The organism is Mucilaginibacter lutimaris, from assembly GCF_042676625.1.
Lineage (GTDB): Bacteria > Bacteroidota > Bacteroidia > Sphingobacteriales > Sphingobacteriaceae > Mucilaginibacter > Mucilaginibacter lutimaris.
The window spans coordinates 1,841,067-1,898,737 of record NZ_JBHTIA010000003.1 but is presented as its reverse complement, the minus strand read 5'-3'; the positions used below and the strand labels follow the sequence as shown (position 1 = coordinate 1,898,737).

The 57,671-nt window shown below is 43.1% G+C and carries 42 protein-coding genes (2 of these 42 cut by a window edge); 25 read left to right on the top strand and 17 right to left on the bottom strand.

Features of this window, described 5'->3' with window-relative positions; genetic code table 11:
* The 7 genes from ACFQZI_RS09475 to ACFQZI_RS09445 form a co-directional block, all read left to right on the top strand.
* On the top strand, positions 1 to 118 hold the 3' end of the coding sequence (locus ACFQZI_RS09475) for an ABC transporter permease (RefSeq protein ID WP_377141629.1). Its footprint begins 2,285 nt before the window's first position; only the last 118 of its 2,403 coding nucleotides appear in the window; its start codon lies off the left edge, out of view; it ends in the stop codon at positions 116 to 118.
* A gap of 41 nt (positions 119 to 159) precedes the next feature.
* Complete coding sequence (locus ACFQZI_RS09470; protein WP_377141626.1) at positions 160 to 2,583, top strand: ABC transporter permease; 2,424 nt, start codon at positions 160 to 162, stop codon at positions 2,581 to 2,583.
* A 100-nt stretch (positions 2,584 to 2,683) separates the two neighbouring features.
* On the top strand, positions 2,684 to 5,161 hold the full coding sequence (locus tag ACFQZI_RS09465) for an ABC transporter permease (protein WP_377141623.1): 2,478 nt from the start codon (positions 2,684 to 2,686) through the stop codon (positions 5,159 to 5,161).
* A gap of 292 nt (positions 5,162 to 5,453) precedes the next feature.
* Positions 5,454 to 7,853: an ABC transporter permease gene (locus ACFQZI_RS09460; RefSeq protein WP_377141620.1), complete on the top strand. Its 2,400-nt coding sequence runs from the start codon at positions 5,454 to 5,456 to the stop codon at positions 7,851 to 7,853.
* A 325-nt stretch (positions 7,854 to 8,178) separates the two neighbouring features.
* On the top strand, positions 8,179 to 8,793 hold the full coding sequence (gene recR / locus ACFQZI_RS09455) for a recombination mediator RecR (protein WP_377141617.1): 615 nt from the start codon (positions 8,179 to 8,181) through the stop codon (positions 8,791 to 8,793).
* Positions 8,794 to 8,799: 6 nt separating this feature from the next.
* Positions 8,800 to 9,639, top strand: coding sequence for a glycosyltransferase family 2 protein (locus ACFQZI_RS09450; RefSeq protein ID WP_377141615.1), 840 nt, complete (start codon positions 8,800 to 8,802; stop codon positions 9,637 to 9,639).
* On the top strand, positions 9,623 to 10,438 hold the full coding sequence (locus ACFQZI_RS09445) for an SDR family oxidoreductase (protein ID WP_377141612.1): 816 nt from the start codon (positions 9,623 to 9,625) through the stop codon (positions 10,436 to 10,438). The genes ACFQZI_RS09450 and ACFQZI_RS09445 overlap by 17 nt, the downstream gene beginning before the upstream one ends.
* Before the next feature lie 69 nt (positions 10,439 to 10,507).
* On the opposite strand, the gene ACFQZI_RS09440 is transcribed toward ACFQZI_RS09445, so the two are convergent.
* Positions 10,508 to 11,452, bottom strand: coding sequence for an ion channel (locus ACFQZI_RS09440; protein ID WP_377141609.1), 945 nt, complete (start codon positions 11,450 to 11,452; stop codon positions 10,508 to 10,510).
* Between the two features lie 279 nt (positions 11,453 to 11,731).
* Here ACFQZI_RS09440 and trpD point away from each other — a divergent pair, with 279 nt between their 5' ends.
* From trpD to ACFQZI_RS09380, 12 genes are all read left to right on the top strand, one after another.
* Positions 11,732 to 12,721: an anthranilate phosphoribosyltransferase gene (gene trpD, locus ACFQZI_RS09435; RefSeq protein ID WP_377141606.1), complete on the top strand. Its 990-nt coding sequence runs from the start codon at positions 11,732 to 11,734 to the stop codon at positions 12,719 to 12,721.
* Positions 12,722 to 12,724: 3 nt separating this feature from the next.
* Positions 12,725 to 13,348, top strand: a complete 624-nt coding sequence (locus ACFQZI_RS09430; RefSeq protein WP_377141603.1) for a phosphoribosylanthranilate isomerase — start codon at positions 12,725 to 12,727, stop codon at positions 13,346 to 13,348.
* A gap of 39 nt (positions 13,349 to 13,387) precedes the next feature.
* On the top strand, positions 13,388 to 14,569 hold the full coding sequence (gene trpB / locus ACFQZI_RS09425; protein ID WP_377141600.1) for a tryptophan synthase subunit beta: 1,182 nt from the start codon (positions 13,388 to 13,390) through the stop codon (positions 14,567 to 14,569).
* Positions 14,570 to 14,790: 221 nt separating this feature from the next.
* A complete protein-coding gene (locus tag ACFQZI_RS09420) occupies positions 14,791 to 17,217 on the top strand; it encodes an ABC transporter permease (RefSeq protein WP_377141597.1) in 2,427 nt (808 codons plus the stop codon).
* 102 nt (positions 17,218 to 17,319) lie between these two features.
* Positions 17,320 to 19,734 (top strand): ABC transporter permease, encoded by a 2,415-nt coding sequence (locus tag ACFQZI_RS09415; protein ID WP_377141594.1) that lies wholly within the window; start codon positions 17,320 to 17,322, stop codon positions 19,732 to 19,734.
* A 40-nt stretch (positions 19,735 to 19,774) separates the two neighbouring features.
* A complete protein-coding gene (locus ACFQZI_RS09410; protein ID WP_377141592.1) occupies positions 19,775 to 22,171 on the top strand; it encodes an ABC transporter permease in 2,397 nt (798 codons plus the stop codon).
* A 21-nt stretch (positions 22,172 to 22,192) separates the two neighbouring features.
* Positions 22,193 to 24,559, top strand: a complete 2,367-nt coding sequence (locus tag ACFQZI_RS09405; RefSeq protein WP_377141589.1) for an ABC transporter permease — start codon at positions 22,193 to 22,195, stop codon at positions 24,557 to 24,559.
* A 44-nt stretch (positions 24,560 to 24,603) separates the two neighbouring features.
* Complete coding sequence (locus ACFQZI_RS09400; protein WP_377141587.1) at positions 24,604 to 26,988, top strand: ABC transporter permease; 2,385 nt, start codon at positions 24,604 to 24,606, stop codon at positions 26,986 to 26,988.
* A gap of 41 nt (positions 26,989 to 27,029) precedes the next feature.
* Positions 27,030 to 29,435, top strand: coding sequence for an ABC transporter permease (locus ACFQZI_RS09395; protein ID WP_377141584.1), 2,406 nt, complete (start codon positions 27,030 to 27,032; stop codon positions 29,433 to 29,435).
* 376 nt (positions 29,436 to 29,811) lie between these two features.
* Positions 29,812 to 30,489: an ABC transporter ATP-binding protein gene (locus tag ACFQZI_RS09390; protein WP_377141581.1), complete on the top strand. Its 678-nt coding sequence runs from the start codon at positions 29,812 to 29,814 to the stop codon at positions 30,487 to 30,489.
* A 13-nt stretch (positions 30,490 to 30,502) separates the two neighbouring features.
* Positions 30,503 to 31,840, top strand: a complete 1,338-nt coding sequence (locus tag ACFQZI_RS09385) for a TolC family protein (RefSeq protein WP_377141579.1) — start codon at positions 30,503 to 30,505, stop codon at positions 31,838 to 31,840.
* A 109-nt stretch (positions 31,841 to 31,949) separates the two neighbouring features.
* Positions 31,950 to 32,555 carry a porin family protein gene (locus ACFQZI_RS09380; protein ID WP_377141576.1) on the top strand — a complete coding sequence of 202 codons (606 nt, stop codon included), beginning with the start codon at positions 31,950 to 31,952 and terminating at the stop codon, positions 32,553 to 32,555.
* Positions 32,556 to 32,606: 51 nt separating this feature from the next.
* Here ACFQZI_RS09380 and ACFQZI_RS09375 read toward each other — a convergent pair whose 3' ends face one another.
* The 5 genes from ACFQZI_RS09375 to ACFQZI_RS09355 all read right to left on the bottom strand — a co-directional run bounded on the left by ACFQZI_RS09375 (position 32,607) and on the right by ACFQZI_RS09355 (position 37,608).
* Positions 32,607 to 33,713 carry a DUF3667 domain-containing protein gene (locus ACFQZI_RS09375; RefSeq protein WP_377141574.1) on the bottom strand — a complete coding sequence of 369 codons (1,107 nt, stop codon included), beginning with the start codon at positions 33,711 to 33,713 and terminating at the stop codon, positions 32,607 to 32,609.
* A 22-nt stretch (positions 33,714 to 33,735) separates the two neighbouring features.
* Positions 33,736 to 34,995, bottom strand: a complete 1,260-nt coding sequence (locus ACFQZI_RS09370; protein WP_377141572.1) for a nucleoside permease — start codon at positions 34,993 to 34,995, stop codon at positions 33,736 to 33,738.
* A 158-nt stretch (positions 34,996 to 35,153) separates the two neighbouring features.
* Positions 35,154 to 35,753: a bifunctional nuclease family protein gene (locus ACFQZI_RS09365; protein ID WP_377141569.1), complete on the bottom strand. Its 600-nt coding sequence runs from the start codon at positions 35,751 to 35,753 to the stop codon at positions 35,154 to 35,156.
* 34 nt (positions 35,754 to 35,787) lie between these two features.
* A complete protein-coding gene (locus tag ACFQZI_RS09360; RefSeq protein ID WP_377141566.1) occupies positions 35,788 to 36,765 on the bottom strand; it encodes an electron transfer flavoprotein subunit alpha/FixB family protein in 978 nt (325 codons plus the stop codon).
* A gap of 102 nt (positions 36,766 to 36,867) precedes the next feature.
* Positions 36,868 to 37,608, bottom strand: a complete 741-nt coding sequence (locus tag ACFQZI_RS09355) for an electron transfer flavoprotein subunit beta/FixA family protein (RefSeq protein ID WP_377141563.1) — start codon at positions 37,606 to 37,608, stop codon at positions 36,868 to 36,870.
* 75 nt (positions 37,609 to 37,683) lie between these two features.
* Here ACFQZI_RS09355 and ACFQZI_RS09350 point away from each other — a divergent pair, with 75 nt between their 5' ends.
* Positions 37,684 to 38,028, top strand: a complete 345-nt coding sequence (locus ACFQZI_RS09350) for a tetratricopeptide repeat protein (RefSeq protein WP_377141561.1) — start codon at positions 37,684 to 37,686, stop codon at positions 38,026 to 38,028.
* A gap of 116 nt (positions 38,029 to 38,144) precedes the next feature.
* Here ACFQZI_RS09350 and dnaB read toward each other — a convergent pair whose 3' ends face one another.
* Positions 38,145 to 39,710 carry a replicative DNA helicase gene (gene dnaB, locus ACFQZI_RS09345; protein WP_377141558.1) on the bottom strand — a complete coding sequence of 522 codons (1,566 nt, stop codon included), beginning with the start codon at positions 39,708 to 39,710 and terminating at the stop codon, positions 38,145 to 38,147.
* 281 nt (positions 39,711 to 39,991) lie between these two features.
* Between dnaB and rlmB the strand changes: the two genes are divergently transcribed.
* On the top strand, positions 39,992 to 40,768 hold the full coding sequence (gene rlmB, locus ACFQZI_RS09340; protein WP_377141555.1) for a 23S rRNA (guanosine(2251)-2'-O)-methyltransferase RlmB: 777 nt from the start codon (positions 39,992 to 39,994) through the stop codon (positions 40,766 to 40,768).
* Between the two features lie 66 nt (positions 40,769 to 40,834).
* On the opposite strand, the gene ACFQZI_RS09335 is transcribed toward rlmB, so the two are convergent.
* Positions 40,835 to 41,920 carry a mannose-1-phosphate guanylyltransferase gene (locus ACFQZI_RS09335; RefSeq protein WP_377141552.1) on the bottom strand — a complete coding sequence of 362 codons (1,086 nt, stop codon included), beginning with the start codon at positions 41,918 to 41,920 and terminating at the stop codon, positions 40,835 to 40,837.
* Between the two features lie 241 nt (positions 41,921 to 42,161).
* Here ACFQZI_RS09335 and recQ point away from each other — a divergent pair, with 241 nt between their 5' ends.
* Complete coding sequence (recQ, locus tag ACFQZI_RS09330; protein ID WP_377141755.1) at positions 42,162 to 44,354, top strand: DNA helicase RecQ; 2,193 nt, start codon at positions 42,162 to 42,164, stop codon at positions 44,352 to 44,354.
* A gap of 105 nt (positions 44,355 to 44,459) precedes the next feature.
* Here the strand turns inward: recQ and ACFQZI_RS09325 are convergent, their stop codons facing one another.
* The gene (locus tag ACFQZI_RS09325) at positions 44,460 to 46,361 is read right to left on the bottom strand and encodes an OmpA family protein (RefSeq protein WP_377141549.1); all 1,902 of its coding nucleotides are present in this window, start codon (positions 46,359 to 46,361) and stop codon (positions 44,460 to 44,462) included.
* A 39-nt stretch (positions 46,362 to 46,400) separates the two neighbouring features.
* A complete protein-coding gene (locus ACFQZI_RS09320; protein WP_377141546.1) occupies positions 46,401 to 47,024 on the bottom strand; it encodes a 7-carboxy-7-deazaguanine synthase QueE in 624 nt (207 codons plus the stop codon).
* Positions 47,025 to 47,193: 169 nt separating this feature from the next.
* Here ACFQZI_RS09320 and ACFQZI_RS09315 point away from each other — a divergent pair, with 169 nt between their 5' ends.
* On the top strand, positions 47,194 to 48,024 hold the full coding sequence (locus ACFQZI_RS09315; RefSeq protein ID WP_377141544.1) for a hypothetical protein: 831 nt from the start codon (positions 47,194 to 47,196) through the stop codon (positions 48,022 to 48,024).
* A complete protein-coding gene (locus tag ACFQZI_RS09310; protein ID WP_377141541.1) occupies positions 48,024 to 48,356 on the top strand; it encodes a Rieske (2Fe-2S) protein in 333 nt (110 codons plus the stop codon). Before ACFQZI_RS09315 ends, ACFQZI_RS09310 begins: the two co-directional genes overlap by 1 nt.
* Positions 48,357 to 48,471: 115 nt before the next feature.
* Here ACFQZI_RS09310 and ACFQZI_RS09305 read toward each other — a convergent pair whose 3' ends face one another.
* The 5 genes from ACFQZI_RS09305 to ACFQZI_RS09285 all read right to left on the bottom strand — a co-directional run bounded on the left by ACFQZI_RS09305 (position 48,472) and on the right by ACFQZI_RS09285 (position 55,258).
* Entirely contained in the window at positions 48,472 to 49,353 is an 882-nt protein-coding gene (locus ACFQZI_RS09305) for a bifunctional 5,10-methylenetetrahydrofolate dehydrogenase/5,10-methenyltetrahydrofolate cyclohydrolase (protein ID WP_377141539.1), read from the bottom strand.
* An 81-nt stretch (positions 49,354 to 49,434) separates the two neighbouring features.
* Positions 49,435 to 51,222 (bottom strand): translation elongation factor 4, encoded by a 1,788-nt coding sequence (gene lepA, locus ACFQZI_RS09300; protein ID WP_377141536.1) that lies wholly within the window; start codon positions 51,220 to 51,222, stop codon positions 49,435 to 49,437.
* 424 nt (positions 51,223 to 51,646) lie between these two features.
* Positions 51,647 to 53,206 (bottom strand): hypothetical protein, encoded by a 1,560-nt coding sequence (locus ACFQZI_RS09295; protein WP_377141533.1) that lies wholly within the window; start codon positions 53,204 to 53,206, stop codon positions 51,647 to 51,649.
* 122 nt (positions 53,207 to 53,328) lie between these two features.
* Positions 53,329 to 54,606 carry a DNA polymerase Y family protein gene (locus ACFQZI_RS09290; protein ID WP_377141530.1) on the bottom strand — a complete coding sequence of 426 codons (1,278 nt, stop codon included), beginning with the start codon at positions 54,604 to 54,606 and terminating at the stop codon, positions 53,329 to 53,331.
* Between the two features lie 127 nt (positions 54,607 to 54,733).
* Positions 54,734 to 55,258, bottom strand: a complete 525-nt coding sequence (locus ACFQZI_RS09285) for a DinB family protein (protein ID WP_377141527.1) — start codon at positions 55,256 to 55,258, stop codon at positions 54,734 to 54,736.
* A gap of 136 nt (positions 55,259 to 55,394) precedes the next feature.
* Between ACFQZI_RS09285 and ACFQZI_RS09280 the strand changes: the two genes are divergently transcribed.
* Positions 55,395 to 55,976, top strand: coding sequence for a hypothetical protein (locus ACFQZI_RS09280; protein ID WP_377141524.1), 582 nt, complete (start codon positions 55,395 to 55,397; stop codon positions 55,974 to 55,976).
* 121 nt (positions 55,977 to 56,097) lie between these two features.
* On the opposite strand, the gene ACFQZI_RS09275 is transcribed toward ACFQZI_RS09280, so the two are convergent.
* Both ACFQZI_RS09275 and ACFQZI_RS09270 read right to left on the bottom strand, forming a co-directional pair.
* Positions 56,098 to 57,402, bottom strand: coding sequence for a DEAD/DEAH box helicase (locus tag ACFQZI_RS09275; RefSeq protein ID WP_377141521.1), 1,305 nt, complete (start codon positions 57,400 to 57,402; stop codon positions 56,098 to 56,100).
* A 115-nt stretch (positions 57,403 to 57,517) separates the two neighbouring features.
* On the bottom strand, positions 57,518 to 57,671 hold the end of the coding sequence (locus ACFQZI_RS09270; RefSeq protein WP_377141519.1) for a hypothetical protein. 428 nt of this gene lie beyond the right edge of the window; 154 of the gene's 582 nt are visible here — the last part of the coding sequence; the start codon falls outside the window, past its right edge; its stop codon occupies positions 57,518 to 57,520.

The window sequence follows — 57,671 nt, the reverse complement described above, 5'->3', positions numbered from 1 at the left end:
TTGGTGGGTATTTGTTGTGGCGGGCGCTATTGCCTTAATGGTGGCATTTATAACTGTAAGCTTCCAATCTGTTAGGGCGGCATTAGCCAACCCTGTAAAAAGTTTGCGTTCGGAATAGAGATCAGTTAATTTAGGATTTAGAATTTTACCTATCACATTATGTTCAAAAACTATTTTAAAACAGCTTTCAGGAGCTTAAAAAAGAATAAAGGCTTCACTATTATTAACGTTTTAGGCCTTGCGTTAGGCTTATGCGTTTGCATGCTGATAGTTTTTTATGTGATTGATGAACTGGGGTATGATAAATTCAACACCAAAATAGACCGTATTTACCGCGTAAACAACGACATTAAATTTGGTGGCAGCGACCGCTCGTTCGCGCAAAGCCCGGCACCGTTGGCGGCGGCAATGATGTCCGATCTGCCCGAGGTGGAAAAAACTGTGCGCTTTAGGGTAAACGGAGCATTCAAGATACGTAAGGGCGACCAGAATGTACAGGAACCTGGCATGATCTACGCAGATGCCGACCTGTTTAACGTGTTTACCCTGCCCATGATCCAGGGCGACCCTAATACCGCCTTAACAGCCCCAAACAGCGTGGTAATTAACGAAACCATCGCCAAAAAATATTTTAATACAACCAATGCTGTTGGCAAAAGCCTGCTGCTGAACGATTCACTTAATTATAAAGTGACCGGTGTAATAAAGGACATTCCAAAGCAATCGCACTTTAGGTTTAGCATTTTCATGTCTATGGTATCCTTACCGGATAGTAAAGTTGCTAATTGGCTAAGCAATAATTACAACACTTATGTGCTGTTAAAACCCGGCGCAAGCCCGCAGGCAATGGAAGCAAAGTTCCCGGCAATGGTTCGCAAATATGTTGGCGGCCAGTTAGAACCTGCCATCCGTATGAGTTACGATCAGTTTGTAAAAACAGGCAGTTACTTTAAAATGAACCTTACCGCGTTAAAGGATATCCACTTAACATCCAACCGTATCGCCGAGTTGGGCAATAACAGCAACATACAGTATGTGTACATCTTTTTGGCGGTAGCCATTTTTATATTATTGATAGCCTGTGTAAACTTCATGAACCTTAGTACCGCCCGGTCATCAAACCGTGCCCGCGAAGTTGGGGTACGCAAGGTTCTGGGCTCGCCCCGCAAAATGCTGATAGCACAGTTTTTATCAGAATCTATCATTGTAACTTTTATTGCTACGGTAATAGCCGTATTTGCCGCCTGGGCATTGTTACCTTACTTTAACGATACATCGGGTAAGGAACTGACCTTTACAGCGCAAACATTTATTTGGCTGGTGCCGGTATTATTAATCGCCGTATTAATTATAGGCGGCCTTGCAGGTTCTTATCCAGCGTTTTTCCTGTCGGCTTTTCAACCAATAGACGTGTTGAAGGGTAAGCTGGCATCAGGTTTTAAGGGTGGTTTTTTGCGTAGCTTTTTGGTGGTGTTCCAGTTTTCGATCTCCATATTTTTGATCATCGGCACCATGGTGATCTATCATCAGCTAAAATATATACAAAACAAAAACCTGGGTTACGAGCGCGACCACGTGCTGGTTGTAAAAGGCACAAGCACCTTAAACGAGCAAGCCAAAGTATTAAAGGAGGAATTAAAACGCTTACCCGGTGTTAAAAATGCTACGTTAACCGGCTTTACACCCACTGCCGATTACCGCAACAGCACAACCTTTTTTACCAGCCAGGCACGCGATAGTAAAACAGCGCTTTCCACACAATTTTGGGGTGTGGATGGAGATTATATACCAACCATGGGTATGAAGATAGTCAACGGCCGAAACTTCGCTAAAGAATTGTCTACCGATTCGGCATCGGTTATCATCAATGAAACGGCCGCAAGGCAACTGGGCTTTGCCAACCCTATTGGCCATGAGCTTTACCTGCCAATGGACGAAAAGGCTTCTATACTAAAGCAGGTACATATTGTTGGTGTGGTGAGGGATTTTAACTTCAGTTCGCTACGCGAAAATGTAACCTCCCTGGTATTTGAACTGTCAAATAATACCGATGCCCTATCTGTTCAGGTAAACACTGCCGACATGGCGGGCCTTATCGCTCAGGTGAAAAGCAAGTGGCAATCCGTATCGCCAAATATGCCGTTTCAATATTCTTTTATGGACGAGGAGTTTGATGCTACTTACCGCACCGAGCAACGCATAGGAAAGATTTTCGTCTCGTTCACCACAATGGCCATTATAATAGCGTGCCTTGGCCTGTTTGGCCTTGCTGCCTATGCTGCCGAGCAGCGTACCAAAGAAATTGGCATTCGTAAGGTATTAGGCGCAAGTGTATCTATTATTGTAGGTATGCTTTCTAAAGATTTTATAAAACTTGTCGTCATCTCTATTGTGATAGCGTCGCCGCTGGCATGGCTTGCCGGTAGGTACTGGCTATCCGGCTTTGCATACCGCGACGGTATCAAGTGGTGGATCATCGCCTCGGCAGGGGCAGGGGCAATGGTCATAGCTTTTATTACCATAAGCTTCCAATCTATAAAAGCGGCGCTGGTAAACCCTGTAAGGAGTTTAAAAAGTGAGTAAGAGGGAGATTAAGAGGTAAGAATCAAGAGGCAAGAAGTAGGAATCAAGAGTCAAGAAAAATAAAACTGGTAAATTATATAAATTATTAAATCTGCGGTCGATGATCAGAAACTATTTTAAAATCGCATTCAGGGGGTTCAGGAAACATAAAGTGTTTACCGCAATAAATGTGGTAGGCTTGTCAATAGGTATCAGCGCAGCTCTGGTGATATACCTTATTGTACATTTCGATTTTACGTTCGATCAGTTTCAAAAAGACCGTGAGCGTATATATCGCGTAACTACCGATTACTCCTTTTCGGGCGAAGTTGGCCACAACGGTGGCGTAACCATGGCCTTACCCGGAGCCTTAACAACCGAAGCAACGGGTATAGACCAGGTAGCGCCCTTGTTCTTATATGGCGATATGACGGTTGTTATACCTGATGGGTCTGCCGCCGGCAACAAAATAAAGAAGCAGGGCGGAGTGATATTTGCCGAGGAACATTACTTTAATCTTATCGATTATAAATGGGTTAGCGGCACGGCAAAAACATCGCTTAAAGCGCCAAACCAGGTTGTACTAACCACAAAGCAGGCTAACATCTATTTCCCTAAGCTTAAATATGATGATATGATAGGAAGGGAGGTGATCTACGACGACTCTATCAAAACCACTGTTAGCGGCATTGTTGAGCCTTTAAAAGAACACACGGATTTTAATTACCACGATTTTATATCGTACATAACCGGTACAACCAACCATTTCCTGAAAGATTATTTCCAGGTTACGCAATGGGGCAATACCAGTTCATCGTCGCAGGTTTTTATAAAGCTATCGCCAACGGCTAATGCCGCCCAGGTAGAAAAGCAACTGAATGCGATGCTAAAGAAGCATAACCCGCCAAAGCCTGAAAACAAGGGCAACACCCAGGATTTTCACTTACAGCCGCTTACCGACCTTCACTTTGACCAGGTATACGGCGGCCTTGATGGTGAACGCACGGCAAGTAAAACCACTTTATATGGCTTGTTGGCTATTGCCGCGTTCCTGCTCATATTAGGTTGTATTAACTTTATTAACCTTACCACCGCGCAGGCATCGCAACGCGCCAAAGAAATTGGCATCCGTAAAACCATGGGGAGCAACCGCAGCCAGCTAATAGCCCAATTTTTAAGCGAAACCTTTTTAATAACCTTATTTGCCGTTATTATAGCCATTGGGCTTGCGCCAGTAATACTTAAGCTCTTTACAGATTTTATACCCCAGGGCGTTACGGCAAATTACATGCATCAGCCGGATATATTTGTGTTTTTGCTGATACTGATTTTACTGGTAAGCTTGCTATCCGGCTTTTACCCGGCAATGATGCTGTCGGGATACAAACCTGTTGATGTATTAAAGAACCAGGTGCAGGGTGGCGGCAGTAAATCGCGCTCGGCGTGGTTGCGTAAATCATTAACGGTAACGCAATTTGTAATAGCGCAATTCTTTATCATGGCCACTATTTTGGTAAGTAAGCAGATATATTACGCTTTGCATAAAGACCTTGGCTTTAAAAAGGACGCTATAGTTAATATATCTACGCCATACAAACAATTAAATACCAATAAGCAAGAGGTTTTTAGAGATAAAATAAGCGCTATACCGCAAATAGAAATGATAAGCACAGGTGGCGCGCCGCCATCATCGGGCAATACCAATTCTACCGAGGTAACTTATAAGGATGGTAAAAAGGAATTAAAAACAGACCTGCAATTGAAGTTTGCCGATGAAAATTACCTTAAAGTTTACCAGATTAAATTACTGGCCGGCCGTAACTTAAAGGCTTCTGACACCACAGGCGGCGGCGCTTTTGTTATCAATAACACTTATGCCAAAGTATTGGGTTTCCGTAATCCCGCTGATGCTATAGGCAAGCTGATTGATTTTAATGAAAAGAAAGCCGAGATAGTAGGCGTAACAGCCGATTTTTATCAGCGCTCGTTACGTTCCCCAATAAAACCGCTTACATTATTGATACCTCCAAAGCGGAATAAATGGAATAACCGCACTTTCCATATTGCTTTAAAAGCCCAAACTGCAGGCGGTAACGAATGGAAAAAAGCCATAGCAAGCGTTGAAAAGGCCTGGAAGGAAGTGTACCCTGAGGATGATTTTGAATACACCTTTTATGACGAGAACATCGCCAAATTTTATACCGCCGAGCAAAACACATCAAAACTACTTACTTGGGCTACGGGTTTATCTATATTCATCAGCTGCCTGGGCTTATTAGGCCTTGCCATATACACCACAACACTGCGAACTAAAGAAATTGGCGTACGCAAGGTATTAGGTGCATCTGTTACGCAAATAGTTACCCTGCTATCAACAGAACTGATATGGCTGATAGTATTAGCCTTTGTACTGGTAACGCCAATAGCGTATTGGGCCATGCACAAGTGGATGGAAAACTTTGCCGACCGCACAACCATTAGCTGGTGGATCTTCGCGCTGAGCGGTGCAGGTATGCTAACCGCAGCATTATTTACGCTAAGCTTCCAAACCATAAAAGCAGCAGTGGCCAACCCGGTAAGAAGTTTAAGGAGCGAATGATATAGAGATTGGCGATTGGTTGATTAGAGATTAGGAAAATGTCTTTCTTGTCATCCTGAGCGATAGCGAAGGATCTACTATTGAACTACTAACTTCTATAGGCATGGTGGCGATTAGATGCTTCGCTATTGCTCAGCATGACAGAAACTTTTAAAAGCGATGGCCAAACCCATCGCTTTTTTATTTTTAGGCCCTCTCAAAAGGAGAGGGCCTGGGTGAGGCTGTTAACTAATGTTAAATTTTAGTATTTAACATTTATAGTGCTGATATTGTGGCATCAAACCTGTACCATATGCTAAAAAACTACTTCAAGATCGCGTTTCGTAACCTGTCGAAGCATAAATTCTATGCTGCTATAAATGTGTTTGGCTTGTCGCTGGGTATAAGCTGCTGCATTGTTTTGTTTCAGTTTATAACTTACCATTTAAGTTTTGATACCCACCATAGTAATGCGAAACACATATACAGGGTGGTTGACGAGATGCATGTGCCCGATGGCAGCGTTAGTTACGAAAAAGGCGCGCCGATGGTGATGGCCAATGCCGTTAAAACACAGGTGCCGCAGGTAAAAAACACAGCCATACTTATGGCCGACAGATCTTTTACCGTAGCGGTAAACAACGATACCACAAACCCCAAATTATTTAGCGAGCACGAGAACATAGCGCTCACCGATAACCATCTTTTTGAAATTTTTGATTACAAATGGGAGCAGGGCAACCCGGCTATCGCTTTAACAGAGCCTAATACAGCAGTTATAAGCGCCGGCCTCGCTAAAAAGTATTTTGGCGAGGCAAACCCTATGGGTAAAAGCTTATTGGTAGATAACCGTTTACCCGTAAAAATTACCGGCGTGCTGGGGGTAGCAGGCAACACCGATTTTAAGGCCGATATGTTTATTTCTTTAGCATCGTTTGAGCAATTAAACCCCGATTTTGCAAAGCAGATGCGCAGCGACTGGTATTTTATTAATTCGCACACCAGCATATTTTTCAGGTTGAACGACAATGCCTCGCCGCAAAAAGTAGAGGCCGCCATCGCATCCATCATTCAAAAAACACTTGGTAAAGATGGCAGTTGGTTCCACTTTAAACTAATGCCTTTAAGGCAATGGCATTTCGACGGCCGTTATGCAGGTGTTGTCCAAAAATCGTTATTGCTTACCCTGGGCTTGGTGGGCTTGCTACTCATAATTATAGCCTGTGTAAATTTTATAAATATGGCTACGGCACAAAGCACCAAACGTGCAAAGGAAATTGGCACACGCAAGGTTTTAGGGAGCACACCGCTGGCCATATTTTATCAATTTATAACCGAAACCGGTATAATTGCCGGTATTGCTGTAATTTTATCAACAGGGTTTGCTGCTTTGTTTACGCCGGTATTAAACAACTGGCTGGGCACCAATTTAGCGCTCAATATTTTTGATCATCAGTTGGCATTGTTCCTGCTGGCTGTATTGTTATTAATTGTGTTGACGGCGGGCTTTTACCCTGCTTTTATTTTAAGCCGCTTTAAACCTATAAACGCGTTAAAAAACCAGGTTAATGCAAATGTTAATACATCTCAGTTTACCCGCAAGGGGTTGATCATTGCTCAAAATATTATAGCACAGGTGCTTATTATTTGCACCTTGTTAATAACGCTGCAAACAAAATTCCTTAAAAATGCCGACCCGGGCTTTAATAAAAACGCCATAGTGATGCTGCCCTTACCCGATAAGGCCAAAGCCAAAACAGATTACCTGCGTAATTTAATGTTAAGCAACCCCGGTGTCAAAAGCATTTCGTACTGTTACGAAGCAGCGATTTCAACTTCGCAAAAGGGGGGAAGTGTTAAATATGATAACCGCGACTGGGAGAACTTTACGGTGCTATCTACCATAGGGGATGCCGGCTACGCCAAAACCTTCGGGCTGAAAATTATTGCCGGGAGAGATTATGCCGAAAGCGATAGCAGCAAACAATACCTTATAAATGAAAAATTGGTCAAAATGTTGGGTGCGAAAACTCCTGACGATGTTATAGGCCGCAAATTTACATCGGGCGACCTCAATAATTCTGAAGGGACAATTGTTGGTGTTATAAAGGATTTTCACTCCAAATCGATGTATTCTGCCATGATGCCCCAACTGATCAGCAGCGGCAGGGAGTATTACCGTTATGCTGCGGTTAAACTATCAGGTAACGATATTTCTGCGGCCATAAATAATGTACGTAACTCCTGGAAAAGCGTTTACCCCGAATATGCTTTTGAGTATCATTTTTTAGACGAGCAGATAGCGCAGTTTTACAGCAAAGAAGAATTACTTGGCAAACTCATAAAAGCCAGCACGGTAGTAGCTATACTGATAAGTTGCCTGGGGTTGCTTGGATTGATATCGCTAATTACCACCCAGCGTACTAAGGAAATAGGCATCCGAAAGGTGTTGGGCGCATCTGTAGCAGAAATAACCGCGCTTATATCAAAAGATTTTTTAAAGCTTGTACTGTTAGCTATTGTAGTGGCCATACCTGTAGCATGGATAACCATGCACCAATGGCTGCAAAACTTTGCTTACCACATTGATGTACCGGTTTGGGTTTTTATTGTAACGGCGGTATTATCAGTATTCATATCTTTAATAACAACCGGAATACAAACCATACGCTCGGCAATGGTTAGCCCTGTAAAAAGTTTAAGAAGTGAATAGTCTCACTTGTGATAACCCATAAAATGGTTTAAAATGTTAGGGTAAGCCCATCATAATAATAACAATCAAAACAGGGTGTTCCATTCTGTCCCGTTTTTAATAAAATGGGACACCCCTTAAAAAACACATTATGAACTGTATCACAATATTTTAATTAGTCAATAGATAAGTATTACTTTAACTAAATTTTATTTTACAAATTGTGCATATAGCTGATAATCAAATCATTACAAATCCGTCTCGCTGTGTGACTCAAATTGTGGGACACCCGGTAATAAGCGGTTATCAACTATACATCATCGTGCAAAATATGTAAATTCGTACCATGAATTTTTCATCGAAGTTGCTGGAGGATGCTGTTGCCGAATTTGCAAAACTACCTGGTGTGGGCCAAAAGACCGCGCTGCGCTTAGTATTGCATTTGCTTAACAGGGATAAGGAAGAGGTGCATAAATTCAGTACGGCAATCAGCAAGCTGCGTAACGAGATCCAGTTTTGTCAAACCTGCCACAATATATCCGACCAAAAGGTTTGCGAGATCTGTTCGTCGCACAAGCGCGATCACGGCCTGATTTGCGTGGTGGAAGACACGCGGGATGTAATGGCTATTGAAAATACCAATCAATATAACGGCGTTTATCATGTGTTAGGCGGCTTAATATCACCAATGGACGGTATAGGCCCGGCGGACCTGCAGGTAGATTCGCTTGTGGAAAGGCTAAAAGATGGCACCGTTAAAGAAGTGATATTTGCGCTTAGCGCTACCATGGAAGGTGATACCACCATTTTCTACTTAAACAAACGGGTAAAACAATTCGCCATAAACATCTCAACTATTGCCCGTGGCATAGCTTTTGGAGGTGAATTAGAGTACGTAGACGAGATTACGTTAGGCCGATCTATCGTAACCCGTGTACCGTACGAAAATTCATTATCCTGATAGCTTATGAAACTTTCTGTCATCGTAGTTAACTACAACATGTGCCAATTCTTAAAGCAATCCCTTTATACTTTAATTAGGGCGTGCAGGGATATTGAATATGAAGTACTTGTGATAGATGACGCATCTACAGACAATTCTGGTTCCATGGTGCAGAACGAGTTTCCGGAGGCTACACTCATTGTAAACCAGCAATCATTTGGCATGGCCAAAGCCCGTAACCAGGGTATCGAAAAAGCAAATGGAGAGTATGTTTTATTGGTCAATGCGGATACAATAAGCGGCAAAAAAACTTTGGAGCATGTATTGGAATTTATAGAAGCACACCCTAATGCCGGTGCTGTTGGGGTACGCATGCTTAGTCCGCGTGGCAACTTCCTTCCTGAGTCGAGAACGGGCTATACCCGGGCTTGGGGCGCGTTGTTAAAATTAACGGGCCTCGCCAAATTTTTTCCAAAATCCCGTTTTTACAAAATTGACGACAACTGGGCAGAAGAAGATGAATTTGCCACCACAGAGGTAGATGTTGTAAACGGCGCATTTATGCTGATGCGTAAATCTGTATTAAACGAAATAGGTGGTCTGGATGAACGTTTAGCAGCTTTTGGGCACGATATTGACTTATCGTTCCGCATTAGGCTTGCAGGCTATAAAAATTATTACTTCCCAAAAACCTACATATTAAACTTTAGGAATCAATACAATCCTAAATTTAGCTGGGCGTACATTAAAAGTTTTTATGGCGCTATGTTTATATTCGCAGCGAAGTATTTACTGCACATGCCTGAAGTAAAAATACCGGGCATCCCGCGGATCTTCGCCCCGAAATATGAAATTGAAAGATAAGGTTGTAATTATAACCGGCGCTTCTTCAGGCATAGGCAAGGCCCTTGCCACTGAGTTTGCCCTGCGCGGCGCAAACTTAGTTTTAGCCTCACGGCAATATGTTACACTTTGCGGTATCGCCCAGGATTTGCAAAATCAATATGCAATTAAGGCTATCGCCGTACAATGCGATGTTACGGTTGAAGAAGATTGCGCCGCACTTGTTAAACAAACCCTCCTTACATTCGGGAAGATAGATATCCTGATCAATAATGCGGGCATCTCTATGCGCGCCCTTTTCAAAGATGTAGACCTGCAGGTAATGAAAACCCTAATGGATGTTAACTTTTGGGGAACGGTTTATTGCACTAAACATGCCCTGCCGGAGATAGTGAAGACACGAGGCAGCATAGTGGGTGTATCATCAATAGCCGGTTACAAAGGTTTGCCCGGCCGCGCCGGGTATTCGGCATCTAAATATGCCATGAATGGTTTTTTGGATGCCTTGAGGGTTGAGAACCTGCGTACCGGAGTGCATATTATGGTGGCCTGCCCGGGCTTTACCGCATCAAACATCCGCAATACAGCATTGGATAAAAACGGCAACCAGCAAGGCGAAAGCACTTTAGAAGAAGATAAAATGATGAGTGCCGAAGAAGTGGCCCGCCTGATAGCAAACGGAGTAGAAGACCGCGACCGTACGCTGATCATGACCTTTCAAGGTAAGCTAACTGTGTTACTGAGCAAATTTTGGCCTGGATTCTTAGATAAACAAGTGTTTAAAGTTTTTGCAAGAGAGAAGAACGCTTTGTTAAAGTAGTTCAATGGTTCATTAGTTCAGTTGTTCATTGGTCTTGGCACTTTACTAATGAACTAATCAACCAGTAAACTAATGAACCATTTCAAATTCGCTTATTTTACTCATATCTAATTCTATCCTGCCTTCTTCATCCCTCTCAAACATGGGTACAAATTTGGCATTCCAAACCATATCCTGCGCTGTGTAAGACGTGCGGGAATGTACGGTTTGAGAAAAGGTATCATCGAATGCTTTTAACAAGATCGCAAACGTGGCCTGGTAAGTTTCAAGATCCTCAAATAAGATGTCTATTAAAGGGCTTTTATCATCAAGCGGATGTACAACGGTCCAGTTAAGCGTAAGGAGGCTCACATATTTACGCTCTAACTCAAGCGGAAAGAAACGACGGACAGGTTTGCCATCTACAAATTCGTTATAAGAAAATATAACCTCTACATCCAGGTCTATTAATACATTTTTACGGATGTTGGCAAGGCGGAACATCAGGCCACGGCCGTTTTCCTTATAAGGCGCAACCAATAAATTTTCGCTGTAAACAATTTTAGCCGATGGTTTCGAGAAACGCCCGTAAAGTAAACCTGTTGCCAGTGCAAAAGCCAGCAACCCAATCATCGATTCAAATGCGGCCACGCTATTAGCTACAACACCCCTTGGGCTGATATGCCCGTAACCCACTGTAGAAATGGTTTGTGCCGAAAAGAAGAACGCGTCTAAAAAACGGCTTCCACAGCTGTTGCCCGAAGCGCCGTCGAGGCTGTCCATACCAATTAATACATAGATGGATGCAAAAACTATATTGGCTATGAGGTAACCGCTTAACACCACCAGCCAAAACTTTCCCCAACTCATTTTTATAAGTGTATGGTAATTATCGGCGGTGTTAAAGCGGGAGAGGCCTTTGCGCTTAACATTTACCGAACCATCCTTGTTGATAAGCGGCTGGTTCTTCATTACCGGCTGCGGGCCAAAGCCAAGGTCGTTCTCGGGGTTAATTTGTTGGTTATGTATGGCCATAGGTTTAATTAGTGATTTAGTGAATTAGTGATTTAAAATTAATAGCAAAAATCACTAATTCACTAAATCACTAAATCACTAATTGCTTGGTAAAAATATTATAATGCTTGCTTTTAGTGAAAACAATTTCCATATTTGCCAATAACAAAATGAAAGCGCAGATATTAAACAACAATTGGTGGTGGCTTAACGAGAATTCGTAAGGCAGCCTCATTTTTTGTTTTTAATAAAATATACAGAAGGGTTGCCACATGGTAACCCTTTTTTTATGCCCTAACAATGAAACAGATACTTAACCACCTTTTTGAACATAAGACCTTTACCCGCGAGCAATCAAAAGATATACTCAAAGATATTGCGTTGGGCAAGTTCAATAATTCGCAAATGGCCGCGTTTATGACGGCCTATTGTATGCGCAGCATTACGGTGAACGAATTAGAAGGCTTTCGCGATGCTATGCTGGAGCTTTGCCTGCCTGTAGATCTTGAGCAAGGCGAACTGATTGACCTTTGCGGCACAGGAGGCGATGGTAAGGATACCTTTAATATTTCAACCCTTGCATCATTTGTGGTGGCAGGCGCGGGCTACAAGGTTGCCAAACACGGTAACTACGGTGTGTCGTCGGGTTGTGGATCATCAAACGTAATGGAGCATCTGGGTTATATGTTCACCAATAATAACGATGGGCTTAAACGTAGTATAGATAAGGCGAATATCTGTTTCCTGCATGCGCCGCTGTTTCATCCGGCCATGAAAACAGTAGCACCCATTCGCCGGGAGTTGGGTGTAAAAACCTTTTTTAACATGCTTGGTCCGTTGGTAAACCCGGCTAAGCCGCAAAACCAGATGGTGGGCGTTTTTAACCTGGAGCTTGCCCGGATCTACGCTTACCTTTATCAAAAGTCGAACGTAAAATATACCATCCTGAATGCGTTGGATGGTTACGATGAGATCTCGCTTACCTGCGATTTCAAAACATTCTCATCCGACGGCGAAAAGATAAACACTATTGAAAGCCTTGGGTTTGATAAACTGGCCGAAGACCAGATAACCGGGGGGCATACCGTAAGCGATTCGGCAGATATATTTATGAGTGTGCTGAACGATGAGGCTACGACTCCGCAAATTAGCGTGGTATTAAGCAACGCGGCAATGGCCATTAAAACCATACATCCCGAAAAAAGCTTTGCGGATTGTTTTTACGAGGCCGAAGAAGCGCTGGTTAGCAAAAAGGCGTTGAATAGCTTTAAAACATTGATAGCCAATTAAGCCATGAAGATAAAGGTTTGCGGCTTAAAGTACACGGATAACATTAAAGCAATTGAGGCTTTAAAACCTGATTATATGGGCTTTATCTGTTATAACAAATCGCCCAGATTTATTGGCGGGATGGATGACGACGAACTGGTGAACATCCCGACAGACATTATTAAAGTAGGTGTTTTTGTTGACGAAGATGCGGATACTATCAGCAAAATGATCTATAAATATAAGTTTGATGCCATACAATTACATGGCAGCGAAAGCCCGCAATTTTGCGATATGTACAGGCACGAGGTACAAGTAATAAAAGCATTTGGCGTAGATAAGAACTTTGATTTTAGCCGTCTGGATGCTTATAAGAACAATGTAGATCATTTCCTGTTCGATACCAAAACACCGGCACATGGCGGATCGGGGCAGGTTTTTGATTGGAGTATTTTAGATAAATATAAACTGGATGTACCCTTTTTTTTATCGGGCGGATTAGGTTTAGATAACTTGAACGAAGTGAAGGAAATAACACATCCCGCATTTTACGGTGTAGATCTGAATAGTAAGTTTGAGACAGAGCCGGCGATGAAGGGTATAAATAAATTAACAAAGGCGTTTGATATAATTAGGAGTGGTTATTAAATCACCAATTCAATCAATCACTAAATCAATAATTGATAAATGAAGTACGGAGTTAACGAACAAGGTTATTACGGAGATTTTGGAGGTGCATATATACCCGAGATGCTATACCCCAATGTGGAAGAGTTAAGGCAGGAATACATTAAAGTAATGAGCGACCCAAGCTTTATCGCCGAATTTAACCAGTTACTTAAAGATTATGTTGGCCGCCCTTCGCCATTGTACCGTGCCGACAGGTATTCTGAAAAGTATGGCGCTAATATCTTCTTTAAACGCGAAGACCTGAACCATACCGGTTCGCATAAAATAAACAATGCCATTGGGCAGATATTGCTTGCACAGCGCCTGGGCAAAAAACGCATCATTGCCGAAACGGGTGCAGGCCAGCATGGCGTAGCTACGGCTACCGTTTGTGCGCTTAAAGGTATTGCATGCGTTGTTTACATGGGCGAAATAGATATGGCACGACAGGCACCAAATGTAGCCCGTATGAAAATGTTAGGTGCTAAGGTTATACCGGCAACATCCGGCAGCAAAACGCTTAAGGATGCCACTAATGAGGCCCTGCGCGATTGGATAGGCAACCCGGTGGATACGCACTACATTATTGGCTCGGTAGTGGGGCCATATCCGTACCCCGATATGGTGGCGCGTTTCCAGGCCATTATATCGCAAGAAACTAAAAAGCAGCTTTTAGAGCAAACAGGCAATGAATTGCCTCAATATGTTATGGCCTGTGTGGGGGGTGGAAGTAATGCTATGGGTATGTTCTACCATTTTTTAGATGATGAGGATGTTAAACTGGTTGCGGTAGAAGCAGCGGGTAAAGGGGTGGAAACCGGGCACTCTGCAGCTACCACATTTTTAGGTAAGGAGGGTGTGCTACATGGTAGCCGAACCATTTTAATGCAAAGCGACGACGGACAGGTGGTAGAGCCATACTCTATATCGGCCGGGTTAGATTATCCGGGTATAGGCCCACAGCACGCGCATCTGTATAAAATTAACCGTGCCCGTTACGTAAGTATTACCGACGATGAAGCACTTAATGCGGGCTTGCTTTGTTCGCAAATGGAGGGCATTATCCCCGCAATAGAAACCGCGCACGCGCTGGCTTACTTAGAAAAAATGACCTTCGAGAAAAGCGATAACGTGGTTATATGTCTATCCGGAAGGGGAGATAAGGATCTGGAGACGTATATTAAGCACTTTGGATTTTAACTAAGTTCCAAGCCGAAAGTCTTAAGTTCCAAGTCATAAACACAATATGACTATAGACTAAAGACTTTCGACTTCGACTTAAGGTACTGTATCATTACCGAACACATACTGTTACACTTACGTACACGCCGGCCGTTTTTAATCTTGCATAACTATCTGTAAATTAGGTTTTTAATACTTTGGTATATGTTTTAACCTGTTTAAAGCAAATTACCATCACAATGTTAAAGAACTACTTTAAAATTGCCTGGAGAAACATCATCCGTCACAAGGCACATTCTATTATAAATATTTCGGGCTTAAGTGTGGGCATTGGTGCCTGTTTGCTGATATTCGTTATACTGCAATTTGAGCTTAGCTATAACACCTTCAACAGCAACTTTAAGAGTATTTACCACCTGGTTACTAAACAAACAGCTGAGGATGGTGTAAATTACAATCCGGGTGTATCGGTGCCCGCCCTGGATGCCTTAAGGATAGATTTTCCACAGGTGAAATTTGCCGGTTTAAATTCAAGCTACGGCAGCCAGATGACCGTGCCCGGCACTGATCCTAACAACCCGGCCTCTGATAAAAAATTCATTGAACCGATAGGCGTATTCTTTATGGAGCCGCAATTCTTCGACATTTTTGAAACCAAATGGCTTAACGGAACAAAGGATGCGCTTTCACAACCCAATATGGTGGTTATAAGTAAAGCCATTGCTACAAAATACTTTGGCGACTGGAATACCGCCGTAGGAAAAACCATTAAAATGGATAACCTTTTAACCCTAAAAGTTGCAGGTGTTGTAGAAGATTCGCCAAGTAATAGTGATATACCATTAAAAATAATGGTGTCATACATCACCTGGAAACAAACCGGAGATACCTATTATTATAACAAAAATTGGGGGTCTATTAGCAGCAATCATCAAATATTTTTACAATTACCTGCCAGCCTAAGCCAAAAAAGTTTCGAATCGCAGCTTGTAGGTTTCACTAAAAAAAACCTGAAAAATAATATAGGTACCATACGCGAACACCTGGCACAACCACTCAGCGCCCTGCATTTTGACACCCGGGTAGGCAACACCCTTGGCGACCACCTTACCAGCAAGGCTACTTTAAACACCCTAACCTTTATAGCCATATTAATAATACTAATGGCCTCCATAAATTTTATTAACCTGTCTACCGCTCAATCGGTAGGCCGGTCAAAAGAGGTAGGTATCCGTAAGGTATTGGGCAGCACACGCAAGCAGCTTATTGCACAGGTTATCGGCGAAACAGCGCTGGTTATCCTGTTTTCGGTAATATTGGCGGTAGCCATGGCCAAAATAGCCCTGCCATATCTAAAAAATATAGCGAGCGTGCCCGATGATATCGCCTTGTTAAATGCGGGTACACTATTATTTTTAATAGTTACTATGCTGGCAGTTATACTATTATCTGGGATTTACCCAGCCTTGGTAATATCGGGCTTTAAACCGGTTGCAGCGCTAAAAAATAAGATCACCGCAGCATCTATCGGCGGTATACCGCTACGCCGGGCATTGGTAGTTGCCCAATTTGCAATAGCGCAACTACTGATAATAGGGACTATAGTTGCCGTTAACCAAATGAATTTTGTGAACGAGGCTGATCTGGGTTTCAACAAAAACGCGGTATTAATTATTCCCGGGTATACCGATAGCGTTAGCCTGAGCAAAATGCAATCGTTCAAACAACAGGTTTTACAAAACCCGGATGTACGGTCGATGAGTTTTGCATCTGACGCGCCATCATCAGAAAATAACTCCGGACAAAACTTCTATTTTGATCATTCAGAAAAAGACCCAACCTTCACTACTTTCTTAAAATTTGGTGATGCTGATTACTTTAAAACGTTTGGGTTACAATTTACCGCCGGCAAAGGTTATGACCAAAGCGACACCATACGCCAGGTGGTAGTTAACGAAACCTTTATTCATAAACTCGGCATACAAAAAGCCGAGGATGCCATAGGCAAGGTTGTTAAACTTGGCGGAAGGGGTACGTGGGCGCCTATAACAGGTGTTGTTAAAGATTTTAAAACAAACTCTCTGCGTGATGCGGTTAAACCCATAGTTATTTCGCCACGAAAGTTGTTTTTGTCACAGGCTGCTGTTAAGATCCAAACCCGCAACCTTACCAAAACTACAAAAGCCATTCAAAAACTTTGGGAAAACACTTACCCCGAGTATGCCTACAACGGCTACTTCCTGGATGAGAACATCGCCCTGTTTTACAAGCAGGAAAATCAACTGGCCCTGGTTTACAAGATCTTCGCGTTCATAGCCATCTTTATTTCATGCCTCGGTTTATATGGCCTGGTATCGTTTATGGCGGTACAACGCACAAAAGAGGTTGGTGTACGTAAGGTATTAGGTGCATCAGTATTCAATATCGTATTCCTGTTCTCTAAAGAATTTATGATCTTGATTGCCATATCGTTTGTAATAGCCATGCCTGCTGCGTGGTACATGATGTCGGGCTGGCTGCAAAACTTTGCTTACCGCATACCATTAACAGCGGGAGTATTTGTACTGGCCATTGCATCATCAATTGTTATTGCATGGTTAACAGTAGGGTATAAAGCTGTGCGGGCCGCGTTGGTAAACCCGGTAAAAAGCCTGCGAAGCGAGTAATAATGAATATTAGTTAATATAAATGGTTAATTAAGCTTAAGGACAAGTCCCTTAAGCTTTTACCATGGGGTTTAGTTTTAAAAATAGCATCAATATATTATTATGATAAAAAATTATTTCAAAACCGCCTGGCGCAGTTTAAAACGCAACAAAAGTTATACTATAATTAACATTACAGGTTTGGCTGTTGGCATAGCCGCGTGTTTACTCATATTTTTGGTAATAAACTTCGAAACAAGTTTTGATAACTATCACACCAAAAAAGACCACATTTACCGTGTATTGGCTAAACGTACTTCATCCGAAGGGGTGAAATACCGTGCCGGGGTACCGTTCCCCACAAGCCGTGGCATGCGGTTAGATTATCCAAATATCCCGCTCATTGGATCTATATATGACGACGACAACAGGCAGTTGAGCATTATCGAAAATAACGGGGAAGTAAAGCGTTTTAAAGAGCCGGATGTATTTTTTACCGAACCGCAACTTTTAAAAATATTTGATTTTGGCTGGCTGGCAGGTGATAAGAAAAATGCTTTGGTTGAACCCAATACCATAATTATAAGTAAAAAAATAGCCGAAAAATATTTTGGAAAATGGGACGATGCTATAGGCAAAACTATAAGATATAATAACAATCTGGACCTGAAAGTAACAGGTGTACTACAAAACCCGCCAAGCAATACCGATTTACCGTTAAATATTGCCATATCGTACAGCACCTTAAAAAACACCAATTATAAAAACAACCAGGAAGATTGGGGCAGCACATTTGGTTCGCACTCCTGCTTTGTTTTGTTGCCTGATAATGTTACCGAGAAAAGCTTTAACCAAAGCCTTATAGGTTTTATTAAAAAGCATAAACCCGAAGATGTTAAAAGGGATGCCATGCTGTTGCAGCCATTGGCTGAAATGCACTATGACACCCGCGCCGGGCTCTACACAAACCAGGTATTTAGTAAGGACTTGATAAAGGCCCTAAGCCTTATAGGCTTATTTTTACTGGTAATTGCATGCGTAAATTTTGTAAACCTTGCTACAGCGCAGGCAGTTAACCGTTCAAAAGAAGTTGGCATTCGTAAGGTTTTGGGCAGCCAGCGGCAGCAGCTTATATTGCAGTTTTTGAGCGAAACATTTATCATCACTCTATTTTCTATAATACTGGCTATAGGTGTAAGCGAACTTGCCCTGTCGTCTTTAAACAAGTTACTGGAAATTGAGCTCACCAAAAAATTCATATTTAACCCGGTAATTATAACATTCCTGGTTGGGGTATTAATAAGCGTTACTTTGCTATCCGGTATCTATCCTGCGTTGATACTTTCCGGCTTTAACCCAATTGCGGCATTAAAGAACAAAATAAGCAAGGGTAAATCCAATGGCATTACATTACGCAGAAGCTTAGTTGTACTGCAATTTGGCATTGCCCAGGTTTTAATAATAGGTACCATAGTTATTATAAGCCAGCTAAACCATTTCAAAAATTCTCCCCTGGGGTTTGATAAAGATGCCACAATAACTGTAACACTGCCCGGCGATAGCCTTACCCGTTTAAAACTTAGCGCGCTAAAAAGCGATATATTACAGCAGCCCGGTGTAAAGGGGGTGAGTTATAGCTTCGGCAGCCCGTCTGACAACAAGAACTGGGGCAGCCCCATCAGGTATGATAACGCCGAAAAGGAAACCGATTTTAGGGTAAACATGAAATGGGCTGATGTAGATTATTTTGGTTTATACAACATAAAGTTTGTTGCCGGCCGGCCGTTTATTAAAAGCGATACGGTTAGGGAATATGTAGTAAATGAAACACTGCTTAAAAACCTTGGCGTAACCAACCCAAATGATGCCATAGGCAAAACTTTAGGCATTTGGGATGATAAGACACTTACCCATAAAATTGTTGGTGTTGTAAAAGATTTTAACGTTTCATCGTTGCGGGAGCAAATTCCGCCGGTATTAATGGCTTCATGGAACGGGCAGTATGAAACCGCTAACATCAAGCTTAAGACCAGCAATATTAAGCCAACACTTAAAGCGATAGAGAAGCTATGGGCATCAACTTTCCCCGAAGAGGTGTATGAATACAAATTTTTAGACGAGAAAATAGCCAGTTTTTACAAAAAGGAAGATCAGCTATCGCAGTTGTATAAAATTTTCGCCGGGATGGCCATATTTATTTCCTGCCTCGGCCTTTATGGTATGGTATCGTTTATGGCCGTGCAGCGCACCAAAGAGGTAGGTATTCGTAAAACATTAGGTGCATCAGTAGCCAATATCGTTTTCCTGTTCTCTAAAGAGTTTACGTTGCTAATCATAATATCATTTGTAATTGCAGCGCCAATAGCCTGGTACTTTACCCAGCAATGGCTGCAGGATTTTACTTATAAAATAAAACCGGGAGTTGGCATATTCGCCGTTTCTATAGGTGCATCTGTTATCATAGCCTGGTTAACAGTTGGTTATAAAGCTATATCTGCTGCCTTAGTTAACCCGGTTAAAAGTTTAAAGAGCGAATAACAGATCCGGACAATTATATAAATCAATTAATCTGCGGTTTATGATCAAAAACTATTTTAAAATTGCATGGCGTAACCTTTGGAAAAACAAGGTATCATCGGCCATAAACATCATTGGCCTTGCCATAGGTATGGCAGCCTGCATTGTTATTATGCTGTTTGTATCATACGAACGCAGTTTTGATAACTTTCATAGCGATAACATTGTAAGGCTAAACGAGGTGCAAAAGTTTCCCGGAATGGTGGCTTCGCAAAAGGTTGGGCTTTCTATGTTTCCGATGGGGCCGGCGCTTAAAAGCGAATATCCCGAGGTAAAAAGCTTTACACGCATAAAATGGGATAAAAAATATCAAATGACCTATGGTGAAAAACGCGTTTTTTTACCCCAGGTATTCGCCGTTGACCCCGATTTTTTGAAGATGTTTAACTTTAAGGTGCTCAAAGGCGACGCTCAAAGCGCAATTGAAAAACCCAACAGCATTGCTATAACACAGGAAACCGCTCAAAAACTTTTTGGTAATGAAGACCCGATAGGTAAGATAATAAACCACTATGGTGGCGATACGGTAAAGTTTACCGTAACCGCTGTTATGGCAAATAGCCCTAAAAACTCGCAGCTGCAGTTTGATGGTTTACTGTCGTTACCCGGCATCCAGCAAAAATGGATGGACAGGTGGGGAGGCAACTGGTTAAACACCTATCTGAAATTAGCCCCCGGTACCAGTGTAGCATCGCTTAATAAAAAAATGCCGGCGTTCCTTGAAAAACACATGAACGGCGACAACTGGAAGTTTTATGAGATTTTTTACCTGCCCTTAAAAGATGTACATGCAAACTCGGCAGATATTGGGTTAGATTACCTTAACTACCAAAAGTTCGATCAAAAATCAACCAACCTGTTCGCCATTATCGCATTCATTGTACTTATAATTGCTTGTGTTAACTTCATGAATTTATCTACCGCCCGCTCGGCAGATAGGGCAAAGGAAGTTGGCATCCGTAAATCAATCGGGGCAAACCGGTGGCAGCTTGCATTACAGTTTTTAGGCGAAACCATTTTACTATCATTATTGGCGCTTGTATTGGCAATAATTTTAGTAGAGCTGGCATTGCCTTATGTAAATAACTTAAGCCAGCGAGATATTTCGCTACCGGTATTTAGCCAGCCTTCGTTCCTGTTAACAATTGTATCAGGCACTGTTTTGGTGGGCATTATTTCGGGTATTTATCCGGCGTTGTTCCTGTCATCTTTCCAGCCCGTTAAAGTTTTAAAAGGCTCTGTAGAGTCGGGTAAAAATAAAGGCACCTTGCGTAATGTGTTGGTTGTGGGCCAGTTTACCAGCGCAGTGTTCCTGATGATAGCCACAGTGTTTGTAGTAAAACAGCTCAAATTTATGCAGGAAAAAGACCCCGGCTTTACCCGTGAACAAATTGTTACGATACCGTTAGACCGTATTTCGGGTCAGAAATATGAATTGTTTAAGCAGCAGCTATCAGGCAATACGCTTGTTGATGGCGTAACGGCATCGCAAGATCAATTGGGCAGCCACCTGGATCAGAACGGGGTTTCTTTCAAATACAATAATGGGCCTAAACGAGAGCTCGCAGCTACCCAGTTAATTGTTGATAATAATTATTTGAAGCTTTATAACATTAAACTTTCTATGGGCAAGAACTTCTCATCAGAGAAATCAGCCAATGGCCGCGAATACATTATTAACGAATCGATGGCCCATGAACTTCTAAAAGATTATCCGAAGGCCAAAATGGAATCGTTGATAGGGCAGCGCTTCGGGTACGATTCACTTGGTGTAATAACAGGTATTGCCAAAAACTTCAACTTTAACTCGTTACATTATAAGGTCGAAAATCTGTTTATTGTTAATCAAAGTGATTGGGGCTTTAGCACCGTTTCCATAAAAATTAAACCGGGCAAATCAAAAGAAGCCATAAACTTTATAAAAGCAACCTGGAAGAGCCTTAATCCCGATTATCCTTTCGAATACGAGTTTCTTGACGACCATTTTGCTGAGGTATACCGTGCCGATAACCAGGTAAGCCAGGTAGTAGGTATATTGGCCGGCTTAGCTATCCTCATCTCTTGTTTAGGGTTATTTGGTCTCGCATCATTCTCGGCAGAGAAGCGCGTGAAGGAGATAGGTGTGCGTAAAGTGTTAGGTGCATCGGTACAAAGCATTGTACAACTGCTGTCCTGGCATTTTGTTAAACTTGTTATTATCTCTAACCTAATAGCTTGGCCGCTTGCCTGGTACAGCATGAACCGCTGGCTGCAGGACTTTGCTTACCGTATTGATATTAACGTTGGCACATTTGTTTTTGTGGCTTTACTCTCTGTATTCATCGCCTTAATAACCATAAGCTTCCAATCTGTAAAGGCCGCAATTGCTAACCCTGTAAAAAGCTTAAGAAGCGAATAATTTATAATATAATTCAATATCATGCTAAAGAATAACTTAAAGATAGCCTGGCGTAACCTCACAAACAACAAGGTGTACAGTGCCATAAATATTATGGGCCTGGCCGCGGGTATGGCTGTGGCTTTGCTAATAGGGTTATGGGTTACTTATCAATATTCTTATGATAAGTTTTTACCAAATTATGGTCAGTCTTACCAGGTTAGGCGTAATTTTAACAGTAATGGCGATACCTTAACTTTTAGCACCACCTCGCTTAAACTTGCCGATGCACTCCGCGTTAACTATCCGGAAATTGAATACGTAGCAGAAACAGATGGCGGCCGCAGCCACGGCTTAATGGTAGGCAATACCAAGCTGCTTTTAGACGGAAAACAGGCAGCGGCAGACTTTTTAAAGATCTTCCGTTTTCCTTTTATACAAGGCGATGCAAACGCGTTAAAAGAGCCTTACAGCATTGTCTTAACTGAAACTACAGCTAAGGCACTTTTTGGCAATAAAAACGCCATGAACCAAATGGTTAGGGTGGATAACAGAGATAATTTAAAAGTGACGGGTATAATTAAGGATCTGCCCGGCAACTCTTCTTTTCATTTCAATTATATCATCCCTTTCAGCTACTTCGAAATTGCTGACCCCAGTGTAAAAGAAAGGCGCAAACAGGGTTTTGGAAACAACAGTTTCGAGATCTACGCCAAACTGAGGGACGGAATAAAATATAGCCAGTTGGCCCCAAAGATCAAAAATTTGGAACACGTGGAAGATAACATCAACGCGAAAAATTCTGACGTTATTATGCAGCCTATTCAAGACTGGCATTTATACAGTTCCTACACCAATGGCAAAGCATTGGGGGGTTTTATAGAATACGTTCGCATATTTAGTATCATCGGTATTTTAGTATTGATGATAGCATGTATCAACTTCATCAATTTAACCACCGCCCGTTCAGAAAAGCGGGCCCGCGAGGTAGGTGTACGCAAGGCAATTGGTTCGCACCGCAAACAACTGATCCTTCAATTTTTAACAGAGTCGGTAGTAACTACATTTGTGGCATTCCTGCTGGCAATACTACTTATACAATTAGCTTTACCATCTTTTAACACGCTTACAGGTACAACTATTACTTTACCTTATACTAATGTTTTGTTTTGGGGCATAACATTCAGCTGCACATTTATAACAGCTATATTAGCAGGCAGCAGGCCTGCATTTTACTTATCTTCTTTTAACCCGGTGCAGGTATTAAAGGGCACTTTGCAAACAGCCCGCTCTGCATCAATATCACGCAAGGCACTGGTTGTTTTACAATTCAGTTGTTCTGTAGTATTAATTATAAGTACTATCGTTATCTACCAGCAGATACAGCACGCTAAAGACAGGCCCACCGGCTATACAACCGATAAGCTGGTAACCACAATGGACAATGCTGAAATAAAAGCAAACTACGCCGCTATAAAACAAGACCTGTTACAAAGCGGGGCTGTGGTATCTGTTACAACCTCAACAAGCCCGGCAACCGGGGTGGATTGGCATAGCGATGTTGACAACTTTCCGGGTAAGAATGCCGGCGAAACCGTTGAAATGGGTATGATATCGGTATCTGATGATTACTTTAAAACCTTGGGTATGCAGCTTAAAGAAGGGCACGATTTTACCGGCGATGCTAAAGCTGACAGTACCAATATTGTATTAAACGAAGCCGGCGTAAAACGCCTTAGGTTAACCAACCCCGTGGGGCAAACTATTACTTCTTTTGGTATGAAAATGCACATTATTGGTGTAGTAAAAGATGCCCTGATGGATTCACCATTTCAAAAGGCAGACCCAAGTATGTTCTTTAGGTACGGGGGCAATCATATCATTTACCGTTTGTCGCCCAAGGTAAATACACACGAGGCCATTGAAAAAGTAACGGCTATTTTTAATAAATACAGCCCCGCTAATCCATTCTCATACCGTTTTGTAGACGAGGATTATAATCAAAAATTCAACCTGGAGCTATTGGTAGGTAAATTAGCCGGCATATTCGCGGCGTTGGCTATATTTATATCTTGCCTTGGTTTATTTGGCCTTGCAGCCTACGTTGCCGAACAACGCACCAAAGAGATAGGCGTGCGTAAAGTTTTAGGCGCGTCGGTAACACAGGTTTGGATGCTTCTATCAAAAGATTTTGTTTTGCTTGTGATGATCAGCTGCATTATAGCATCGCCAATAGCCCTATATTTTTTACAGAATTGGCTTAACAAATATACTTACCGCATTACTATAGGCCCTGGAGTGTTTATCATATCTGCGTTAGCGGCTATAGCCATAACACTTTTAACCATAAGTTTCCAGGCAATAAAGGCTGCAATTGCTAACCCGGTAAAGAGCCTGCGGTTTGAGTAGAAATAATTGATTAAATAAGTTTATTAGAATTTACCTTCCATATCATGTTAAAAAATCATTTTAAAATAGCGTTGAGGAACTTGTGGCGGCACAGGGTTTTCTCTTTCATCAATATCACGGGCTTATCGGTAGGCATTACCGCCTGTTTCTTTATATCGATGTATGTGGTATTTGAACTAAGTTACGATAAGTTCCACACTAAAGCAGATAGGATCTACCGGGTGGTAACCGATATTAAAACGCCATCAGAAACCATACATACGGATGCTACTTCATGGGCGTTTGCACCAAACCTTAAGTTAGATTTCCCTGAAATAGAATCATTTGTACGTGTTAGCGGAGATAGTTATTTGGTTAAAAAAGGTAACGTTAAGTTTCAGGAGGAGAAAACTTTACTGGCCGATTCGGCTTTTTTTAAGGTATTCGACTTTAAGCTGATTAAGGGTGATCCAAACACAGCTTTAACCGCACCGGCAAGTGTTGTATTTACCGAAACGGCGGCCAAAAAGTATTTTGGCAATGCCGACCCTGTGGGCCAAACTGTATTACTAACCGGTAACAATACACCCGCTACGGTTACCGGCCTGATGAAAGACCTACCGGAAAATTCGCAAATAAAGGCAGATATGCTCGTTTCTATGTCGACCCTTACTCAAAAGTTTAGAAAGGGGATTGACGAGCAGTGGGGAAATTACGGAGCCAATACTTACTTACTTTTGAAGAAGGGTGTAGATGCCCAGGCGCTGCAAACTAAATTCCCGGCTTTTGTTGAAAAACGTAATGGCAGCGAAAGCCGCCGGAGCCAAATGTTTGCTACATTGATACTGGAGCCTATTAAAGATGTTTACCTGCATTCTACCCATGGCGGCCCCGCTGTAGGCAGTATGAGCAACGTTTACGTTTTTAGTATAGTAGCTGTATTTATTTTATTGATAGCCTGTATCAACTTTATTAACCTCACTACCGCACGTTCTGTTGAGCGCGCTAAAGAAGTGGGTATCCGCAAGGTGGTAGGCGCTGCCAAAGGCGAATTAGCCAGTCAGTTTATTGGCGAAAGCGTTGTGCTATGTTTAGTGGCCTTTGTAATTACTGTTATACTATCAGTTGTGTTACTGCCGATGTTCAATCAATTATCCGGCAAGGTAATTAGTCCCGGGATCCTTTCTTCGCCTGTTTATATTCTCATCTTATTCGGCACATCTGTGGTAATAGGTTTACTGGCCGGTATCTATCCGGCCCTCGTGCTATCATCTTTTAAACCTATTATGGTTTTAAAGGGCAGGTTTTCTACCGGTACACAGGGTAGCTTGTTGCGCAAAAGCCTTGTAGTGGCGCAGTTCAGCATTTCTATAGCGTTGATCATCGGTACAATTATCGTTTATAATCAAATGAACTTTATGCGTAACCGCGACCTTGGTTTTTCTAAGGATCAGATGGTGGTAATGGATACCAATGGCGACCCTGGTAAAGACGCTTTCCAGCAATCGGTGAAATCATTGCCTGGCGTGAAAATGGTTTCGCAATCATCAAGCGTACCGGGTGGTGGCAACAGCGGCGCGTACTCCGAAATAGAGAATAAAAAAGGCGACCTGCAGGTAGCCAACCTCGACCTGTATTTTGTTGATTTTGATTACCTGAACCAGTTTAAGATCAAAATAGTTGCCGGCCGCCCGTTCTCCCGCGATTTTATCAGCACCGATACCTCGCAAGCCATGATCCTGAATGAAGAGGCTGTAAAACTATTTGGCTACAAATCACCGCAGGAAGCCATAGGACGCCGTTTTAAACAATGGGGCCGCGAAGGTAAAATTGTAGGGGTGATGAAGGATTTTCACTTCCGCTCGCTGCAGGAAAAAATTAAGCCTTTAAGCATGCGTGTAGAACTGGGAGGTTTTAACCTCGTATCGGTTAAGGTTGATGCCAAAAACCTGCCTGCAACACTTGCAGCCATAGAGGCAAAATGGAAAGAGGTGATACCCAACAGACCGTTCAGTTATTATTTTCTCGATGAATTTTTCGACAGGCAATACCGCGCCGAGCAGCGCTTTGGTAAACTGTTCTTAAACTTTGCAATATTGGCTATTGCCATATCATGCCTTGGTTTATTAGGTTTGGCATCTTACAGTACCTACCAGCGTACCCGCGAAATAGGCATCCGCAAGGTGTTGGGTGCTTCAACATCCGGCATCGTAAACATGTTATCTTCCGATTTTATGAAACTCGTGGGCATATCGTTTCTAATAGCTTCGCCTGTTGCATGGTACTTTATGCACAAATGGCTGCAGGATTTTGCCTACCGAATCGATATCCAGTGGTGGGTGTTTGCTGTATCAGGCGTTTTGGCCATGGTAGTAGCACTGGTAACTATTAGCTTCCAGGCCATAAAAGCGGCATTAACAAACCCGGTTAAAAGCCTTAGAAGCGAATAATATATAAAGTTTAGAAATTAAGAATTAGAATTTATAGCATAATGATCAAAAATTATTTAAAGACCGCCTGGCGTAACCTGGTTCAAAACAAAACCACATCGCTTATTAGTATGGCAGGGCTGGCAGTAGGCATTTGTTGTTTTTTATTGCTTACAACCTACCTTATAAACGAGTTACGTTACGACCGCTTTCATACCAATGCAAGCAGAATAAGCCGCTTAACATTCAGCTATAAATCTGCCGACGACGCGGAGGTTAAAACTGCCGCGTTAACACCTACTGCACCTGTTCCTGTTTTTAAACAGGAGTTTTCTGACGTGGAGGATGGTGTGCGTGTAGTAAATTACTCTAACATGCGCGCGGCTGTAGTGCAGTTTGGAGATAAGGTATTTAAAGAAAAGAAAATGCTGGTTGCTGATGCTTCTTTCTTTAAGATCTTTACGTTCAATTTTATATCAGGAAATGCTAAATCGGCTTTAAACGATCCGTCGTCAATTGTTATTACAGCATCAACCGCAAAAAAATACTTTGGCGATGAAAACGCTATTGGTAAAATACTAAAGGTTGACCAAAAGAATAACATGATGGTAACCGGCGTGGTAGAGGATGTACCCGAGTACTCGCAAATTAAGTTTGACCTGTTGGGCAATTACGCTATGATGCCGCGCTCGCTTACCCGCGCCTGGGATTCATCAAACGATTACTCATACTTTCTTTTAAAGCCCAATGCCAATAGAGAGGCTGTTGCAAAACAAATGACCAATTACATTACTAAAGACAGGCCACGCTCTAACGATAAAATGTGGTTTAATTTAGAGCCTCTTACTAAAGTGCATTTATACTCAACCGCTACTTATGGTTTAGAGGCCGGTGGTAATATCAAATACATGTACATTTTGGGTTTAGTGGCTGTAATATTGCTTGTTTTGGCTTGTGTAAACTTCCTTAACCTGGTGACTGCCCGCTCGGCCGAACGTGCCAAAGAGATTGGGGTGCGCAAAGTAATGGGAGCCATGAGGGGCCAACTGTTTAGCCAGTTTATTATAGAAGCGGGCATAATTACGTTGCTATCTTTAATAGTTGGTTTTGGGCTTTTATATGTTGCCTTACCTGCATTTAGCACATTTACCGGCCAGCAACTTGGCCTCCATACCTGGAATTTATCGTGGCTGGCTACAGCACTTGTAACGCTATTTGTTTTGGTAACGCTGTTAGCAGGTACTTATCCGTCTTTATACTTATCGGCCTTTAAGCCTATTATTACGCTTAAGGGCGGTTCATCTATGCAGGCAGGCGGCAATATGCTGCGTAAATCGCTGGTAGTGTTCCAGTTTGTTGTATCCGTATTTTTCATCATCAGTACTTTGGTTGCAGGCAATCAGCTAAGGTATATGCAAAGTTTAGACACGGGCATTAACCGCGACCAGGTTTTAGTATTAGACATTGGCGGCATGCCGTACAGTAAAATAGAGACATTTAAAACCGAAATAAGCCAGCAAACCGGCGTGTTGGGCTCAACCGCCAGTTATGATTCGCCTGTAAGTATAGGAGGGGGGTACTCCATCAATACTGCCGAAGGCAAGAATGCCGACTTTAATCTTTCGGTAACAGCAATCCCTGTAGAAAAGAGCTTTACCAAAACCTTAGGTATAAAGCTTGTAGCCGGCAGCGATCTTGATGTTGGTGATGAGCAGCAGGTGTTAGACACCGCCGAGGCGAAAAGACGTTACAGTTTTCTCCTGAACGAAAAAGCCGTGGCTGCCATGGGCTGGAAACCTGAGCAGGCCATTGGTAAAAAGATCGGTTTGAACGGCCGCATGGGCACTATTAAAGCGGTTGCTAAAGATTTTAACTTTGCATCGCTGCATGAAGAGATCACACCCATTGTGATGTTCCCCGAGTACGATTGGTTTGGTAAGCTGCTGGTAAAAACGTCTGGCAAAAGCACCGCTAAAACCATTGCATCTATACAAACCAGTTGGAAGAAATTTTACCCTAACGCACCATTTGAATATCACTTCCTCGACCAGGAGTTTGAAGCCCTGTACAAAGCCGATCAGCGTACAGGCGCTATCCTTACAGCATTTACAATTGTTACCATATTTATATCATGCCTTGGCTTGTTCGGGCTTGCGGTATTCTCTACCCGCCAAAGGGTAAAGGAAATTGGTATCCGTAAGGTATTGGGGGCCGGTGTAGCCTCAATTGTAGGTTTAATATCGTTCGATTTTATAAAGCTGGTGCTTATTGCCATCATTATATCATCGCCCCTGGCTTGGTATGCTATGAATAACTGGCTGCAGGACTTCGCCTTCCGTGTAAGTATACAGTGGTGGGTATTTGTAATTGCAGGCGGCGCAGCAGCGCTTATAGCCTTTTTAACGGTAAGTTATCAATCGGTAAAAGCCGCGCTGTCAAACCCCGTAAAGAGTTTACGGTCGGAGTGAGCTGAGATTAGTGATAAAGGTTAGAGATTAGTTAATTGGAGGTTAGGATTGAAAAGTTCTAACCTCCAATTTGTTTATAGCCCTATTGGTTAATCTATACCTGTACAAGTCTAATCTCTAATTCTCAATCTCGGATCTTTAACTTTCTATTTACAACTAATCTCTAATTTCCATTTACTAACCACTACCCAACCAACTGTATCATAACCGAACGCACGCTGTACATAAGCGTACAGTTTTAACTTTCAACAATCAATATAATTAGCTGATATTAAAGCAATTATAACTTTGGTATATTATTGATACCTGAATACCAAAATCAGTTTAAGAAATTGCAAATAATTAAACAGTAATTCATTTAACACAATAATTAAACATGTTATCACTTCAGCATATTTCAAAGTATTACCAGGTAGGCGGCAACAAGAATTTCGTAATAAACGATATTAGCCTTGATGTTGATCAGGGCGAATTTGTATCCATCATGGGCCCTTCGGGTTCGGGCAAATCTACCCTGCTGAATATCATAGGCATGCTTGATGAACCAACCGATGGCTTCCACTATTTTGTTGACCAGGCCATTCATCAGCTTAAAGAGAAACAGCGCGCCGCATTATATAAACAATACATTGGCTTTGTTTTTCAGGCGTATCATCTAATAGATGAGCTTACCGTTTACGAAAACATCGAAACTCCTTTAATTTACCAGGATGTAAAAGGATCGGAACGTAAGGCAATGGTTGCCGATATGCTGGACCGTTTTAACATTGTAGGTAAGAAAGACCTTTTCCCGGCTCAGCTATCGGGCGGGCAACAGCAATTGGTAGGCATAGCCCGCGCGCTTATTGCAAAACCAAAATTATTATTGGCCGATGAGCCTACCGGTAACCTTAACTCTAAACAAGGAGAGGAGATCATGGAACTGTTCCGGAAGCTGAACAAAGAGGACGGCGTTACCATCATCCAGGTAACACACTCCGAAAAAAACGCGGAATACGGTTCGCGTATAATTAACCTATTGGACGGTAAGATAGAATCTTCCAGAAAATTCTGAACTACAAATCAAAATGCGATACTTTAAATTTTTACTTTTTAGCTTAATAACACTTACACCCGCGTTGGCACATAGCCAGGCTGTAGATAGCGTACTTACTTTAAGGCAATGTATAGACATAGCACTCAAACATAACCTGGATGTACGCAAAAGCGAACTGCAACTACAAAGCGCCAGGGTTGATAAAAACCAGGCTAAAGAAAACCTGCTGCCATCAATAAACGGCCAGGTAGACCACGGGATAAGCAACGGCCGTAGCCTTAACCAGGTTGATTACACCTACGTTAACGCGTCTACAAAATTTGCCAGCTACAGCGCCAACGCCGACCTTACGCTTTTTAACGGCCTACAAAACCTTAACAGGATAAAACAAACCTCGCTTGCTTATAAAGCAGGCGAAATGGACTTGCAGCAGGCAAAAGACCTGGTTACCATAAACACTATTACAGCGTATTTGCAGGTGTTAAACAATACAGAAGCTTTAGCGCAGGTGCAAAACCAGGTAGAGGTATCTAAAAAACAACTGGACAGGTTGCAGATACTGGAAAACCAGGGAGCCAATAAGCAGCCTAATGATTTCACCGACCTTAAGGGTACTTATGCAGATAACCAAGTAAGTTATGTTAACCAAAAGGCTATACTGCAAACATCAAAACTTAATCTGCTACAGATTTTAAACATCCCTTACAGGCCTAATATCGCGTTTGAAAAAATTACCAATGCCGATATATTACAGCAAAACGGCACCTCTGAAGAGGTTTACCAAACAGCTTTAAACCAGTTGGCCTATGTAAAAGCAGCGGTATTACGGAGACAAAGTGCAGAAAAAGGTGTATCGGCAGCAAAAGGTGCATTGTCGCCAACCATCTCATTATTTGGGGGACTTAATACCAACTATTCCAGCGCCGCGCAGATAAATAATGCGGCTATACCTTACTGGGATCAGTTTAAAAACAACTTCTATAACCAGTTTGGTATCAGTGTAAGGATCCCGATACTTAACTATTTCCAAAATCGCAATAAGGTAACGCTGGCTAAAATTGATCTGCAATCTTACAAATACGTTGAGGAAAATACCAAAATACAATTGCGCCAAAATGTTGAGCAGGCCTACCTGAATATGAGCAATGCGTTAGAACGCTATAAAGCCTTGCAAGACCAGGTTGTTGCCTACAAAGAATCTTTTAGGATAGCCGAGATACGTTTTAACGCGGGTGTACTAAACTCAGTTGAATTTGTACTTGCTAAAAACTATTTAGACAGGGCAAACCTAAACCTTATAAACGCACGTTACGATTGTGTTATCTACAACAAAATATTAGATTATTACCAGGGGCGGTTATCTCTATAATTTCCTCCTCCATAAATTCCAATATCCGGCTCTCGCAATTATGCGGGGCCGGATATTTGCTTATAAAACAATTGCTATGCTGGCATGTTAAACATAAAAATCATAAACCATGAAAAAATTAATACTTACGTTAGGCTTATTTATAGCCATAGCAACCGCAACACAAGCACAGGTTTTACCAAGCGTACAAGTGGGTGTTAAAGGCGGTGTAAACTTGTCAAGCCTATCAAACTCTAATGGTACCTTTAGCAGCAGTAACCGCGCGGGTTACCTTGGCGGTATATGGGCACGGTTTGGTGCGCTGGGTTTCAACTTCCAACCCGAGCTTTACGTTACCAGCAAAAATGTCGACATCAATTCAAGTAACGGCGCATCAAGCTCAGCAAAGTTCACAAGTATAGATGTACCGCTATTATTAGGCGGTAAAGTTGGTGCATTTGGATTAGGTGGCAGGTTTTATGCCGGTCCGCTATTATCTTTCGCCATAAACAGAGAAGGTAATTCTTTTGGTTCGGCAGCAGGTAACGCTATAAACCTGCGCTACAAGGATGCAAACTTTGCGGCTACGGTAGGTGCAGGTGTAGACATCAGAAGAATATCTATAGACTTACGTTACGAGGCCGGTTTAACTAAACAAGAATACCTTGATGGTTCTAACAGCATCAAAACACGCATTAGCTTGTTTAACCTAAGTTTAGGTTACGCGTTCTTGTAATCGTGAATAATACTTCAAAAAAGGCCTGCGTGTTACGCGGGCCTTTTTATTTTATACGGATGTAATTGCAGTAATTATAAATATGACAAATGCTGATAAACCAAAAACTATTGAATACATAAAGGTTACACCGAACATCTTGCTAACTGTACGCCAGCGGCTGCGGTTATACACAACCCGCAACGAGCGATAGATGTACCATATTATAGTAAACATGGTTGCCGTTGATATGAGGCCGATAATGGTTTGCCACTCATGAGGGATAACTAATTTTAGCAGCATTGTAAATGCCAAAAAGGAAAAGAGGTAGCAATGCAGGTGTATGGCATAAATTATATGCTCAACATAAAATTTATGGTTTCGCCAGAATGCCAGCTTTAATATCAGCGCAAACAGGGGCAGCAACAGGAACATTATTTTGGGTGCATTATGCTTAAAACCTTCCCATAATACCTCCTTTGCATTTTTACCACGGGCTTTCCAGTCATAGTTCTTTTTTATCAGATAACGCTCCACCATGTCATCTCTGTCTTTCGCCGGCAGTTTAGCCTGATATGCCAGGTAATCATTATAAGTAGCATACTTATATAAATTATCATCTCCAAAAAAGGTGAAGCCACCTTCATTATCGTCGCTCTCATTTGATTTAACCGAATCTTTAGCCAGATCGGCATTTATTTCTTTAGCGAGCGTATCAGGCACATATGCTTTAACAGCTTCCGAGAGTTGTACTTTCTGTTTATCTGTAAGGTTTTTATTTTTGTTAATCCCCTTATCAATAGCAGTTTTTGCCTTGTCAGAACTTTGTTGTTCCGTTTGCCGGTTGTCTTTTATAATGTCTTTCTCTCCGTTACTCTTAAAAAATAATACAAAGAATATCAAGCTGATGAAGATATACATCTTAACCGGGTGCAGGTATTGCGCCCTATGGCCGGCTATATACTCGGTAGTAAGATGCCCGGGTTTTAAGAATAACGGCTTAAGCGTATGAAAAAACTGATAATCGAAGTGGAAATAATCGCTTACGGCATGGTTTAGCATGTGGCCGAAACTCTCCTTCATTTCCAGGTTTTCCTGCCCGCAGTTATGGCAAAACTTACCTTGTAAAATTGTTCCGCAATTGAGGCAGTCGTTCTCCTTACGGTAGTGTTTTTTCATGAGTTGGTTTAGGTGTACTTATTTAGGCGTGTTCTATGGCATGTTTAAGCGCCGCGTTGTGTTTGTACCTGAATACAAACGGGAATATTACGGCTATAACAAGCGCGTAAGCTGCAAAGGTTAGCCAGATGCCGTGCCAGTCTTTTTGGCCATTGGCCATTATAAAGTATTTATCAATTAACCACCCGCTGATGTTGCTGCCAAAAAAAGCACCGAAACCGTTTACCATCATCATAAACAAGCCCTGCGCGCTCCCGCGGATCTCGGGCGAGGCCTGAGTTTCCACAAATAATGAACCCGATATATTAAAGAAATCGAACGCCATACCATAAACGATGCATGATAGCACGATCATCCATAACCCATTAGCCGGATCTCCGAAGGCAAAAAGGCCAAACCTAAGTACCCATGCTATCATACTAAACAACATTACGTACTTAATACCGAACTTGCGAAGGAAGAAAGGAATGGCGAGTATGAACAATGTTTCCGAAATCTGGCTGATAGACATTATAATGGCCGGGTATTTCACAGCGATGGTTTCCTGGTATGCAGCAACGTTTTTAAAGTCGTGTATGTAGGTATCGCCGTAGGCGTTTGTTAATTGCAATGCGGCGCCAAGTAATAGCGAAAACGCGAAAAATATAGCGAACCTCGTTGATTTGAACAACGCGAAGGCATTCAATCCTAACGTATTTGCAAACGATCTTGAATTGGCCTTGTTTAACAAAGGCAAACACTTTGGCAGCGTAAATGAGTAGATACCCAATGCCGCAGATACCGCCGCTGATATATAAAACTGATTAGCCGAAGTTTCATTATCAGTTAGGCTTACGGTCCACAAGGCAACTATAAAACCTACTGTGCCCCAGGTACGGATTGGCGGGTACTCTCTTACAACATCTATTCCCTGGCCTTTAAGCGCTGAGTAGGCTACTGTTATAGATAACGATAGAGTAGGCATATAAAAAGCCATATTTAGCAACATTACCCAAAAAAACGCTGTGGGGTTTGTTACCATAGGCAATGCGCATAGTGTTGCAGCACCGCAAAGGTGCATGATACCGTAAAGCTTTTCGGCATTTATAAACCTGTCTGATATGATACCGGTAATGGTGGGCATAAATATAGAGGCGATACCCATGGTAGAGAAGATGGCGCCAAATTGCGCTCCAGACCATTGTTTGTTTTGAAACCAGTATGCGCCGATGGTGAGCAGCCACGCTCCCCAGATAAAAAATTGCATAAAGTTCATTAGTATTAAGCGAAACTTAATATTCATACAGCGCTGGTTTAACAATTAATAGTTATAAAATAAAAGGCTGAAAATAGTGAAATAATGCGATATGGGAAAGACCGTATTAGCGCGAATTTAGGTGTCAGATTCTGGAAATACAGATTTTATAAAAAAAAGGATACCGTTTAGATATCCTTTTTCTTTTACGATGATTTTCTTTTAGTCAGTTCATCTCTGATCTTTGCGGCTTTTTCATACGCCTCTTCAGAGAGTGCCTGTTGCAGCATGGTTTTTAGCTCATCCTCGCTTAGGGTTGTATATGTGCCAGCGGCAGATGAATGCTTTTTCTCTTCGGGTGTTTCGCTAATATTTTCAAGGTAAACAAAGTCGTTACCTTCTATTACGATGCCCGCGGTAGAAAGGATAAACTCATAGGTGTAAATAGGGCATTCAAACCTCACCGATACCGCTATGGCATCAGAGGTACGCGCATCTATCTCCACTGTTTTTTTACCGTCGAAACAGATCAGTTTAGAGTAGAATATCCCGTCTATAAGGTTGTAAATAATAACCTCCTGCACGGTAATATTAAAGGCCTGGCCTAAACTCTTGAACAGGTCATGAGTTAAGGGGCGGCTTGGCGTCATCTTTTCTATTTCAATGGCAATGGCCTGCGCCTCAAAGCTGCCTATAATAATAGGTAACCTGCGGCGGCCGCTAACTTCGCCCAATACCAATGCGTATGCGCCCGACTGGGTTTGACTGTAGGAAAGGCCTACAATATCCAGCTTAATTTTTTTCATGTCGTTACCCATCACAGCGATATCTTTCTTGTTTTTAAGCTGATGCTTTATAATCTTTAACTGCAGCAATTAATTTTGGCAGCACCTCAAACGCGTCGCCAACTATACCATAATCTGCTACCTTGAAAAACGGCGCTTCGGCATCTTTGTTTATCACAACAATAACTTTTGAAGAACTAATACCGGCAAGGTGCTGAATAGCGCCCGAAATGCCTATGGCAATATACAAATTTGGGCTTACAGCTATGCCTGTTTGGCCTACGTGTTCGCTATGTGGCCTCCAACCCGCGTCAGATACCGGTTTAGAACAAGCGGTGGCCGCGCCTAAAAGGTCGGCAAGCTCTTCTATCATTCCCCAGTTTTCGGGGCCTTTCATACCACGGCCGGCAGATACCACTATCTCGGCATCGGGTAGCGATACTTTATCTGTAGAACGCACAATGTCTTTTATCATCTCTTTAAAGTCAGACGCTTTGGCCTCCGCTGTAAAGTCTTCAACCGGTGCTTCAGAGCCAATTTCCACTACTTTATACGAGTTTGGTGTAAGCGCAATAACTTTATTAGCCGATGTTAGCTCAACCAAGGCGAATGCTTTACCGGAAAAAGCAGTTTTTTTAACCGTGAATTTACCACCATCCTCAACAGGAAGCGCAACAGCGCCATCAGCCACACCGGCTTCCAGCTTAACACCCAAACGGGGGGCAAGGCCACGGCCGCTGAAAGAGTTAGACAGTACCACAATATCGGCACCGTTAGCTTTAGCCGCTTCGGCAATTACCGACGCGTACGCCTGGTTCAAAAAGTTCTTTAGTTTATCGCTACTTACGTTTAAAACCTTTTCTGCACCGTATTTGCCTAAAGCAGCCAATTCATCATTAGCAACATTGCCAATTGATATGGCAATAAGGTTAGTGTTATTTTGATCGGCTATCGCTTTGGCGTATGATACAGCCTCAAAAGTTGATTTTTTGAATTTACCATCCGCGTTTTCCGCGTATATTAAAACTGACATAGTAGTTATTTTAAAGGACTTAAGAGTTCAGAACCAGAATTCCAGTTTTATGAATTTTCCTGATTCTTGTGTCTTATGATCCTGACTATATTTATTGAATAATTATATAACCCTTGCTTCGGTATGTAAAAGATCTACCAACTTAGCGGTTTCATCCGCAGTAATTAATTTTACTTGTCCGCGTGGGGCAGGGGTTTCATAACTGATGATCTCTGATGTATTCTTCACAGCAACAGGTTCAACCACTGTAAGCGGTTTAGTACGCGCGCTCATGATACCACGCATGTTAGGTATTTTAGGTTCGGCAACACCCTCGGCACAACCTGCCACAAAAGGGAACGGGATAGTTAAAACTTCTTTACCACCCTCTATCTCGCGTTCAACAGTAGCTTCGCTATCGGTTGCATCCAATTTTTTGATGATGGATACCGATGGCAGGTCTAACAATTCGCCCAGCATACCGGCAACTTTGGAGCCATTGTAATCAATAGACTCGCGACCGGTAAGTATCAGATCGAATGGATTTTGCTTAACATACTCAGCAATCTGGTAGGCTACAAACCACGCGTCGTGTGCGTTGGCATTTACCCGTACAGCATCTGTAGCGCCTATGGCTAATGCCTTACGTATGGTAGCCTCGCTGTTAGCTTCGCCAACGTTAATAACGGTTACCGTGCCTTTACCGCCCTCGGTCAATTCAATGGCGCGTGCAAGGGCGATCTCGTCGTAAGGGTTAAGAATAAACTGAACACCGCTTGTATTAAATTGGGTGTTATTATCAGTAAAGGTTATTTTTGTAGTGGTATCCGGAACATTGCTGATACATACCAGTATTTTGCTCATTTAGAATTGGTTTATGTTTTACAGGTATTTGTAATTAGGACATCGCAAATTTAGTTAAAAAACAGAGAGTTTAAAATGGATACAAGCAGATTAGATAAGCTATTGGCGTTTATACAGAACGAGCCCGAAGATGAATTTTTGAAATACGCACTGGCTACTGAATACCTGCGACTTAACGATACCGAAAAGGCCCTGAGCTATTATGAAGACCTTGTGAATAACCATCCGGGCTATACCGGCACTTATTACCACTTAGGTAAATTATATGAAGCCCTTAACCGCAAAGACGATGCTATAACCACTTACGAAAAAGGCATGGAGATAACCAAAGCCAAACGGGATATGCACGCTTTTAGCGAATTACAATCCGTCTATCGGTCGGCCACTGGTTTTGAGGAAGATGATGATGACGACTATTAAAAGAGGCAGGATATAAGAATCAAGAGCCAAGACTTATAAAAATAAAGACCGTTTAGTGTTAAACGGTCTTTATTGTATGCAATTGTCTTTATTCTAACGTCTTGACTCGAACTTCTTTAAAACGGGGGCTCATCATCAATATCATCCATGCGTGATGGGCGAATAATAAAGTTGCTTGGTTTACTATCAAAATCCTGCGATGGATTTAGCCCCGCGAAGGCGTTGTTAGCCGGTAGGGCGAAGCTATCCATACCCTGATCAAGATCCTGGAACTTCACGTATTTACCTACGAATTTCAATCGTACGCGGCCGGTTTCACCATTACGGTGCTTGGCAATAATTACTTCACCAACGCCCTGGGTAGGGTTGTTGTCCTCGTCCACATCCAGTCCGTAATATTCGGGGCGGTAAAGGAACAGTACCATATCCGCATCCTGCTCAATAGAGCCCGATTCACGTAGATCTGACAGCATCGGGCGTTTAGAGCCACCGGGCCTGTTCTCTACCGCACGGCTTAACTGAGATAGCGCGATAACCGGCACGTTCAACTCTTTAGCAACAGTTTTAAGCGCACGCGAGATACTACCAATTTCCTGCTCGCGGTTACCGCCTCCACCTTTACCCTCTGCCTTACCCTGCATTAACTGCAAGTAGTCGATAATGATCAACTGAATATCGTGCTGAGATTTTAAACGGCGGCATTTAGCGCGGAACTCAAATATGTTTAATGAGGGTGTATCATCAATAATTAAAGGGGCGGCTTCTAAACGGCCAATTTTTGAGTGGATCTGCTGCCATTCCCACTCTTCCAAAGTCCCCTTACGAATCTTTTCCTGTTCAATTTCGGTTTCACCGGATATTAAACGGTTAACCAACTGTACAGAAGACATCTCCAGTGAGAACACTACAACAGGCTTGTCAAAATCTACAGCAGCGTTACGGGCACAGCTTAGTACAAACGCTGTTTTACCCATCGCAGGGCGGGCTGCTATGATCACCAGGTCGGATTTTTGCCAGCCCGATGTCATACGGTCAAGGTCGGTGAAGCCGGATGGGACACCTGTTAAGCCATCCTTTTTATCTTTAAGGGCCTCAATATCTTTTAATGCTTCGTGCACCAAGTCATCCATCTTGCGCGAATCGCGGCGAAGGTTGTTCTGGGCTATCTCGAAAAGGTTTTTTTCGGCCTTGTCAAGCATTTCCAGTACGTCGCTGGTATCTTCATAAGCGCTGTTGATTACATCTGTAGAAATGCGGATCAACTCGCGCTGGATATATTTTTGGATGATAATGCGCGAGTGGTATTCAATGTTGGCAGCTGATGCTACACGGTTGGTCAGTTCGGTAATATAATACGCACCGCCAATCATTTCCAGTTCGCCTTGCTGGCGTAACTGCGCGGTTACTGTTAAAATATCTACGGGCGATGTTTTCTCGAACAGTACAGAAATGGCGTTGAATATCTTCTGGTGCCTTACTTCATAAAACACCTCGGGTTTTAGTACATCAATAACCGATGAAAGGGCATCTTTCTCAAGCATTAGCGCGCCAAGTACGGCTTCTTCAAGGTCTAATGCCTGTGGTTGCAGCTTGCCATTTCCTGCAAAAGATTGCGGATTTGTAAGCCTGCTTCTGCGGTCTGTGTTCTGCTTATAATTAGGGGAATCGTTCTCAAAATTCATGACGAACAAAAATATATAAAAAATGTTCTTGCCTGTTTTTAATTAGCTAACAAATGAGTTTTCCACATAATAAAAACATTATCAGCGCTATAAATTTTAATGCCCAATATTAACATTGCATGTTTATAACGTGTTAATATCGGTGTAAGTATCTCATTTACATTACTGTTAATAAATATGACCTAATGTTAAGTATTGTTAACACTACAACCGAACCTTCCACTTAGATAGCCATAAAATGAGTTAATATCCCTACTTTTGGCGAAAGTAATTTTATTAAAATGGCATATAATTCTAAACCTCCGCCACGCGAAGGCAATCAGATGGTTTTTGGTATAAGAGCAGTGATTGAAGCGATACTGGCAGGTAAAGAAATTGAATCTTTATACATACAGCGCGGCCTTGGCGGCGGACTGTTAAACGAACTTAAAGACGTAATGCAGGAGTACCAGCTATCGGCCCAACAGGTACCGGTAGAAAAGCTGAACCGCATTACCATGAAAAACCACCAGGGTGTTATAGCTTTTATATCGCCCATTACTTACCAAAAGATAGAAAACATCATCCCCGAAGTATTTGAAAGGGGCGAGGTGCCTTTGGTTTTAGTACTTGATAGTATTACCGATGTACGCAACATGGGTGCCATTGCCCGCACAGCCGAATGTGCAGGTGTGCATGCTATTGTTATACCGGGTAAAGGCTCTGCGCAAATAAACCCCGACGCTATAAAAACATCGGCAGGCGCATTATACAAGATACCGGTTTGCCGTCATGATAATTTCATGCAAACGGTAAAATTTTTGCAGGAATCGGGCTTACAACTGGTTTGCTGTACCGAGAAAACGAATGACTACATCTACAAACCCGACTATACCGCGCCAACGGCTATCATAATGGGTTCAGAAGAAGACGGGATCCGTAACGAGATCATCCGCATCAGCGACCACCTGGCCAAGATCCCGATGTTAGGGGAGATAGAATCCCTAAACGTATCCGTATCTACAGGGGTTATCTTGTATGAGGCTATAAGGCAACGCAGCACTGCTGCAGTTAATTAGAGAATAGTGATTAGAGATTAATTTTCCTTACCTAATCTCTAATCACCAATCTCTGATCACTAAATTTTAAATATACTTAGTACCAAACTTACTTTTTACATCGGCAACAACCTGCTTAATATTCTGCTCCTGATCTCGGGGGCATATCAACAGGGAGTTGTTAGACTCCACTACAATATAATCATGTAAGCCCTGCAATATTACCAGCTTTTCGCCGGGTACATTTACCATACAATTGCTGCTATCGTACATAATAACTTTCTCTGAAGGGATAACCGCGTTGCCTACATAATCTTTCTCGGCAAGCTGGTAAATAGACGCCCAGGTACCTAAATCGCTCCAGCCAAATTCTGATGGCAGCACGTAAACGTTTGAGGCTTTCTCCATAATACCATAATCTATAGAGATATTGATACATCGCTGATATACCTTGTGTACAAACTCTTTCTCCTCATCAGTATTGTAAACTGAGCGGGCTTCTGCGAAGATCTCGTGCATCTCGGGCAGGTGGCTGTCAAACGATTCGACAATTGCTTTGGCCGACCATACAAAGATGCCCGCGTTCCACAGGAAGTCGCCGCTTTGGATGAATGTTTTGGCTATCTCAACGGTTGGTTTTTCGGTAAAGGTTTTAACTTTATGAAAATCATCGTTAAGCGTCTGATCGGTATACTGAATATAACCATAACCCGTATCCGGCCTTGATGGTTTAATACCAAGGGTTATAAGGCAGTTATTCTCTGCAGCGGTTTTTAATGATTTTTCTATGGTCGCTACAAAAGCGGCCTCGTCAAGTATCAGGTGATCTGACGGCGCTACTACAATGGCCGCATCAGGGTTCATGCTTTCTATTTTAAAACAACCGTAAGCCACACATGGCGCGGTGTTACGCATAACAGGTTCTGTTAGGATCTGCTGATCGGCCATTCCGGGCAATTGTTCTTTTACCAGCCCGGTATAATTTTCGTTAGTTACAACATATATATTTTCTGGGGGACACACTTTAAGGAAGCGCTCGTAAGTGTTTTGAATAAGCGTTTTGCCGGTACCTAAAATGTCTATAAACTGTTTTGGATGCGATGTTCTGCTAATTGGCCAAAAACGACTGCCGATTCCGCCTGCCATAATAATGGCGTAGTAATTTTTATTCATTGTTAGATGTAGATTTTAATTTGGCAAATCCGCGCTAAATATGTGCATTAATTTGTAAATTTATTAGAGCGTAAAACTAAAATATTTCTATCCGGATTTTACCAATTTTAAAAGCGATAAATAAACAAATTGTTTTTAACCAAATAATCATTTTAATATAAAATTTTTAACAGAACCAACCGTTTATTTATAAATTTTTGTTATTTTGAACCATAATTTCCAAACGTACAAGTAAATAATGATAGAGACTAAGAAGTCGCTTTTTGATAACCTGCAAAACTTTTTCGGGTTTGACAACTTCAAGGGGGAGCAAGAAGCGATCATCACTAATATTTTAGCAGGTAACGATACTTTTGTGATCATGCCAACCGGTGGCGGCAAATCCATGTGTTATCAGTTACCGGCACTCATGAGCGAGGGCACAGCGATTGTGATCTCCCCGCTTATCGCGCTAATGAAAAACCAGGTAGACCAGTTAAGGGCCTTTGGCGGATCGGACAGTATAGCGCACTTTTTAAATTCATCATTAACAAAAGCAGATATTTTAAGGGTTAAAGACGATGTGCTGAGCGGCAAAACAAAGCTGCTTTATGTAGCACCCGAATCTTTAACCAAACAAGAGAATGTTGACTTTTTAAGGCTTAACCAGGTATCATTCGTAGCTGTAGATGAGGCGCACTGTATATCTGAATGGGGGCATGATTTCCGCCCGGAGTACCGCAAGATCCGACAGGTTATCAGTAACATAGGCGATGATATTCCAATTATTGCCCTTACAGCCACCGCGACACCAAAAGTACAGCAGGATATTCAAAAGAACCTGCAAATGAATAACGCTACGGTTTACAAGTCATCATTTAACCGTAATAACCTGTTTTACGAGGTTAGGGCAAAGCGTAACGCCATAAAAGAAATTGTAAAGTTTGTAAAGCAAAACCAGGGGAAATCGGGCATTATATACTGCCTTAGCCGCAAAAAGGTTGAGGAAGTGGCCGAGGCGCTTAACCTTAACGGCGTAAAAGCCTTACCATACCACGCGGGTTTAGACCCCAAAGTACGTGCCGATACACAGGATAAATTCCTGATGGAAGATGTGGATGTTATTGTGGCTACCATAGCCTTCGGGATGGGTATTGATAAACCGGATGTGAGGTATGTGATACACCACGACATGCCAAAAAGCATGGAAGGCTACTACCAGGAAACCGGCCGTGCCGGCCGTGATGGTGGCGAGGGTGTTTGTGTGGCGTTTTACTCGGGCAAGGATATTGATAAGCTGCAGAAGTTTATGAAAGATAAACCTGTGGCCGAACGTGAAATTGGTACACAGATCCTGAAAGAGGTGATCGATTATGCCGAATCATCGGTTTGCCGCCGTAAGCAGTTGCTGCATTACTTTGGCGAGAACTTTAATGAAGCGGGTTGTAACAACATGTGCGATAACTGCTGCGGCCCTAAAGTACATTTCGATGGCGAAGAACACCTGCATAGAGCATTAAGCCTCATCAGGCAAATTGGCGAGAAATTCGACGATTGCCACATCATCAATATTTTGATGGGTAAGGATGATGCCCAGGTTAAAAACTACGAGCACGATAAACTGGATTATTTTGGCTCGGGCATTGAGCAGGGCGAGAACCTTTGGAACTCGCTGATGCGCCAGGCATTGCTAAATAACTTCCTGTCTAAAGATATTGACCACTACGGTCTGTTACACCTCACCAAAACAGGCAACGCCTTTATTGATAATCCGTATAGCATCCGCTTCCTGCTTAACCGGGAAATGGGCCCAACAGATGATGATGAGGCCGAGGACGGACCTAAACAAGGTGGTGGCGCGTTAGACACCGCGTTACTTCAAATGCTTAAGGACCTGCGCAAAAAGCTTGCGAAGCAAAAAGGCTTGCCGCCTTTCGTTATTTTCCAGGATCCATCTTTAGAGGAGATGTGCACGCATTACCCGGTGAATACCGAAGAACTAAAACAGATCTCGGGCGTAGGAGCGGGCAAGGCCCTGAAGTTCGGCGCGCCGTTTATAGACCTGATCAAGAAATACGTTGAGGATAACGACATTGACCGCCCGGTAGATATGGTGATCAAAAGCGCCGCCAATAAATCGGCGTTAAAGGTATTCATCATCCAAAATATCGACAGGCACTTAAATTTAGATGATATAGCAGCATCTAAGGGCCTCACTTACGAAGAGATCCTGAAAGAGGTGGAAACCATTGTAAACTCGGGTACCAAGCTTAACCTGAATTACTACATTGATGAAATGATAGACGAAGATAAGCAGGAAGAAGTATTTGATTACTTTAAAACCGCCGAGATAGACTCGATAGATGACGCATTGGCAGAACTTGGCTCAGATGATTACACCCGCGAAGAGGTACAGCTAATGAGGATCAAGTTTTTATCGGAGGTGGGGAATTAACTTTTTTTAACCACAAAGAGAAAAGCACAAAGGTCACAGAGATTTTTTCTTTGTGACCTTTGTGCTTTAAGATTAGCTAATCTTAGTGTTCTTTGTGGTTAAAACCTATTTCGCGATAATCATAAATTCCGTCCTTCTGTTCAACGCGCGCTCATCTTCTGTTGTATTAGGCGCTATCGGTTGGGCCTCGCCGTAGCCTTTGTAAACCAGGCGGGTGGCAGTAATGCCGCTGGCCGTGAGGTATTGATACACCGCGCTTGCCCGCTTCTCTGATAATGTTACGTTGGCCTGTTCATTGCCTACATTATCGGTATAACCGGCAATCTCTATCCGCACAGTTTTATTGAGCTGCAGAAATTCTACCAGCTTTTGCAGTTCAGCTTTCGATTCGGCCTTTAACTCAAACTTATTGGTATCGAAAAAGATATTTTTCAATATTACTTTATTACCAACTTCGATAGGAGAGAGCAGTACCGAAATATTGAACGCTTTTTTATCCTTCAAACCTATCAGCGAAAAGTTATCCGAGTAAAACAGGTAGCCTTCTCGTGAAATATTTAAGCCATAATTTTTCCCCGCGGCAAGCGTCGCTAAAAATGCCCCGCCATCTTCTGAACTGTAATCCTGGAATACAGGAGTATTTTTTTGCAAGTCGATGATCTCAACAGCGGCTTCTAACGGCGCTTTGGTATTTTTATCGGCCACCGTGCCTTTTACGTAAGTCACAATGTTAGGTCGAAGGCTTGGGGGTAACTCAAAAGTATATATATCATACCCTCCAAAGCCCTTTAAATTATTAGAGGAGAAGAAAGCGTAAGAGCCATTCGCCGTAAGCGTTAACCCATTCTCGTCGCCGCTGGAGTTGATAGGGTAGCCCAGGTTTGTAGGTTTGCTCCACTTACCGTCTTTACCTAAACGGCTAACAAAAAGATCTTTGTTTCCCATCCCCGGCCATCCATTGCTGCAAAAATAAAAAGTGTTATCATCCGGGTGGATAAAGGGCGATTGCTCATCATAAGCTGTATTAATTTCGGGGCCCATATTTTCGGGGGCACTCCAGCCTTTATCGCTCAGAGTGGATTTCCAAATGTCGTAACCGCCATAACCGCCTTTTCGGTTACTCACAAAATACAGCGTGCGGCCATCTGCGCTTATTGATGGTTGTGCTTCCCAACCCGAAGTGTTTACCGGGTTACCTAAACTAAACGGCTTGGCCCAATCGTCGCCCTTTTTCTGAGCGATGTAAATGTCACACCTGCCTAAACCATCGGGGCGGTTACAACCTGTAAAGAACAGGTATTTGCCATCTTGTGATACGGATTGCGCCCCTTCATTAAACATAGGCGTATTTATGATATTACTCAGGTATTCAGCAGTTTGCCAGTTGTTATTTAATTTAATGCTCTTATAAAAATCTTCGTTATTATTTACTTTACGGGTAAATATCAGCGTACCTTCATCGGCAGTTGCAACAGGCAGATATTCGTCATTAGCGGTATTGATCTCGGCACCCATATTTATCGGCACAAATGCCACCGGGTGCGTCAACGCATCTATACTAAACTTACAATCGGCAAGCAGCTTTTGCGCATAGGCCTGGTTTTGCGCCGTTATACCGGGATAGGTTAAATACTTCTCCAGGTGGCGTTGCGCGGGTTCATACATAGCGCTGGTGACCTCAATTTCGCCTAGCTTTAAGTAAATGGCGCGGTTGTACTCGGGGTCTAATTCAATAACTTTCAGGAAGTGGGTGATAGCGGGCTTGTAAACACGGCGCATCCTTAAAACATCGCCTAATTGCACGTGGGCTTCAATAAATTTTGCATCGGCTTTAATGGCTTGTTCAAGCAGGGTAATGGCCTCATCGTACAAGTGTTCGTCTATACTTTGGTTTGCCTGTGCAAAGTATTTAATGGCCTCCTTATCCGTAGTAGAGTATTGCCTTTGGGCAAATCCGTTTACAGATAATATCAGCAGGTAAAAAAACAGGAGACAGATCTTGCGCATTGGTAACTGATACGTTAAACCATACACTAAGTTACACTATTACGGGATATTTAAGTACTTGTGCGTTTGCAATGATATTTCCCACTGGGGGTTAGCCATTACATAATCAACAATAAGCGGGGTCATTTCCTGGTGTTTAGACCACTCGGGCTGCAGGTATAATTTACAATTAGGCCCAACAAGCTTTGCATGGTGCTCGGCAAACGCAAAGTCCGATTTGTTGAAGATGATCACTTTAAGCTCGTGCGCGGCATCTGCAACCTGCTGGGTGGGCGCTTTAAATTTCTTTGGCGATAAGCAGATCCAATCCCAGTTACCCGAGAGAGGGTAAGCGCCCGAAGTTTCAATAAAAGTTTTAATACCCTGTTGCTGCAGGTTTTGGGTGAGATAATCAAGATTATAGATCAACGGCTCGCCACCTGTAACAACCACAGCTTTAGATGGAAATTTTGCAGCGTTTTCTACAATAGTGTCTGCCGCAGTTAGGGGGTGCAGTTCGGCGTCCCAGCTTTCTTTAACATCGCACCAGTGGCAGCCTACATCGCACCCGCCAAGGCGAATAAAGTATGCGGCTTTGCCGGTGTTATACCCCTCGCCCTGTATCGTATAAAACTCTTCCATTAAAGGAAGCAATGTGCCATCTTCCGGAACCTGGTGTGCCATAATTAAGCTGCAAAAATACGCTTAAAGCAGAAAGCGCAAAGCTAAAAGCACTTTTATTTACAGTATTATGTCTTTTACGCTAATGTTTTGTTGTTCAGCATTTTTTCATCTATATTTATCTGATAATTAAGCTTTGTGCTTTTTGCATTTAGCTTTCAGCCAAAACCGCATGAATAAACTATACATACCCCTTGTATTTTTGGCATTCTTTTGCCTTAGTTCGTGCGTTGATATCGAAGAGCACTACAATTTTAAGCCCGACGGCTCCTGCACTGTTCAATACGGTTTTGACATGAGCCGTGCGCTTTCCGTTTTAAACGTTTTGATCTCCGATTCGGTAAGGGCAACGCCACAGTTTAGTTTGGTTAAGGATACTTCAATGAATTACTATAACACACTTACGGACAGTGTTATAAGTAAAATGAGTGCAGAAGATATTAAGACGGCCAAAAACAGCGCCCTGCACATCAGTATGGATCTGCCCAAGAATAAAATGCGGGTAAATCTCGATTATTCCGCGAAAAGCCCGGCCGATTTAGTTTATTACCTTCATCACGTTTCGGCGTTTTCGGTGAAGTTGCCGGAGTTTGAATTTTTAGGGCCTGATAAAAAAGATAAAGTTGAATTTCATGATCTTAATGAGAAGGCCACTGTAAAACCCCAAGATCTTAAAATTGATAAAGAAGATTACAAAAACAATCTTCTACTTGGCGGGCAGGACTATTACACCTATGAAATTACCGACCATAAATTCTCTCGAATCATTAATAAGATCAAATTCGATAAGTTTTTGAAAGGTGCAGGGGCGCGGTTAGCGATGGCTAAAGCTATGCTGATAGATATGCCCTACAAGATGGTGCTAAAGTTTACCAAACCTGTTAAAAAAGTTGACAATAGAAAAGCCATAGTTTCTGCCGACCGGATGCAGGTTACACTTGTTACCAGTATGGACGAAGTGATCAAAAACCCCGCCCTTATGAATCTGCAGGTAGACTTTTGATGAAGTGGTACCCAATTCCCGGCATTGATCTGAACGGCCTGCCATTCATCAAAAAAGTTAAAGTAGGCGGTAAAAGCATCCTCATTATCGGTTACGAAAATGACTTATACGCCCTCGGCTCAACATGCCCGCATGCAGGTGCCGAATTAAGTGGCGGCTGGTGTAAGGATGGCAAACTGGTGTGCCCGTTCCACAGGTACACCTACAACCTGCAAACAGGCAAAGGCAGCCCCGGCCAAAACGATTATATTGATAGCTACCCCGTGGAAATAAGGGCAGGAGAGGTGTATGTTGGGATAGAAACTTTTTGCGATATAGTGTTTAAAAGGTAAGGTTTTGGGCTCATGCGATTCTCCTCTTGAGAGGGGTATAGGGGGGCTCAATGTAAAAACACACCCCTCCCATTACACTGCCTTACGCGCCCCCTCTCGAAAGGGGAACTGAAATTTAATAATACACTTCTTTATTAGCCGATGCCAAAGTATTCTTCAGCAACCCAATAATAGTCATTAAGCCAACGCCGCCGGGTACCGGGGTTATCCATGATGCTTTTTGCGATACGCCTTCAAAATCAACGTCGCCGTAAAGTTTAAAGCCCGATTTGGTTACGGTTGAGGTTTCGCGGTTCATGCCCACGTCAATAACTACAACGCCGTCTTTAACCATATCTGCCGTAATAAAATTCTTTTTACCGATGGCTACGATCAGGATATCGGCATCAAGCGTAAACTTTTTAATATCAGGCGTACGGCTATGGCAAATGGTTACGGTACAGTTACCGGGTGTGGTATTGCGCGCCATCAGGATGCTCATTGGCGAGCCAACTATATTGCTGCGGCCAACAACCACACAATGCTTACCTGCGGTCTCGATACCGTATTCTTTCAGCATCAAAGTGATCCCATATGGCGTAGCAGGTATGAACGATGGCAGATTACGTTGCATGCGGCCCAGGTTTACCGGGTGGAAGCCATCCACATCTTTCTTCGGTTCGATGCGTTCGGTAACTTTTTCAGGGTCTATGTGTTTAGGAAGAGGGAGTTGTACGATGATGCCGTCGATATCTTCATCAGCATTCAGTTCTGCCACCTTAGCAAGTAATTCATCTTCGCTCACCGTATCTTCGTAACGCACTAAAGTCGACTTGAAGCCCACCTTTTCGCAGTTCTTCATTTTGCTGGCTACATAGGTTTCGCTGCCGCCATCGTGGCCAACTAAAACGGCTACCAAATGCGGCTTGCGGCCGGTGCGCGCTAAAATTTTAGCCGCTTCTTCGCCAATTTCGCCTTTTAATTTTTCTGATACGTATTTTCCGTCTAATAACTGCATAGGAGAGAGTCAAGATAAAAGAATTAGGAATCAAGACAGAAGCTCTCTTCTGTCTTGATCCTTAACTCTTAAGTCTAATAATTAATCAAGTTTCAAAACCGCCATAAACGCGCTTTGTGGTATCTCTACGTTACCCACCTGGCGCATACGTTTTTTACCGGCCTTTTGTTTTTCTAATAGTTTACGCTTACGCGAAATATCACCACCATAACACTTGGCGGTAACGTCTTTACGCATGGCTTTAACCGTTTCACGCGCGATGATCTTGGCACCTATAGATGCCTGTATAATGATCTCGAACTGCTGGCGTGGCAAAAGCTCTTTCAGCTTTTCACAGATCTTCTTACCAAAATCGTACGAGTTGCTGCGGTGGATGAGCGACGATAGCGCGTCAACAGGCTCGCTATTCAGGCGGATATCCAATTTTACCAAGTCAGACTGGCGATAACCGATCTGGTGGTAATCGAACGACGCGTAACCTTTAGAGATAGTTTTGAGCTTATCGTAGAAATCAAATACGATCTCGCCCATTGGCATCTCAAACACCAGCTCCACACGGTCTGACGTTAGGTAAGACTGATTAACGATCATACCGCGTTTTTGGATACAAAGCGACATAACCGGGCCAACAAAATCAGATTTAGTAATAATAGTAGCCTTAATGAACGGCTCCTCAACAAAATCAATCTTTGATGGATCGGGGAGGTCTGATGGGTTGTTAACCAGCATTTCCTCGCCGCGGGTGCTATGCGCTATATACGACACGTTGGGAACGGTGGTAATAACCGTCATGTTGAATTCACGCTCCAAACGTTCCTGGATGATCTCCATGTGCAGCATGCCCAGGAAACCACATCGAAAACCAAAGCCTAATGCAGCGGATGATTCTGGTTCAAAAACCAATGAAGCATCGTTCAGCTGAAGTTTCGCCATCGATTCACGCAGCTCTTCATAATCCTCGGTATCAACAGGGTAGATCCCTGCGAATACCATTGGTTTAACCTCTTCAAAACCCTGGATGCCTTGCTCGCAAGGGCGGTCTATAGTGGTAATGGTGTCACCAACTTTAACTTCGCGGGCTTCTTTAATACCCGATATAATATACCCCACATCGCCGGTTTTAATAACGTCTTTAGGGGTTTGCTTCAGTTTAAGTGTACCCACCTCATCGGCTATGTATTCTTTTTCGGTAGCCACAAATTTTACTTTGTCGCCTTTTTTGATCTGGCCGTTAACTACTTTAAAGTAGGCTATAATACCACGGAACGAGTTAAAAACCGAATCGAAGATGAGCGCCTGTAATGGCGCTTCAGGGTCGCCAACAGGAGCGGGGACGCGTTCTACAATAGCACGTAAAATATCATGCACGCCTAAACCTGTTTTACCGGATGCGGCCAGGATATCCTCGCGTTTGCAGCCTATAAGGTCAACAATCTGGTCTTTCACTTCCTCGGGCATAGCGCCGGGCAGGTCCATCTTGTTCAGAACAGGGATGATCTCCAGGTCGTTCTCTAACGCCAGATAAAGGTTAGAGATGGTTTGCGCCTGTATACCCTGCGCGGCATCTACAATAAGCAATGCGCCTTCGCAGGCCGCTATAGAGCGCGATACTTCGTAAGAAAAATCTACGTGTCCGGGGGTATCTATCAGGTTAAGCGTATATTTCTGCCCGTCTAACTCATAATCCATTTGTATGGCATGGCTTTTTATGGTAATGCCACGCTCACGCTCCAGGTCCATATCGTCAAGCAATTGTGCCTGGCTTTCGCGCTGGGTAATGGTGTTGGTATATTCTAATAACCTATCGGCAAGGGTACTTTTACCGTGGTCTATATGGGCTATGATACAAAAATTACGTATGTGCTTCATTCAAGCGCAAAAATAACTTTTTAAGCGGATAAATCCTTATCTACTTATCAATTAAGCATGCAAAGGAAATAGCAGGTGAGATTATTAAATTTTAAGCCACTTATTACAGGGGTGTCCCACTATTTATGACACTAAACGAGACGGATAATTAATTAATTGACAATCAGATAATTAAAAAATTTGACATTGAATTTTTATATAAAGTAAAACTTATTGGATATCTCTTAACTATTTTATAATAAGTTATTTATATTTAACACAAGGGGTGTCCAACTCGTTAAAAAACGGGACGGAATGGGACACCTGATTTCAAATGTGTGCTGGTGTGTTTACTCACCCCGCGGCGCTTCGCTCGCGACCCTTTCTCCGCAAGCGGAAAGAGGGTGAGGAAATTTTACTATTAATACTGGGGTTGCTTTACACTTTACTCTTGTACCACTTTCACAAAAACGGGCGTTTCTGTTGCTACAATTTTTAATTCACCATTCACGGGGGTTACTTTACTCTCACTCATTGCATCGGCACCTGGTCTTAATGTGTAAACAACAACTTTAGCCCCGGCACCCAATTTAAGGGTATAACCTGCCGTACGGCCAACCTGATCCGGCACGGTAAGTACATAAATTACACTTTTACCCAACACATACTTGTCTACAATAGGATCGGCGTTGATGGTACCTTTGTAGACATAGTTACCCATCAGCTTATTGGTTTGTAAAATGTAATCGGCGGCGGGGCGGCGCCTGGGGCTTTCGGCAAGGCCCGAGGTCATATACTGTTCGGGGTTATTGGGCGCGGCATCAAACAACTGGTAAAAGAAAAGCCGCTGCACCCCATGCCGGGCGTATAACAGCGACGAACGTAATATCCAGTCGGCTTGTGTTATCAATGCCGATTCATTACCTATAGGCGGCGCATGCTGGTAACTTTGCGGATTGATATCATACCCTGTCTCCGTAACCCATACAGGCAACTTTAAACGGTTACCCAACTTTACAAAACTATCGGCAACTTTACCCGATACCGAAAGTTCGGGCGCTACACCCGTGGTAGACCGCTGATGCGTAAACACGCTGCCATCGTTGCTGTACAGGTGATAATTTATCACATCAAAACAAAGGTTGATGCTACCATCGGCCTTTAACCCACGGTTGGCCTTGCACCACGCTACAATCCGCTCAACATATTTCACATTGGCAGTAGCTAAACCACCCATTACTACTAGCATACTCGGGTCGGCGGTTTTAACGCCCGCGTTGTTGCCAAGCGTACCTTTATGCCCGTCGTAAAAAGCTGATAGGTTGGCGGCATATTCCTCCGGCGATTGCGTGGCTTTTTCGCCCTTCCACCAGCGGTCGGGTTCGTTATTGCACTCTATGTATTTAACAAGCCCAAGGCCGATCTTTACCGTATTAACCGGGTCGTTGGTCCAGCGGGGGCGGGTATCAACCTTAACAAGGCTTGGGTTAACATGTGTATTGGCCCCATACCTTGCCGCAAACTGAAAAGCCGTGCGTGCCTGCACAATGTATGATGCCGTCAATAAACGGTTAGCGCCATAATTAGCGGGCACATTCTCATCATCGCGTTCATCAGCGGGGTAGGTGTTCATCATCCAAACGGGCAGGTTTTTAATACTGGCCAAAACCAAAATGCTGTCCTGCTTGCAACGGGTGTACATTACATCGTAATACCAGCTGCCGTTATTGGTAGGGTTGTAGGTGTAGTTACCCTCGGTATTTTCCAGCTTGTTCCAGTTAAGGTAGTGCCTTACCGCGCTAAAACTTTTAATAAGCGCCATGTTAGCTTCGTAAATATGGCCATGCTCGTTCTTAGCCGCGGGGTTCTCTAAAAAGTTCCATTCGTAACTATTTACGCCAAACATATTTTTAAGCGGCGTTTGATTACTGTCGGCCGGGTTTGGCCCGCCGGGTTTTACAATCGCGACTGTATCTTTAGCAATAACAGGTTTGTTTTGGCCCATAAAATGGCAGCGCGATAAGCCAAGTGTGGCAATTAAAATGAGATATGTGGACCGATGGCAGAATAACATATTAATTATACAAGCTTAAAGGTAGTAAAAATGCTAACGCGGGGGGGGTGGGGCTAACCCTTATAATCCAGATCCGTCAGATCTTTTACCGATCCAAAGCCAATTACATCTTTTATCACCTTGCCGTCCGTCATCTCTACAGCGCGGATAAGCTTATCAGGCCCAAATTTATCTTTTATCTGGTGCATGGTTTTCAGCGCTGTTTCCTGTTTATCCATGTCATCAAACAGGCTGTAAAGCATATTGCCGTTATTTACAAAATTAGTTACGGCTACACGCATCTGGGTAATTTGGGTGTTCATGATGGGCGCGCAATTGGTAGCCTCTTCAAACTTGGCTATACGGATACGGATCATGCGCATGAGGCTTATGGCGTCCTGCACCGGGGTGGTAATGGTAAACGCGTCATCCCAGCGGGTATCATCGGCATACCGGGCAGTAAACCCTACCGATTTACAATAGAACTTATGGTGCACCATCCGCTTTTCGAGCGTGAGGCAAAGCGTCATAAATAGCTGGTCGATATAGTTGATGTGCTGGCGTTTCTCGGCCGAGATCTGCCGCATGGCCTGCATGCCCTTATACTCATGCGCTACAATATTGGTTTCTATAAAGTTAAGCCGGTAGTGCCAGTAAACACCGTCTATACTTTTAAAGATACTCCGTAACCGTTCGGGCGGGGTGTAGCGCATCTCTAACGGGGTTTTAACACCGGCACGCTCCAGCCTGTATGACATGTTAGCCCCAATTCCCGGCAGGTCGCCCAGTTTTAAACCGCTCAAAACCGAATCGATGTTTTGCGGGGTTATCATCATTAACCCGTCGCGTTTTTTGCCTTGTACCGATGCCAGTTTGGCCAGGAAAGCATTTGGCGCTATACCTACCGAACAGGTCAGCCAGTCGCCCACTTTTTGCAGAATATCGCGCTTAATGTTCATGGCCATCTGCATAGGGTCAACATTTTCGTAATTGCTGAAATTAACAATGGCCTCGTCTATGCTTTTAGGTACCACATCGTTGCAATACCCGCGCATTACGTTAATGATCTTGGTGTGGTACTGCCTGTAACGGGCGGGGTTGCTTTCCACCGGGACAAGTTCGGGGCATTGCGCAATGGCATCGTTAAGGCGCATACCTGCCTTAAGGCCGCGCTCCTTAGCCTCGGTTGATAGCGAGATAACGCAGCCGTATTTGCCGGTGTAAACGCAAACACCCACAGGGCGGCCACGCAGCCAGTAATTTGCCTGTTGCTCGCACCGGGCAAAGTAACTGTTCATATCTATGAATAGCACCCGCGCTTCTGCCTTAATCTCTATCTTGTTCTGATTCACAAAACAAAATTGCTAATTATTTTAGCAAATACAAACTTTCGCGGATATTTAGTTTTGAACCGGCATAAATAAAAAATGCCACTCCAGGCTAAATCGGAATGGCATAATTATTTAAAATATCTTATGCTTAAAAAAGCATCTCGTTAGGCGGAGTTGCACCTTTTAAACGCAGGTATAAAGTGGTTTGGCCACGGTGGTGTGTTTGGTGCTCAAATGCCTTTGCCAGTAATAAGCCTCGGGTTGATTTCATCTTACCCATTGCTACTTCTTCTTTAAATTGGGCATCGGTCATGCTTTGGATGCTGGCGATAGCGTAATCGTAGCTTTCTAAAACAGCTTTTGTAGTAGCCTCTTTGTTTTGTGCAACCGTTTTTTCTACCGATACATCTTTGGCGATAGGGGGTGTTTTACCTGTCGCGGTAGCAATAAAAAAGTAGTTGGCATCGGCAAGGTGCAGCATCTGGCCTGCAAAGGTACGTACCTCGGGCGTAGCTTTAAAGCTGTAACCATCGGCAGGCATAGCATCTAAATACGCTTTTGTGTAAGCCTTGGCACGGGTCCATTCGGCAACGGTTTGATCTTTGGTTATCTGTGCAAATACCGAGGTACATGCCAGTACCATAAGGGCAAACAGAAAGGGTAATTTTTTCATAATAAGGTTAATTTTAGTTTTCGGTATAAAGGTAATTTTTTAGGCATTAGCTAACAAGGCTTAGCTGAATTTAAAACCATTACCCTAAAAGGTTGTTGACTGGTTGATTTTGCACCTTAAGCCGAACGATCTTGCTATGAAAAAACTACTCCTTTGCCTATTCCTGTTATCTGCAGGCGCAGCATTTGCACAAGTTGCGCAGGCCATAAAAAAAGATTTTGAGGCCATTGTAGCGTACACCCACCAAAAAAACATGGATAAGGTTATAGACATGACCTACCCGCGCATCTTCACCGTGATGCCCAAAGCGCAAATGAAAGACATGGCAAACGGGATGCTGGATGGCATGGGCATCAAAACCATATTTGAAGAAGTGCCGCTGATGTTAAAACTTAGCCCGGTTAAAAAACTGAACAATGCTGCTATTTGCCTTGGCAGGTACAACCAAAGCATGGTACTGGAGTTTGCCAACCCCGCTCTGGCAGATATGATGACCAAAACCCAAATGAAGGGTACTGTTACAGAAAAAATTGGCGACAATAAAGTGCGAATGAAGGGTACCCAATATTTGCTGGCTATTAAAGATAGTTATACCGGCAACAGCTGGAAATACCTGCGTTACGATGATGAAGATGCCGCTACAAACGCCAGGATCTTATCTAAAGAAATTATTGCTGCTGCCACTCAATTAAAAACCGCCTTAAAAATCGTTAAATAATGATGAAGATAGCCATTTGCTCTGGTTAAACCACATGAGCATATTCTACAACATACATCTACAATAGGCACAGTTCAATATAGATCCTTCGCTATCGCTCAGGATGACAAATTTTTAAGATCTAACTCGATATATCTATCTTTATTTTCCGGCCTTTTATTTTTTCGTTCTTCACCAATGCAACGGTACGCTCTATTAAATGGCGTTTTACTGCGGCGTAAGAGGAATGATCTAATACCTCTATCAATCCAAGATCTTCTTTTGCGAGTTCGCCTTTTTTAAGCAGGAGGCCCACAATGTCAACCTTATTTATCTTATCCTTTTTGCCTGCGGCGATGTAAACCGTAGCCCATAGCGATAACGGCGGCATAACGGTTTTTGTTGGTAAAATCTCCTCCTCGGGCATCTCTGCCAAATAATCAGGTTTTTCCCCGGGCGATAAAAGCAGGTAGGAGGTACCCGTGGCATGCATCCTGGCTGTACGGCCGTTGCGGTGGATAAAGGCTTCCTGATTATGTGGCAACTGGTAATGTACCACATGCTCTATCTCGGGGATATCTAACCCGCGCGAGGCCAGGTCGGTAGTGATTAATATATGGTGGCTGCCGTTCCTGAATTTAAGCAGGGCACGTTCGCGGTCGTCCTGCTCCATACCGCCGTGAAAAATATCGTGCGGCAGGCCCATGTCATAAAGCAGGTCGCTGATGCGGTCAACCGCTTCGCGATGGTTACAAAATACGAGGGTTGGTTTATCACTTATCTTACAAATAAGGGCGAACAGGGCGTCCAGCCTGTCGGCGGGTTCGCATATCACCGCTTTTTGTTTAAGAGCAGCGACAGATGCGGTGGCATTAGCCAGGTAATCCAGCTTAGCCGGGCGGTTAATACCGGTGAACGAAGGGATAGCATCCATTGGCGTAGCCGAAGTTAGTATCCGCTTTTTAAGATTTGGCAGCTCATTGATAATAAACGACATATCTGCCTGAAAACCAAACTCCAATGATTTATCAAATTCATCAAGAATTAGGGTGGCAATGGTGCTTGTATCAAAGGTTTCGCGGCGGATGTGGTGGGCTATGCGGCCCGGCGTGCCCACAATAACCGCCGGCGGCTGCGTGAGGCTGTTCAACTCTGTTTTAAGCGGGTGCCCGCCATAAAAACAGTTTATTTTAAACCCGCTGCCCATGCTTCGAAAAACCTGCTCTATCTGCAAAGCCAGTTCGCGCGATGGCACCATGATCATTACTTGTACAGTGCTGATATTAGGATCTAATATACCAAGCAACGGCAGCAAAAACCCCAGAGTTTTACCCGACCCGGTGGGCGAAAGCAGTATTACATCGCCTTTTTTAGCGGCGGCAATGGCAGCCTCCTGCATGGGGTTAAGGGCATTTATCTTAAGGTTGGTGAGCGCTTGCTGTATCATAAGCCGCAAAGATAAGCAAACCCGCTACTTAATATGCTAACGGGTTTGCTGTACTCATCTATCGCCACAAATGTAAGCTGCCGTATGGAAAGCCCTGACCTTCGGCATACATTTGCTACTCCCCAACCTTTTGCTGCTCAGGTAATTCGCCGTACCCGGCTACATCACCTTCGGTGTTGGTACCGGTGGTGGAGCCGTCGTTATCGGCAGTGCCTTCCTGGTAGCTTTCCTGCGATTCGTTGCGGTTTGCTTCGGTATCGTTACTGTCA

Coding starts and splice junctions, on each gene's coding strand:
- ACFQZI_RS09470 (WP_377141626.1), top strand. CDS start 160: ATGTTCAAAAACTATTTTAAAACAGCTTTCAGGAGCTTAAAAAAGAAT.
- ACFQZI_RS09465 (WP_377141623.1), top strand. CDS start 2,684: ATGATCAGAAACTATTTTAAAATCGCATTCAGGGGGTTCAGGAAACAT.
- ACFQZI_RS09460 (WP_377141620.1), top strand. CDS start 5,454: ATGCTAAAAAACTACTTCAAGATCGCGTTTCGTAACCTGTCGAAGCAT.
- recR (WP_377141617.1), top strand. CDS start 8,179: ATGAATTTTTCATCGAAGTTGCTGGAGGATGCTGTTGCCGAATTTGCA.
- ACFQZI_RS09450 (WP_377141615.1), top strand. CDS start 8,800: ATGAAACTTTCTGTCATCGTAGTTAACTACAACATGTGCCAATTCTTA.
- ACFQZI_RS09445 (WP_377141612.1), top strand. CDS start 9,623: ATGAAATTGAAAGATAAGGTTGTAATTATAACCGGCGCTTCTTCAGGC.
- ACFQZI_RS09440 (WP_377141609.1), bottom strand. CDS start 11,452: ATGGCCATACATAACCAACAAATTAACCCCGAGAACGACCTTGGCTTT.
- trpD (WP_377141606.1), top strand. CDS start 11,732: ATGAAACAGATACTTAACCACCTTTTTGAACATAAGACCTTTACCCGC.
- ACFQZI_RS09430 (WP_377141603.1), top strand. CDS start 12,725: ATGAAGATAAAGGTTTGCGGCTTAAAGTACACGGATAACATTAAAGCA.
- trpB (WP_377141600.1), top strand. CDS start 13,388: ATGAAGTACGGAGTTAACGAACAAGGTTATTACGGAGATTTTGGAGGT.
- ACFQZI_RS09420 (WP_377141597.1), top strand. CDS start 14,791: ATGTTAAAGAACTACTTTAAAATTGCCTGGAGAAACATCATCCGTCAC.
- ACFQZI_RS09415 (WP_377141594.1), top strand. CDS start 17,320: ATGATAAAAAATTATTTCAAAACCGCCTGGCGCAGTTTAAAACGCAAC.
- ACFQZI_RS09410 (WP_377141592.1), top strand. CDS start 19,775: ATGATCAAAAACTATTTTAAAATTGCATGGCGTAACCTTTGGAAAAAC.
- ACFQZI_RS09405 (WP_377141589.1), top strand. CDS start 22,193: ATGCTAAAGAATAACTTAAAGATAGCCTGGCGTAACCTCACAAACAAC.
- ACFQZI_RS09400 (WP_377141587.1), top strand. CDS start 24,604: ATGTTAAAAAATCATTTTAAAATAGCGTTGAGGAACTTGTGGCGGCAC.
- ACFQZI_RS09395 (WP_377141584.1), top strand. CDS start 27,030: ATGATCAAAAATTATTTAAAGACCGCCTGGCGTAACCTGGTTCAAAAC.
- ACFQZI_RS09390 (WP_377141581.1), top strand. CDS start 29,812: ATGTTATCACTTCAGCATATTTCAAAGTATTACCAGGTAGGCGGCAAC.
- ACFQZI_RS09385 (WP_377141579.1), top strand. CDS start 30,503: ATGCGATACTTTAAATTTTTACTTTTTAGCTTAATAACACTTACACCC.
- ACFQZI_RS09380 (WP_377141576.1), top strand. CDS start 31,950: ATGAAAAAATTAATACTTACGTTAGGCTTATTTATAGCCATAGCAACC.
- ACFQZI_RS09375 (WP_377141574.1), bottom strand. CDS start 33,713: ATGAAAAAACACTACCGTAAGGAGAACGACTGCCTCAATTGCGGAACA.
- ACFQZI_RS09370 (WP_377141572.1), bottom strand. CDS start 34,995: ATGAATATTAAGTTTCGCTTAATACTAATGAACTTTATGCAATTTTTT.
- ACFQZI_RS09365 (WP_377141569.1), bottom strand. CDS start 35,753: ATGAAAAAAATTAAGCTGGATATTGTAGGCCTTTCCTACAGTCAAACC.
- ACFQZI_RS09360 (WP_377141566.1), bottom strand. CDS start 36,765: ATGTCAGTTTTAATATACGCGGAAAACGCGGATGGTAAATTCAAAAAA.
- ACFQZI_RS09355 (WP_377141563.1), bottom strand. CDS start 37,608: ATGAGCAAAATACTGGTATGTATCAGCAATGTTCCGGATACCACTACA.
- ACFQZI_RS09350 (WP_377141561.1), top strand. CDS start 37,684: ATGGATACAAGCAGATTAGATAAGCTATTGGCGTTTATACAGAACGAG.
- dnaB (WP_377141558.1), bottom strand. CDS start 39,710: ATGAATTTTGAGAACGATTCCCCTAATTATAAGCAGAACACAGACCGC.
- rlmB (WP_377141555.1), top strand. CDS start 39,992: ATGGCATATAATTCTAAACCTCCGCCACGCGAAGGCAATCAGATGGTT.
- ACFQZI_RS09335 (WP_377141552.1), bottom strand. CDS start 41,920: ATGAATAAAAATTACTACGCCATTATTATGGCAGGCGGAATCGGCAGT.
- ACFQZI_RS09325 (WP_377141549.1), bottom strand. CDS start 46,361: ATGCGCAAGATCTGTCTCCTGTTTTTTTACCTGCTGATATTATCTGTA.
- ACFQZI_RS09320 (WP_377141546.1), bottom strand. CDS start 47,024: ATGGCACACCAGGTTCCGGAAGATGGCACATTGCTTCCTTTAATGGAA.
- ACFQZI_RS09315 (WP_377141544.1), top strand. CDS start 47,194: ATGAATAAACTATACATACCCCTTGTATTTTTGGCATTCTTTTGCCTT.
- ACFQZI_RS09310 (WP_377141541.1), top strand. CDS start 48,024: ATGAAGTGGTACCCAATTCCCGGCATTGATCTGAACGGCCTGCCATTC.
- ACFQZI_RS09305 (WP_377141539.1), bottom strand. CDS start 49,353: ATGCAGTTATTAGACGGAAAATACGTATCAGAAAAATTAAAAGGCGAA.
- lepA (WP_377141536.1), bottom strand. CDS start 51,222: ATGAAGCACATACGTAATTTTTGTATCATAGCCCATATAGACCACGGT.
- ACFQZI_RS09295 (WP_377141533.1), bottom strand. CDS start 53,206: ATGGGCCAAAACAAACCTGTTATTGCTAAAGATACAGTCGCGATTGTA.
- ACFQZI_RS09285 (WP_377141527.1), bottom strand. CDS start 55,258: ATGAAAAAATTACCCTTTCTGTTTGCCCTTATGGTACTGGCATGTACC.
- ACFQZI_RS09280 (WP_377141524.1), top strand. CDS start 55,395: ATGAAAAAACTACTCCTTTGCCTATTCCTGTTATCTGCAGGCGCAGCA.
- ACFQZI_RS09275 (WP_377141521.1), bottom strand. CDS start 57,402: ATGATACAGCAAGCGCTCACCAACCTTAAGATAAATGCCCTTAACCCC.